52 protein-coding genes (2 of these 52 cut by a window edge) are annotated in these 57,251 nt (G+C 64.1%); 31 read left to right on the forward strand and 21 right to left on the reverse strand.

Going from position 1 to position 57,251, the window contains the following annotated elements:
* The 5 genes from hisC to A7A77_RS02475 form a co-directional block, all read left to right on the forward strand.
* Positions 1-829, forward strand: the 3' portion of a protein-coding gene (gene hisC / locus A7A77_RS02455; RefSeq protein ID WP_066552978.1) for a histidinol-phosphate transaminase. It extends 278 nt beyond the left edge of the window; the window shows 829 of its 1,107 coding nt (coding positions 279-1,107); its start codon lies beyond the left edge, outside the window; its stop codon occupies positions 827-829.
* Between the two features lie 39 nt (positions 830-868).
* A complete protein-coding gene (locus A7A77_RS02460; protein WP_066552984.1) occupies positions 869-2,536 on the forward strand; it encodes a thiamine pyrophosphate-binding protein in 1,668 nt (555 codons plus the stop codon).
* 45 nt (positions 2,537-2,581) lie between these two features.
* Entirely contained in the window at positions 2,582-3,940 is a 1,359-nt protein-coding gene (locus A7A77_RS02465; protein ID WP_245638364.1) for a spinster family MFS transporter, read from the forward strand.
* A gap of 153 nt (positions 3,941-4,093) precedes the next feature.
* A complete protein-coding gene (locus tag A7A77_RS02470) occupies positions 4,094-6,463 on the forward strand; it encodes a TonB-dependent receptor (protein ID WP_245638365.1) in 2,370 nt (789 codons plus the stop codon).
* A 70-nt stretch (positions 6,464-6,533) separates the two neighbouring features.
* Positions 6,534-7,883, forward strand: coding sequence for an amidohydrolase (locus tag A7A77_RS02475; protein ID WP_066552990.1), 1,350 nt, complete (start codon positions 6,534-6,536; stop codon positions 7,881-7,883).
* A gap of 48 nt (positions 7,884-7,931) precedes the next feature.
* On the opposite strand, the gene A7A77_RS02480 is transcribed toward A7A77_RS02475, so the two are convergent.
* From A7A77_RS02480 to A7A77_RS02515, 8 genes are all read right to left on the reverse strand, one after another.
* The gene (locus A7A77_RS02480) at positions 7,932-8,762 is read right to left on the reverse strand and encodes an SDR family NAD(P)-dependent oxidoreductase (protein WP_066552992.1); all 831 of its coding nucleotides are present in this window, start codon (positions 8,760-8,762) and stop codon (positions 7,932-7,934) included.
* 137 nt (positions 8,763-8,899) lie between these two features.
* Complete coding sequence (locus tag A7A77_RS17410) at positions 8,900-9,301, reverse strand: c-type cytochrome (RefSeq protein ID WP_082835851.1); 402 nt, start codon at positions 9,299-9,301, stop codon at positions 8,900-8,902.
* Positions 9,298-10,971, reverse strand: a complete 1,674-nt coding sequence (locus tag A7A77_RS02490) for an FAD-binding oxidoreductase (protein WP_066552994.1) — start codon at positions 10,969-10,971, stop codon at positions 9,298-9,300. The genes A7A77_RS17410 and A7A77_RS02490 overlap by 4 nt, the downstream gene beginning before the upstream one ends.
* Before the next feature lie 4 nt (positions 10,972-10,975).
* Positions 10,976-11,608, reverse strand: a complete 633-nt coding sequence (locus A7A77_RS02495) for a hypothetical protein (protein WP_066552997.1) — start codon at positions 11,606-11,608, stop codon at positions 10,976-10,978.
* A 511-nt stretch (positions 11,609-12,119) separates the two neighbouring features.
* Positions 12,120-12,674, reverse strand: a complete 555-nt coding sequence (locus A7A77_RS18240) for a hypothetical protein (RefSeq protein WP_216635532.1) — start codon at positions 12,672-12,674, stop codon at positions 12,120-12,122.
* Between the two features lie 277 nt (positions 12,675-12,951).
* Positions 12,952-13,641, reverse strand: coding sequence for an ABC transporter ATP-binding protein (locus tag A7A77_RS02505; RefSeq protein WP_066553013.1), 690 nt, complete (start codon positions 13,639-13,641; stop codon positions 12,952-12,954).
* The gene (locus A7A77_RS02510) at positions 13,638-14,885 is read right to left on the reverse strand and encodes an ABC transporter permease (RefSeq protein WP_066553021.1); all 1,248 of its coding nucleotides are present in this window, start codon (positions 14,883-14,885) and stop codon (positions 13,638-13,640) included. Before A7A77_RS02510 ends, A7A77_RS02505 begins: the two co-directional genes overlap by 4 nt.
* Positions 14,882-15,943 carry an efflux RND transporter periplasmic adaptor subunit gene (locus tag A7A77_RS02515; protein WP_245638366.1) on the reverse strand — a complete coding sequence of 354 codons (1,062 nt, stop codon included), beginning with the start codon at positions 15,941-15,943 and terminating at the stop codon, positions 14,882-14,884. Before A7A77_RS02515 ends, A7A77_RS02510 begins: the two co-directional genes overlap by 4 nt.
* A gap of 186 nt (positions 15,944-16,129) precedes the next feature.
* On the opposite strand from A7A77_RS02515, the gene A7A77_RS02520 reads away from it, so the two are divergent.
* The 5 genes from A7A77_RS02520 (at position 16,130) to A7A77_RS02540 (ending at position 21,172) form a co-directional block, all read left to right on the forward strand.
* Positions 16,130-16,786, forward strand: coding sequence for a hypothetical protein (locus tag A7A77_RS02520; protein ID WP_156500339.1), 657 nt, complete (start codon positions 16,130-16,132; stop codon positions 16,784-16,786).
* Between the two features lie 59 nt (positions 16,787-16,845).
* Positions 16,846-17,559 carry a response regulator gene (locus A7A77_RS02525; protein WP_066553034.1) on the forward strand — a complete coding sequence of 238 codons (714 nt, stop codon included), beginning with the start codon at positions 16,846-16,848 and terminating at the stop codon, positions 17,557-17,559.
* 14 nt (positions 17,560-17,573) lie between these two features.
* Positions 17,574-18,890, forward strand: a complete 1,317-nt coding sequence (locus A7A77_RS02530; RefSeq protein ID WP_066553037.1) for an ATP-binding protein — start codon at positions 17,574-17,576, stop codon at positions 18,888-18,890.
* Between the two features lie 90 nt (positions 18,891-18,980).
* Entirely contained in the window at positions 18,981-19,664 is a 684-nt protein-coding gene (locus A7A77_RS02535) for a carbonic anhydrase (RefSeq protein WP_066553038.1), read from the forward strand.
* Positions 19,661-21,172, forward strand: coding sequence for a SulP family inorganic anion transporter (locus A7A77_RS02540; RefSeq protein ID WP_066553039.1), 1,512 nt, complete (start codon positions 19,661-19,663; stop codon positions 21,170-21,172). Before A7A77_RS02535 ends, A7A77_RS02540 begins: the two co-directional genes overlap by 4 nt.
* Positions 21,173-21,247: 75 nt before the next feature.
* Here the strand turns inward: A7A77_RS02540 and astD are convergent, their stop codons facing one another.
* Positions 21,248-22,654 (reverse strand): succinylglutamate-semialdehyde dehydrogenase, encoded by a 1,407-nt coding sequence (astD, locus tag A7A77_RS02545; RefSeq protein WP_066553041.1) that lies wholly within the window; start codon positions 22,652-22,654, stop codon positions 21,248-21,250.
* A gap of 309 nt (positions 22,655-22,963) precedes the next feature.
* Between astD and A7A77_RS02550 the strand changes: the two genes are divergently transcribed.
* On the forward strand, positions 22,964-25,360 hold the full coding sequence (locus tag A7A77_RS02550) for a putative bifunctional diguanylate cyclase/phosphodiesterase (protein ID WP_066553044.1): 2,397 nt from the start codon (positions 22,964-22,966) through the stop codon (positions 25,358-25,360).
* 185 nt (positions 25,361-25,545) lie between these two features.
* Here A7A77_RS02550 and A7A77_RS02555 read toward each other — a convergent pair whose 3' ends face one another.
* The 6 genes from A7A77_RS02555 to purC form a co-directional block, all read right to left on the reverse strand.
* The gene (locus A7A77_RS02555; protein WP_066553517.1) at positions 25,546-26,619 is read right to left on the reverse strand and encodes a calcium:cation antiporter; all 1,074 of its coding nucleotides are present in this window, start codon (positions 26,617-26,619) and stop codon (positions 25,546-25,548) included.
* A 93-nt stretch (positions 26,620-26,712) separates the two neighbouring features.
* Complete coding sequence (purQ, locus tag A7A77_RS02560) at positions 26,713-27,390, reverse strand: phosphoribosylformylglycinamidine synthase subunit PurQ (RefSeq protein ID WP_066553046.1); 678 nt, start codon at positions 27,388-27,390, stop codon at positions 26,713-26,715.
* Between the two features lie 2 nt (positions 27,391-27,392).
* Positions 27,393-27,626, reverse strand: a complete 234-nt coding sequence (gene purS, locus A7A77_RS02565; RefSeq protein WP_066553048.1) for a phosphoribosylformylglycinamidine synthase subunit PurS — start codon at positions 27,624-27,626, stop codon at positions 27,393-27,395.
* 163 nt (positions 27,627-27,789) lie between these two features.
* On the reverse strand, positions 27,790-28,221 hold the full coding sequence (locus tag A7A77_RS02570) for a DUF4168 domain-containing protein (protein WP_066553050.1): 432 nt from the start codon (positions 28,219-28,221) through the stop codon (positions 27,790-27,792).
* Between the two features lie 280 nt (positions 28,222-28,501).
* Positions 28,502-31,423, reverse strand: coding sequence for a M16 family metallopeptidase (locus A7A77_RS02575; RefSeq protein WP_066553054.1), 2,922 nt, complete (start codon positions 31,421-31,423; stop codon positions 28,502-28,504).
* 64 nt (positions 31,424-31,487) lie between these two features.
* A complete protein-coding gene (gene purC / locus A7A77_RS02580; RefSeq protein ID WP_066553064.1) occupies positions 31,488-32,270 on the reverse strand; it encodes a phosphoribosylaminoimidazolesuccinocarboxamide synthase in 783 nt (260 codons plus the stop codon).
* Positions 32,271-32,461: 191 nt separating this feature from the next.
* Here purC and A7A77_RS02585 point away from each other — a divergent pair, with 191 nt between their 5' ends.
* From A7A77_RS02585 to A7A77_RS02595, 3 genes are all read left to right on the forward strand, one after another.
* Positions 32,462-32,896, forward strand: a complete 435-nt coding sequence (locus tag A7A77_RS02585) for a MaoC/PaaZ C-terminal domain-containing protein (protein WP_066553065.1) — start codon at positions 32,462-32,464, stop codon at positions 32,894-32,896.
* Between the two features lie 147 nt (positions 32,897-33,043).
* Positions 33,044-35,110 carry a TonB-dependent receptor gene (locus A7A77_RS02590; RefSeq protein WP_066553068.1) on the forward strand — a complete coding sequence of 689 codons (2,067 nt, stop codon included), beginning with the start codon at positions 33,044-33,046 and terminating at the stop codon, positions 35,108-35,110.
* A gap of 46 nt (positions 35,111-35,156) precedes the next feature.
* Positions 35,157-35,525, forward strand: a complete 369-nt coding sequence (locus A7A77_RS02595) for a winged helix-turn-helix domain-containing protein (protein ID WP_066553520.1) — start codon at positions 35,157-35,159, stop codon at positions 35,523-35,525.
* Here A7A77_RS02595 and A7A77_RS02600 read toward each other — a convergent pair.
* Genes A7A77_RS02600 through A7A77_RS02615 form a run of 4 tightly spaced genes read right to left on the reverse strand, consistent with a single transcriptional unit; the run spans position 35,522 to position 39,052 of the window.
* On the reverse strand, positions 35,522-36,145 hold the full coding sequence (locus A7A77_RS02600; RefSeq protein ID WP_066553074.1) for a molybdenum ABC transporter ATP-binding protein: 624 nt from the start codon (positions 36,143-36,145) through the stop codon (positions 35,522-35,524). The two genes, A7A77_RS02595 and A7A77_RS02600, sit on opposite strands and share 4 nt — an antisense overlap.
* Positions 36,135-36,818: a molybdate ABC transporter permease subunit gene (modB, locus tag A7A77_RS02605; RefSeq protein ID WP_066553077.1), complete on the reverse strand. Its 684-nt coding sequence runs from the start codon at positions 36,816-36,818 to the stop codon at positions 36,135-36,137. The genes A7A77_RS02600 and modB overlap by 11 nt, the downstream gene beginning before the upstream one ends.
* Positions 36,818-37,603, reverse strand: coding sequence for a molybdate ABC transporter substrate-binding protein (gene modA / locus A7A77_RS02610; protein WP_066553079.1), 786 nt, complete (start codon positions 37,601-37,603; stop codon positions 36,818-36,820). Before modA ends, modB begins: the two co-directional genes overlap by 1 nt.
* Before the next feature lie 45 nt (positions 37,604-37,648).
* Positions 37,649-39,052, reverse strand: coding sequence for a helix-turn-helix domain-containing protein (locus A7A77_RS02615; protein ID WP_066553083.1), 1,404 nt, complete (start codon positions 39,050-39,052; stop codon positions 37,649-37,651).
* A 156-nt stretch (positions 39,053-39,208) separates the two neighbouring features.
* Here A7A77_RS02615 and A7A77_RS02620 point away from each other — a divergent pair, with 156 nt between their 5' ends.
* The 12 genes from A7A77_RS02620 to A7A77_RS02675 all read left to right on the forward strand — a co-directional run bounded on the left by A7A77_RS02620 (position 39,209) and on the right by A7A77_RS02675 (position 50,208).
* Positions 39,209-40,741 (forward strand): acyl-CoA carboxylase subunit beta, encoded by a 1,533-nt coding sequence (locus A7A77_RS02620; RefSeq protein ID WP_066553085.1) that lies wholly within the window; start codon positions 39,209-39,211, stop codon positions 40,739-40,741.
* A 126-nt stretch (positions 40,742-40,867) separates the two neighbouring features.
* Positions 40,868-41,347, forward strand: coding sequence for an OsmC family protein (locus A7A77_RS02625; protein WP_066553087.1), 480 nt, complete (start codon positions 40,868-40,870; stop codon positions 41,345-41,347).
* A gap of 8 nt (positions 41,348-41,355) precedes the next feature.
* On the forward strand, positions 41,356-41,811 hold the full coding sequence (gene mce / locus A7A77_RS02630; RefSeq protein ID WP_066553523.1) for a methylmalonyl-CoA epimerase: 456 nt from the start codon (positions 41,356-41,358) through the stop codon (positions 41,809-41,811).
* The gene (locus tag A7A77_RS02635; protein WP_066553090.1) at positions 41,811-42,599 is read left to right on the forward strand and encodes an enoyl-CoA hydratase-related protein; all 789 of its coding nucleotides are present in this window, start codon (positions 41,811-41,813) and stop codon (positions 42,597-42,599) included. The genes mce and A7A77_RS02635 overlap by 1 nt, the downstream gene beginning before the upstream one ends.
* Before the next feature lie 19 nt (positions 42,600-42,618).
* A complete protein-coding gene (gene scpA / locus A7A77_RS02640; RefSeq protein WP_066553094.1) occupies positions 42,619-44,769 on the forward strand; it encodes a methylmalonyl-CoA mutase in 2,151 nt (716 codons plus the stop codon).
* Complete coding sequence (locus tag A7A77_RS02645; RefSeq protein WP_066553098.1) at positions 44,769-45,230, forward strand: DMT family transporter; 462 nt, start codon at positions 44,769-44,771, stop codon at positions 45,228-45,230. The genes scpA and A7A77_RS02645 overlap by 1 nt, the downstream gene beginning before the upstream one ends.
* Positions 45,227-46,033: a heme-dependent oxidative N-demethylase subunit alpha family protein gene (locus A7A77_RS02650; protein WP_066553101.1), complete on the forward strand. Its 807-nt coding sequence runs from the start codon at positions 45,227-45,229 to the stop codon at positions 46,031-46,033. The genes A7A77_RS02645 and A7A77_RS02650 overlap by 4 nt, the downstream gene beginning before the upstream one ends.
* Complete coding sequence (bioB, locus tag A7A77_RS02655; protein ID WP_066553105.1) at positions 46,030-47,025, forward strand: biotin synthase BioB; 996 nt, start codon at positions 46,030-46,032, stop codon at positions 47,023-47,025. Before A7A77_RS02650 ends, bioB begins: the two co-directional genes overlap by 4 nt.
* 24 nt (positions 47,026-47,049) lie before the next feature.
* On the forward strand, positions 47,050-49,089 hold the full coding sequence (locus A7A77_RS02660; RefSeq protein ID WP_066553108.1) for an acetyl-CoA carboxylase biotin carboxylase subunit: 2,040 nt from the start codon (positions 47,050-47,052) through the stop codon (positions 49,087-49,089).
* Positions 49,090-49,461: a tRNA-binding protein gene (locus A7A77_RS02665; protein ID WP_066553111.1), complete on the forward strand. Its 372-nt coding sequence runs from the start codon at positions 49,090-49,092 to the stop codon at positions 49,459-49,461.
* 16 nt (positions 49,462-49,477) lie between these two features.
* A complete protein-coding gene (locus A7A77_RS02670; RefSeq protein ID WP_066553117.1) occupies positions 49,478-49,930 on the forward strand; it encodes a DUF488 domain-containing protein in 453 nt (150 codons plus the stop codon).
* A 35-nt stretch (positions 49,931-49,965) separates the two neighbouring features.
* Positions 49,966-50,208, forward strand: a complete 243-nt coding sequence (locus A7A77_RS02675) for a hypothetical protein (RefSeq protein ID WP_066553119.1) — start codon at positions 49,966-49,968, stop codon at positions 50,206-50,208.
* A gap of 6 nt (positions 50,209-50,214) precedes the next feature.
* Here A7A77_RS02675 and aroB read toward each other — a convergent pair whose 3' ends face one another.
* The gene (gene aroB, locus A7A77_RS02680; protein WP_066553121.1) at positions 50,215-51,330 is read right to left on the reverse strand and encodes a 3-dehydroquinate synthase; all 1,116 of its coding nucleotides are present in this window, start codon (positions 51,328-51,330) and stop codon (positions 50,215-50,217) included.
* Entirely contained in the window at positions 51,327-51,965 is a 639-nt protein-coding gene (locus A7A77_RS02685) for a shikimate kinase (protein WP_082835853.1), read from the reverse strand. Before A7A77_RS02685 ends, aroB begins: the two co-directional genes overlap by 4 nt.
* A gap of 101 nt (positions 51,966-52,066) precedes the next feature.
* On the opposite strand from A7A77_RS02685, the gene A7A77_RS17725 reads away from it, so the two are divergent.
* The 5 genes from A7A77_RS17725 to A7A77_RS02705 all read left to right on the forward strand — a co-directional run.
* The gene (locus tag A7A77_RS17725) at positions 52,067-52,216 is read left to right on the forward strand and encodes a hypothetical protein (RefSeq protein WP_156500342.1); all 150 of its coding nucleotides are present in this window, start codon (positions 52,067-52,069) and stop codon (positions 52,214-52,216) included.
* Positions 52,213-54,078, forward strand: coding sequence for a hypothetical protein (locus A7A77_RS02690; protein WP_082835854.1), 1,866 nt, complete (start codon positions 52,213-52,215; stop codon positions 54,076-54,078). Before A7A77_RS17725 ends, A7A77_RS02690 begins: the two co-directional genes overlap by 4 nt.
* A 19-nt stretch (positions 54,079-54,097) precedes the next feature.
* Complete coding sequence (locus A7A77_RS02695) at positions 54,098-55,006, forward strand: tyrosine recombinase (RefSeq protein ID WP_066553123.1); 909 nt, start codon at positions 54,098-54,100, stop codon at positions 55,004-55,006.
* Positions 55,007-55,016: 10 nt separating this feature from the next.
* Complete coding sequence (locus A7A77_RS02700; RefSeq protein ID WP_066553127.1) at positions 55,017-55,985, forward strand: acetyl-CoA carboxylase carboxyltransferase subunit alpha; 969 nt, start codon at positions 55,017-55,019, stop codon at positions 55,983-55,985.
* Positions 55,986-56,136: 151 nt separating this feature from the next.
* Positions 56,137-57,251 carry the 5' portion of a M48 family metalloprotease gene (locus tag A7A77_RS02705; protein ID WP_066553130.1) on the forward strand. The gene runs 400 nt beyond the window's last position, so only the first 1,115 of its 1,515 coding nucleotides appear in the window; the start codon lies at positions 56,137-56,139; its stop codon lies off the right edge, out of view.

Raw genomic sequence — 57,251 nt, forward strand, 5'->3', positions numbered from 1 at the left:
CGCGGGGTCGAGCGAGATCATCCTGCTGGCGGCTCGCGCCTATCTGGATGCAACGCGCAAGGCGGTCATCCCGCAATACGGGTTCCAGTCGTACGAAGGCGCGGTGCGGTCCGTCGGCGCGACGCCGGTGTTCGTGCCGGTAAAGGACTGGGTGCCCGATATCGACGCGATGCTCGCCGCCGTCGACGAAGATGTCCACCTCGTCTATCTCGCGTCGCCTAACAATCCGACGGGCACGGTGCTGCCGCGTGCAGAGATCGAACGGTTCGCGCAGGCGCTGCCGCCGCATGTCGTGCTGGTGCTCGACGAGGCTTATCGCGAGTTCCTGGCGCCCGAGGATCGTCCCGACATCGCGCGCCTGTTCCAGATACGCCGCAATCTGATCGTGATGCGCACTTTCTCCAAGATTCACGGGCTGGCAGGCCTGCGTGTCGGCTATGGTCTGGGCGACAGTGCGCTGCTGCAAATCCTGCGCAGGCTGCAGCTACCCTTTTCGGTCAGCGCCCAGGCGCAGGCTGCGGCGATCGCATCGCTTGACGATCCTGCCTTCACCGAACGCAACCGGATCGAAAACCACAGCGAACGGGCGCGTGTTGCGGCCGCGCTCGAAACGGCGGGCATTCGGATACTGCCTTCGGGCGGCAACTTTCTCCTGCTGGATGTTGGCGACGGCGCGATGGTCAGCCGCGAGCTGATGCGGCGTGGCGTGATCATTCGTCCTGTCGGCAACTACGGTCTGCCGTCTTGGATCCGTACCACGATCGGCCTCCCGCGCGAGAACGATGTGTTCCTTGGCGCGCTGAACGAAGTTCTGCGCACGGCCAGCTGAGCCGCAGCCCCTTCCAGCTCCTGATATCGAAAGACCCGAATGACAAATTATCAAGCCGTTGAGCGAACCGGCGGGCAGGCCCTCGTCGCACAATTGATCGAAGAGGGCGTCGAAAACGTTTTCGGCATTCCCGGTGTCCAGCTCGATTGGGCGGTGGAAGCGCTGCGCGAGGCGCAGGATCGCATTCGTTTCGTCGTCCCGCGCCATGAACAGGCTGCGTCCTACATGGCCGATGGTTATGCGCGTTCGACCGGGCGCGAAGGCGTGTGCATGGTCGTGCCCGGACCGGGCGTGCTGAATGCTCTTTCGGGGATTTCCACGTCGTTGGCCTGTAATTCCCGTGTGCTCATGATCGCCGGCCAGATCACGTCCACGAAGATAGGCAAGGGTTTTGGTCTGTTGCATGAGCTGCCTGACCAATCGGGCGTGCTCAAGTCGTTGACCAAGTGGCATGGCATCGCGACGCGGCCCGAGGATATTCCGGGGCTGGTGCATGAAGCGTTCGTGCAGTTGCGTTCGGGGCGGCCCCGCCCCGTTGCGATCGAGTTGCCGCCCGACGTGCTGGAAGCGAAGGCCGAAATCGGTATCCTTCCCCGCGCGCCGGAAAACAGGACCATGCCCGATGCGGACCAGATCGCACAGGCGGCTGCCCTTCTGGCCGATGCGCGTCTCCCGGTAATCTATGCCGGTGGCGGTGTCATGGCTTCGGGCGCGGCGGAGGCCGTGCAGGCGCTTGCCGAGCGTCTTCAGGCGCCAGTGCTGATGACCGAGGGCGGGCGCGGTACGTTGGACGACAGGCACCCGCTGGCGTTGACCAGCCTTGGTGGCCGCGTGTTGCTGCCGCACACCGATGTCTTGCTGGTGGCGGGCAGCCGTTTCGTGGACGGGATCGCACGTCCCGCTTTCGCGAGTGAGGACTGCCGGATCGTCTACCTGAACATCGAAGCGCAGGACATGGCGGGGCCGAGGCAGGGGGGGCTGGCGATCGAGGCTGATGTTCGCGCGGGCATCGAAGCCCTGCTCGATGCGCTCCCCGCAGGGCTCGAAGCCCCGAGCCGGAGCGACACTGTCGCTGCGGTGCGGCAATGGTGCGAGACCCAAGTCGCCGCCATCGCTCCGCAGACGGACTACGTTGCAGCGCTGCGCAGCACGATGGACGACAAGGATATCCTGGTGAGCGAACTGACGCAGGTCGGTTACTACGCCAATATCGCGTATCCTGTTCATGCAGCACGCACGCTGATCACGCCGGGCTATCAGGGTACGCTTGGTTATGGTTTCAACACCGCGCTCGGCGTTGCGGTGGGCAATCCCGGACAGCGCGTCGTTTCGCTTAACGGCGATGGCGGCTTCGCGTGGGGGATGCAGGAACTGTCGACGCTGGCGCGCGACGAGCTTAATCTCTCGCTGATCGTGTTCGTGGACGGCCGCTATGGCAATGTCCACCGTATCCAGAAGCGTACGTTCGGACAAACCTTTGTAACCGAGCTACGCAATCCGGATTTTATGAAGCTGGCAGCAGCCTATGACATTCCGGCGGAAGCCGTCGATACTCCGGATGGGCTGGCGCATGCGCTCAGAACTGCCCGGGAGCGTGGCGGACCAGCGCTGATCGCGGTGCATGTGGAAGAGATGCCCAGCCCCTGGGCGCTGATCCATCCGTTCGTGCCGCCGCCAAGCCCTCCTCCGCCGAACCCGCTGGGTTGAGCCAAGGAAAAGTAGAGCAACATGAAGGGTCCGGGAACAAGCGGTATGAATGAACAAAAGGCAGACAGCGGTCGCGGTCAGACCACGTCCGGATACCGTTATGGTTGGTATACCACGGCAGTGCTGATGGTGGCATATACCTTCTCGTTCCTCGACCGCCAGATTCTCAATCTCATGGTGGGCCCGATCAAGGCGGATCTGGGCATAAGCGATTTGCAGTTTGCCATTCTGACGGGCGGCGCGTTCGGGATTTTCTACACGATCATGGGGTTGCCGATCGGCTGGTTGGCCGACCGCTATCCGCGCAAGTGGATCATCTCGGGCGGGATTGCCGCGTGGAGCCTGATGACCGTGCTATGCGGTCTCGCGCGGACATTTCCGCAGCTTGTGCTGGCACGCATCGGCGTCGGCGTGGGAGAGGCGACGTTGTCGCCTTCGGCGCATTCAATGCTGTCGGACCTGTTTGACAAGACGCGCCTGCCCAAGGCGATGAGCCTGTACACGATCGGCATCTATATCGGCGCGGGGATCGCGATGATCGTCGGTGGTACCGTGGTGGGAATGATCGACCGGACGCCGGACATCGTGTTGCCCGTGCTTGGCCACATGCGGTCATGGCATCTGGTATTCATTGCCGTTGGATTGCCGGGGCTGTTGGTTGCCTTGTGGGTGACTACCTTGCGCGAACCCGAGCGCGTGCTGAGACATGACGAAACCCCGGAATCCGCTACGCAAGGATTTTCTCTGCGACGCATTTGGGGTTTCCTGGCCGATCAGCCGCTAATGTCGGTTTCGCTGTTCCTTGGTGCCGCGACTTTTTCGGTTCTCAGCTATACCGACAACTGGTTTCCCGAACTTTTCATCCGCAGCTGGGGTTGGGGGGCGCAGCGCACCGGGCTGGTGATCGGGTCCGTGTCGCTTGTCGCGGGGCCGCTGGGCATGCTGGCCGCGGGCTGGTGGTCCAGCCGGATGATCGAACGGGGGCAAGTGGACGGGTGTCTGCGGCTTACGGCTTATGCAGCCGCGGCGATCGCTGTGCCGGCGGTTTTGATGCCGCTGATGCCCAACCCCGTGCTGATGGCCATTCTCGTTGTGCCGATCAAGTTTTTCGGTGGTTTCACGCCTGTTCTTATCCCTGCCGCAATCCAGATGATTGCGCCGGTCGATCTACGAGCCCAGCTTGGCGCCTTCTTTATGTTCACGGTCGGCATCGTCGGTGTTTCGTTCGGCCCGATCCTGCCGGCGGTGCTCACCGATTATGTGTTCAAAGACGAAATGGCACTCCATTTCTCGCTTGCGCTTACGTCGGCTGTCGTGGCGCCTCTGGCTTTCTTGCTGCTGTGGGTTGGCATGCGTCAATACCGGGCACGTCTTGAGGCACTTGAAGCGGGCACCGCAATCTAGGCTAGGCGCAGCGCGATTCGCTGAAGACACTTTATGCAGGCTGTTTTGACCACAGCTGGCATGAAATCACTAAAAACAACTAATATCAATGAGATAAATCTCATAACAACCTGATATTTATCACGTTAAACTATCTTGCAGTAAAAATATAACGTGTTAATCTATTTCAATCTGGTGACGGTTCAGCCACGGGAATGTCATCCGTGGGGCAGATCGCCAGATCCAGTTTCAACGATACCGCCAGCGCCACCGCGCGACGAAAAAAAGGGGGGTAAAATGAACTTGAGACAGTCACTTGGCGTTCTGATGACAGGTGCGGCATGCATCGCTGTTCCGGCCTATGCGCAGTCTGCACCGGAAGCTGCAGATTCCAACGAAATCGTGGTGACCGCGCTAAAGCGGGAAAACCAGAAGATCCAGGACGTGCCGTCGAGCATTGCCGTGCTGGGTCAAGAGCAGCTTGAAACGCGCGGCGTAGCGGAGTTTTCCGACTTTGCCCGCAGTGTGGCGGGCCTTAATTTCATCGACAGCGGTGCCGGCGACAAGCGTTATATCCTGCGAGGCATCAATGCCGCAGGTGAAGCGCAGACGGCGGTTTACTACGACAATATCCCGATGACCGGTATCGGCGGCGCGGCGACCGATTTTGGCGGCCGCCAGCCGGACCTCCAGCTCTACGACGTAAAGCAAATCGAAGTGCTGCGCGGTCCGCAGGGAACGCTCTACGGCTCGAACTCGCAGTCCGGCGTAATCCGTTTCGTGACCAACAAGGCGGATCCCGGCGAGTTGGCCGGTTCCGCCCAGGGTGAGCTTTCGACGACCAAGGATGGTGGCGAGAATCTGGCGATCCGCGCCATGGTCAACGTGCCCATCGTGAACGACGTTCTGGCGGTGCGTGTCGTAGGCTACACCGAGGACTACTCCGGGTTCGTGGACAACATCTACCGCGACGAGAAGGACTTCAACGATACCCGGCGCGAAGGTATCCGCGCCAGCGTTGCGCTGACGCCGGATGACCGGACGACCATCACTGGGCAGTACTTCTATCAGAATTTGAAGACCGGCGGTCGTGCTTACACGCGCCCCTATGACATCTGGATTCCGACCAGCGATACCGAAAACGGTAACTTCTTCCCGGCTGCCGGCGAACGCGCCGTTTCCCAGATTGGCCGCGAGGAGCGCCGCGACGAGGTGAATATCTACGCGCTGACCGCAGAGCGCGATATCGAATGGGCAACCGTGACGGCGTCCGGCTCGTATCTCGACCGCAGCGTGATCGACAACACCGACAATGGCCCGTCGTTCCGTTATTTCGAATATCTGCAGCGCATCGGCGAGTTCCCTGAGGTAGATATCCCGGCGGGTAGCATTTCTTACGCACCGCAGCAGTCGGAAATGTGGTCTGGCGAGCTGCGCCTGGCAACCAAGCTGCCGGGTTCGGTGAACGGCGTTATCGGCGTGTTCTATTCCGATCGCGACAACAGTTTCATGACCTCCACCACCGTTGTCGATCCGGTCACCGGTCGTTCGGACTTCACGCAAGATTTCATTTCCCAGCGCAAGTTCGACGACAAGACCAAGGATCTGGCAGTATTTGGCGAAGCGACCGTGGACATCACCGATCGTCTGTCGGTGACCGGTGGCGCCCGCTGGTTCCAGACCAAGCGTTCGCTTGTTTCGGAAACGATCGTGCCCTTTTTCGGACTGGGGGCGCCGGGAACGACGTCGGCCAAGGCCAAGAACACCGACGCCATCTTCAAGGGCGTTGTCTCTTACAAGGTCACCCCCGATGCGCTGGTCTATGCACAGTACGCCGAAGGCTACCGTTCGGGCGGCACCAACGCTTCATCGTACTCGGGCGTTCCGGCGCAATATGATCCGGACTCGACCGTCAACTACGAGATCGGTGCCAAGACGAGCTGGCTGAACCGCGCGCTCACGCTGAATGTCGCTGCCTATCTGATCGACCTCAACAACCTGCAGGTAGAGCAACGCTTCGGGCCGGGTGGCGCTTTCTCGGGCGTGGGCAATATCGAAGGCAGTGCGGCCCGTTCCAAGGGTGTCGAAGTCGATCTGACCGCACGGCCGTTCTACGGGACGACGCTGGTGTTCGCAGGCAATTACACCGACGCCAAGTTGACGCGGGATATCGGTGAGCTCGGCAATGACGCCCTGAAGGGTACGCGTCTAACACGCGTTCCCAAGGTGAACTTCAGCGTGTCCGCCGATCAGGAGTTTCCTGTTTCGGATACGGCGGATGGCTCGGTCGGATTCTCTGTCAGCCACACCGGCCGCATCGAAAACAGCTATTACGACAGCGATTTCAACCTGCCGACCAAGGCATACACTCTGGTGGATGTGCGCGGTCAGCTGCGCTTCGAACACTTCCGCCTCGACCTCTATGCCAACAACTTGTTTGACAAGGCGGCCCAACTGACGGTGTTCAACACCATCAACGATCCATACGTCGTTTTGGCCAACAGGCCGCGCACGATCGGCGCACGCTTCAGCTTCGACTTCTGAAGCATGCAATGGATTGGCCGGCTCGGAAGTCTCTTCCGGGCCGGTTCCGTTTCTACCCGGGAGTTTTACAATGCGCCGTCCTTTCTTCATGTTGCCCTGCCTGCTGTCGATTGCTGCGCCGGTGGCGGCTGAAGATATGACCGCTCAAGTGCGGTCACGCGCCGATCAGGTAGAGGCGAAGGTCATCGCGTGGCGCCGCGACATTCATGAACATCCCGAACTGGCGAACCGTGAGTTCCGGACGTCCTCGCTGGTCGCGCGGCATCTGCAGGCTCTGAAATTCGATGAAGTGCGTACGCAAGTGGCGCATACCGGCGTGATTGGCGTTCTGAAGGGCGGAAAGCCGGGGCCTGTGATCGCGCTGCGCGCAGACATGGATGCCTTGCCGGTTACCGAACGCACGGGACTGCCTTTCGCTTCCACGGTAAAGGCAATACGAGGAGACCGCGAGGTTGGCGTGATGCATGCCTGCGGCCACGACGCGCACACGGCGATTCTCATGGGGGCGGCCGAAGTCCTGGCGTCCATGCGTTCGGAAATTGCCGGTACGATCCTGTTCCTGTTCCAGCCTGCAGAGGAAGGCGCGCCGGACGGGGAAGAGGGCGGGGCCAGACTTGTGCTGAAAGAGGGTGCGCTTTCTGGCGCTTATCGGCCGGAGGCAATCTTCGGTCAGCATGTGTGGCCGGGTGAGGCCGGAACCGTTTCTTACCGGGCGCGGGGGCAGATGGCCGCGGCGGATAGATTGAGCATCACGGTGACAGGCGCGCAAAGCCATGGCTCGCAGCCATGGCACGGCGTCGATCCGGTCGTGACGTCTGCGCAGATCATGCTGGCGCTGCAGCTTATACCCAGCCGCCAGCTCGATGCCTCCAAGGCCCCGTCAGTGATTACTATCGGCCAGATCGAAGGTGGCACTGCCAGCAATATCATGCCCGAAAGCGTTGAGATGGTAGGAACAATCCGCACTTTCGATTCGGAAATGCGAGAGGACCTGATCGCGCGCGTGCGGCGTACGGCTGAAAGTATTGCTGCATCGGCCGGTGCGAAGGCCGAAGTCACGGTCGATCCCTATGCACCGGTCGTCTATAACGATCCGGACCTCGTCAAGCGGATGGAGCCGACGCTGCGCAAGGCATCAGGTGGTCACTTGCGCGAAATGGCGCTGGTGATGGGATCCGAGGACTTTTCCCACTATATGAAGGACATTCCCGGCTTGTTCGTTTTCCTGGGCGTGAACATGCCCGAAGCGGAGCGGAAGGGGACGGTGCCTGACGTCCATACGCCGACTTTCATGCTCAACGAAGCCGCTCTCAAACAAGGCGTGGTGACGATGAGCATGCTGGCGCTGGATTATCTGCAGACGGCTCAGCCGCTTCCTCCCGGCGGCGAGAGGTCGCAAGTTGAGACAAGTCAGCGCTAGATCGACCGCACCTTTCGTCTCCTTGCACGACCGCTTGGCGGCTTTTGGTCAGTTGGCGTTCGCGCGAGACAGGAACGTGCCGACTTTTTGCACCGCCCCGCCGTCGACCGGGATGTTGACGCCCGTAATGAACTGCGATTCGTCGGAGGCGAGATAGATACCGAGGTAGGCTACGTCGGGCGGGAAGCCGTGGCGTTCCAGCATTGGTGTGCTGTCGAACAACGCGCGAAAGTGCTCGCTGCCGTCATAGGCCTGCTGCAGCGTCGGTCCCATGATCGGGCCGGGCGAGATGCAGTTGACCCGAATCCAGTGCGGCGCCCCTTCCAGCGCGAGCTGCCGCGTCACCGCGATCACGCCGCCCTTGCCGGCGGAATGCGCGCTGCCACCAAGGCCTTCGGAAGCAAGGACTCCTTGGCACGAGGCGATGTTGATGATCGATCCGTTCTGCTGGCGGGTCATGATCGGCCAGACCGCCTTGGTGGGCATGAAAATGACGTCGAGTTCGAGCCGGATCGTTTCGTGCCACTGCTCTGCCGTCATCTCAGAAAATGGAGCCATGTGGACGTGGGCGCCGTTGTTGTAGAGTACGTCGATCCGGCCTTCGCGCGTCACGGCTTCGTCAGCCCAAGCCAGCGTCTGTTCTTGCGACGATGCATCGACGACGGTGGTGGTGATAGACAGGCCCATGTCGTCGGCCAGTTCTTGCGTGGCGGCCAGCGTCTTGGCGTTGACGTCGCTGGCATAGACCCGCGCCCCGGCCTGGGCGAACAGCAATGCGACGACCCGGCCTTGTCCGCCGCCCGCACCCGTGATCAGGCAGACCTTGTCCTTCAGCCGGTCCTGAACCGGGCCGTTGCTGATCCGCTTGGCATCAATCATCTCGATACATCCTCTGTCCTGTTGCCTGCACGCCATCCGTGTCCCTGGCGCCCGATGAAAGGCATCGTGCTGCGCTTCTCCGGGGCATTGACGTGCGGCGTCTTGTCATTGCGCCGCTCTTCGCTAGCCTTGCTGGGTCAGTTCCCGTCGGGCGACGAGGCTGGTTCGGGCTGGCGACTCAGGTAGGCGCCCAGCGCTGCCAGTTCGGCATCCGTAATCTCCGTCTTGCGGAACGGTGGCATGATCATCACCCCGTTCCTGACGAAATATTCGACGACTTCGGGTGTCAGGTCGTCGCGTTCTTCCAGCGCGGCGGGGATTTCGCCGTTGTATTTCACCTCCAGCGACGCCGTGCCGGGATAGCGTGGCCCAGGCGCGTGGCAGGGGGCGCACCATTTGTCGAAGACCTGCTTGCCCGGAGATGCCGGCGCCGCTGCCACTGTGCCGCCTTCGCCTGTGGTGGCATCGCTGGTTTCCCCTTGGGAGCAGGCGGCCAGGGTGAATGCAAGGGCAGCCAGCGGCGCGATGTTGCGGATCATGATTTCTTCCTGAGATGGCTTGGCCAGATGCCGTAGCGACCGGGCGACAGGATGCCTTTGGGGTCCACCGCGTCCTTCACACTTTCGTGAAAGCGTCGCAGAACATTGTCGTTGAACGAATAGGTTTCCATCACCTGATCCTGAAAGATCGTGGGCGTGCGATATTCGCCCCAGCCATGCTCCGCACCGACCCGGATCAGTTCGCGGAACGCGGCAATGACGGCCTTGTTGACGTCTGGGTCATCGACGATCGGAAAACCCAGAATGAACAGGAACGACCGTTCATAGAACGGGGAGGGCAAGGAGAACGGCCGCAGGTTGAAGATCGGCAGGTTTTTCAACACGGGGATCGTGCGCTGCGCTTCTTCGAACACGCGGTTCGCTTCGAGAATACCGTCGGCGCTTTGCGGAATGACGGGAGAGAACCACATGTGCCCGTTCGCGGTCTGCGGATTGCCGCCCGCGCGCGTGCCGAAGGCGAAGAACTCGAGGTTCGGGACGCCTACGTTCTGAGGGTAGATCAGCTGCTTGTCTGAGGCGTCTTTCGCGTCCGTCAGGATCTCGCCCGACCGGAACGTCGCGCCTTTGATACGGGCCGATGCGATGTCCTGCACCGCTTCCCACTGCGCTGCCACGACCTTTTTGGGGCCGTAGAACGTCAGCGTGACGGTCCAGTACGGGATCTTGTTCTCAAGCCCGAAATCCTCAAGCGCCTTGGAATAGCCGAGCCTGGCCCCGGCGATCAGGTCGCCATGGTGCTTGTCCAGCTTGGGCGGACCGTTGAAAAATACGTCGACAAGCGTTTTCGTGTCGCCGCCAGCGGCGAGCAGCGGGCTCGACATCTCTGGCGGTCCCGGCGCGATGCCAAGGTTCTCGACGTACTTGATGGTCTCGACCAGCCCGTGCAGGTCGTCGTAGCGCGGCGCTTCGACCACGCAAGTCATGAACGCCTCGGGCTCGGGCATCAGCCAGAAGCCCATCTTGGTCACTATCCCGAAGTTCGATTGCGAGAAGATGCCGTCGATGATCGGGCCGAAGCCGTTCTTGTATTGAGCCCAGGTCTTCGACCCCGGCATCGCGCCCATGCCGGTGCGCATGATCTCGCCGTTCGCCAACACCACTTCCATGCCGCAATGCGCGTCGAAATGGTTGCGAAAGCGCGATGCGGTATGGCCGACACCATGGTCCAGCGCATTGCCGACAAGGCTGCCCCAGCCCGGATCGGGCACGTCCAGCCAGACTTTCAGCCCCTTTTCCTGGATGTAGTTGTAGAGGTCGAAATAGCTGACGCCCGGCTCGACGATGGCGTGGTAGTTGCTGTCGCTAACCTCGATGATGCGGTTCATCCGCTTGAGGTCCACCACCACGCTTCCCGAATAGGCCGGGGCCGATCCGCCGTAGCCGAGGTTTCGGCCCGTCGAGATCGCATAGAGCGGGATGCTCCGCCGGTTGGCGATGCGCACTACTTCCTGCACTTCCTCCGCCGAGGAAGGCGCAACAGCGGCGGAGGCCATGCGGTCCTCGTCCGTCCCGCGCAGGGGCGAATAAGCGTCGCGATAAAGGTCCAGATCTTCCTCGCTGGAGAAGACCCAGTCCTTGCCGACCACGCCGGCAAATTCTGCAAGGGCGGCGGAGAAATCCGACGGCGAAATTCCGGGGGGCGTTCTCATAGCTTTAGACGATCATCCATGAAACGAGTTGGGTGCCCGCCTGTGCGGGGATGGTAGCATCGCCGAACCGGCAGGCCTGCATGTCGCGGCGATCCGCGCCGACGCATTGCGTGACGACTTGCGCAATCCGGTCGGGCCATGCCGCCGTGTCGAACCCGCCGCTTGCCAGCATGGCCCGCCGGCTGGCGGGGACTTCGACGGAATGCCTCGCGCGACCGTGCGACTGGTCGATATGATGGATGCCGATAAGTCGCGCCTTGCGGAACTGGCCCATCGCCTGCTGCGACAGCCCATCCCAGACTGAGCGGGTGGTTAGCCCGACGACCGCGCCCTGTGGATTGCGCCACAGCGGAACCAGCCGCTGCGACCAGAGAGCCGTAAGGCCATCGTTCACGTCGAGTGCCTCGGCCCCTTCGGCGGCCATGGCTGACGCGAATCGGCGGCTTTGCGCATGCTTGCGGTCAACAATAACGAAACGGACCGAACCGGTGCCTGTTGCTGCCCTGGCGGTCAGCAATGGAGCGAGGGCAGCGCCTGCCAATGCGGTAGCGCCGACTCCAAGCAGGGCCCTGCGGTTGATCGGCAGGACGCTTGCCGGAGAGCGATGGTCCAATTTGCCTGCAACTTCTACCATCATTTCCGCTCCATGCGCTTTCACCGATCTCATGCCGGTGCCGCGACCGTGTCGATGTATAGGCCATTCGCTGTAATTGCAATACGACAAGTATCGTTATTGCGTGGGTCTGCGGGGTGTGGCTAGGCACACGTTTTCAGGTTGAACGAAGGCGCGGTGCTCCAGACAGCAATTGCATTCGCCGTCTGGAGCAAATTGGACTCGCTTGCGTGGATCATAGCTTCTGTGGCGCGGTCAGATCGGCTTTGACTACATTGCTCAGCAACTCGCGCAACCACTGAGGGGGAGATCCCTCCTGCCCGCCCCCATCCGCGCTGAACGATGCCGGTGATCACGCCGCCATTCACAACCATTCCAATGGGGAGCGCTGCCTTGTCGATAAGGACATTCAAAGCTCGACGCTCGGCAGAGTGTCAGTATCTTGCAGCATAAGGGCGTGAGCGCCTGGGCCTGAAAGCGGAGAGCTTTTTGCGTCGGGTGTAAGCACCGCACAGCTGAAGCGCGCAGCTGCTCTTCAGGGCGTGATGCGACCGGCCACGACGCCGTGGCGTTTGAGGACATAGCAGATTACCACGAACCACGCCGCGACGCTTGCCGTGAATAGACAAATCGCCACCTCGGCCAGATCGCCGACGACAAAGATCGACGCCAGTTGAAACGGCACGGCGACGAACACCACGCAGTCGCGCAGTATGTTGTCAATGCCGTAGATTGCGCGCACTGCCCTTGCCGCTGCGGGAATGCCATCGCGGGCGGTGCGAGCGACAATCAGGCCGACGGTGCGGCTGTCTTCGTTTTCAGGTTTGAAAGCGACTCCGATGGGAATGAGGTGCCGACGGTCTTTCATTTCAACATGCTGCAGCCCGTATCCTACCTGCTCGCACAGAAATTTGCGCTGAGCGACGAGGACGTCCTCTATGTCGGAAGCGCCTCCGCCAACCAGCCGAGCAAGCTGCTGCAGCTCATTTCGCAGCTGTTCACACCAATCGTTTTTGCCCGACAGATTACAAATTGATGGGCAGGCTGTGCATGTTGGTTTTGTGACCCTTCCAAGGCATAGCCAGAGCATAGTCCTTCCGATTTAAACAGGCGTAGTGGGTGTCGCGCGAAATCCCGGCTTCATTGAGGATGTCTTCGGTGATGATGGGCAACACCTTGGCCTAGCCGCAACCCTGCATCTTCGCATCGGTCAGGCGCTCTTTCATCAGGCGGCTCTTTCGCGCAGCGGCGAACGTTGGCTTGTCCGATGCGTCGTCCGGCGCATTCACGGCAATCTGCTTTTGTTTTTTGGGAGTGGTGAGGGGCTGATGCTTAAGGCGGACCGTGCGACCGTCACAATTGCGCGCTTATCTTCGGTGAATGCGCTCTATCCGTCCGTCCAGCATTTCGACGCGAACATCGGATTGCTCCGCGATATCGAGATCGTGGGTCACGCAGGCGACGGCGCGGCCTTCGTCGTGGGCCAGTCGCTTCAGCCGCTCTACAACGGTTGCGCTGTTGCGGCTGTCGAGATTGCCGGTCGGCTCGTCGCCAAGGATCAGGATCGGGTCGTTGGCAAGCGCCCGCGCGATCGCGACCCGCTGGCGCTCGCCCCCCGATAACTTGTCGGGCGTTTTGGCCTCCTTGCCCTCCAGCCCCAGTTCGGCCAGCAGCATGTCCGCACGCACCGCGCAGGCTTCGTAGGACAGCTTTCGCAGCCGCTGCATCGGGATCATCACGTTTTCCCGCGCGCTGAATTCGGGCAGCAGGAAGTGGAACTGGAACACGAAGCCCAGCCGGCGCAGGCGCAGCGCTGCTCGTGCGTCGCCGGACAGTTTGCCTACTTCGCGTCCTTCGAACAGCAACTCCCCGCTCGTCGGCCGGTCGATCAGGCCGAGGAGGTAGAGCAGCGAGCTTTTGCCGCAGCCCGACGGGCCGACGATCGTGGTGAACTTGCCGGGCTCGATGGTCAGGCTGACATCGCGCACAAGCTCGATCGGCGGCGTGCCGGGCAGGGTCCGTCCAATGGAGCGCGTTTCGAGGATGGGGGCGCTCACGTCGCACCCCGCAGGATGTCGACCGGATCGACCCGTGCCGTCTTTCGCGCCGGCAGCCATGCGGCAACCGCGCCGGACAGGAACGAGGCGCCAGCCGCGATTGCGTATTGCAGGGGCGACCGGTCGATCGGGATCTGCGTGTCGCCCAGGAACGACAGGTTGACGTTGCCCACGATGGTGATCAGCCCATAGCCCAGCAGCCAGCCCATGAGCACACCCACCAGCGCGAGAAGCAGCCCCTCCAGCACGAAGACCAGTTTGAGGTCGGCTTCGGAAAAGCCGATCGAACGCATGATCGCTATGTCGCGCTGCTTGTCGCTGATGCTGGTCGACACTACGGTGTAGATGCCGAAGCTGGCCACCAGCAGGATCGCGGAAACCACCGTGTACATGATGATGTTGCGGGTGACGAGCAGCGAGAGGATGTCGGACGATCGTTCCTGCCAGCTTTGCGCCTTGTACCCGAAACGTGCCTCCAGATTGGCGGCAACCGCTTGCGCCGCATAGGGGTCTTCCAGTTTGATCCCGATGCGGTTGATGATGAACGGCCTGCCCAGCAGGGATTGCGCCTCGCGCAGGAGGACATAGCCGGAACCGGACGAAAGCAGAGTGTTGCCGCGCTTGAACAGGCCGACGATCTTCAGTGTGCGCGCTTGCACCGTGCCGGAACTGGCCGAAACGATGTCGCCGGGCCGCACGCCAAGCCTGTTCGCCAGCTCCTCGCCGATGATGACCCCGCCTTGTGTCGTTTCCAGATCGCGCAGGCGACCGACCTTCAGTTGTTCCTCGATCGTGCTGATCCGGCTTTCGATGTCGGGATCGATGCCGATGATCGCCAGCGCTTCCTGGCGGCCGCCGATCTGTATTGTTACACCGCCCGAAAGGCTAGGCGAGGCGATCGCGCCGGGGATGTTTTCTGCGGCGGCGAGGATTTCCTGCCAGTCCTTGATGCCGCGAACCTCCTGACGCAGCTTGTAGCCGCGCATGGCGATGGCGCCGCCGTGGAATTCCCTTTCGCCGGGCTGGGGCGGCGGGCTGCGCAATTCGTCGGACACGATGATGTGAGGCGCGATATCGATCATCTGGCGAATGAAGTCGTTCTGGCTTCCCACCATCATCGAGGACACCGCAAGGAAGAAGCCGACCCCGACCGCAACGCCGCTGACAGCCACGGCGGTCTGGCGTTTGCGACGCGCGATATGGCGCAGCGCGATCGACACCAGAAAGCCGAAGCGTCGGATCATTGCCTGACCCTGTCCCCGTCCTCCAGCGTTGCCGGCGGGCTGAGTGCCACTGTCTCCCCATCACGGATGCCGGACAGGATTTCCACCTTGTCCGGTCCGGCAATGCCGGCCTTGACCTTGCGTTCGTACGCGCGGCGATCCTCTATCACGAACAGGTGCTCGTCGACGATCGCGCTGGCCGGAACGAGCAACGCATTGTCATGCCTGCCGGTCACGATGTTGACTTCGAGCGTCAGGCCGAGCGGCAGCGTGACACTGTCGGTCAGACCGATCCTGACGCGAAAAGCCCGCTGGCCGGGATCGCCGGTGGGCGTGATTTCGGTGACGCGGCCATGAACCACTTTGTCGATTCCGTCGCTCGACATCACGACTTCCTGACCGGTCCGCACCCGGCTGATATCGCGTTCATCGACTGTGGCGGTGACGCGGGCAAGCGCCGGATCGCCCAGTTGCAGCAACTGCCTGCCCGGCACTGCCAGATCGCCGGGATAGACATCGCGTTTCAGCACCATGCCCGCAATGCCGGCGCGCACCACCGTCTGGTCCACCCGCGCCTTCAGCGCATCGACAGCGGCGCTGGCGGCACTGTCCGCCGCGACGGCCTGATCGTAAGCGGCCTTCGTCGCCCAGCCTTCCTGATATAGTTTGGAGATGCGCTGCCGTGCCAGCATCGCATTGCGCGCATCGGCCTGCGCCTGCGCCAGCAATCCGCGCTGTTCCGCATCGTCCAGCAAGATCAGGGGCTGACCGGCAGTCACCCTGTCGCCTTCCTCTACCAGCACGCGCCTTACCGGTGCCGTCAGCCGGGCTGAAACCGTTACGGGCTGCTGCGGCTCCACGAACCCTGTTGCATAGACAAGTTCGACGGCGGGGCCGCGTTCTGCCTTTGCCGTGGCGACCGCGATTGCCCGCCCTTGGGTGAATAGCCAGATGCCGATCGCGGCCAGCGCCATGGCGAGGATGATGAAAAGGGGGAGGGCGCGGCGCAAGGTCAGCTTTCCGCGTGCCAGATTTGGCCAGAACCAAGATCGCCCAATGTCGCGTTCCCCCTCTGCCATCACTCGCTGCGATTGCGCGCGCCGTCAAGGTTTCTACCACGCCATGCGCGCGCAATGCGAGAGCAACGAATGGCGCGCGCGAAGCGGTCGGTTGCGAACCGCGCGGAAACACTCTGTAACGATTGCGATAAGTTTCCGACAAGTCGCGTGGATAGATGCAAGGGCACTACTCATCAGGAGGTTTCCTTGCGCTTCATGTTGTCCGGATCGCGGCCTACGCTTGTTTCCCGTCCGTTGCTGGCCATCGGTCTGCTTGCTGGCACGATGCTGTCGGCACCCGCTTTGGCGATCGAGGAGCTGCCCAATTCGCTGGCCAGCCTCACTCCGGCCGAATTTGCCGGCTCTGCGCAAGTGATCGACGACCGCCTGGAACCGGAACTCGTGGTCAGCACGCAGGATGCCTATTCGCGCTCGCGTCCGCTGGACGGGGCGCGTGCCCGGGACGTGCACATGAAGGCGCGGATCGCGCGGGACGAGGGGAGCGTGACCTATCATGTCGTTCACGATCTTGCTTACTGGTCGCCCTATCGCCAGTTCACGCATGTCCAGTTCATGGACGGCGACACCCTGGTGATGCGACCGGTCATGATCGAGAAGACAGGGCGCGAATATTGCGATCAGGACACCGCGATCGGCGAATGCCGCGTGTTCCAGACACTGAGTTTCGAACTTTCGGCTGCTGAAATGGAGCGGTTGGCGCAAGGCTATAGCGCCGGTTCGCGTGAGCCGTGGCGGCTGCGTTTCAAGGACGAATTCGGAGAGGACGTGACCAGCGGCATCGCCCCTGCAGAGGCTGGCGGCTTGCTGCAGGCCGTGTCCGGACTGCGGAAAAAGGCGAGTTGAAGTAGCGGGACCTGTTTCCTAGCTTGTCGCCAACAGCAGCCGATTTTTCAGGAATTTCGATGACATCGCCGTCGATCCTCGTCGTAGAGGATGATCCGCCGCTCAGGACGCTGCTTGCCCGCAACCTGCGCCAGTTCGGCTATGCCGTGCGCACCGCCGTCAGCGGTGCGGAAATGTGGGTGGCCTTGAAAGCCGGGCCGGTCGACCTGATCGTGCTAGATATCATGCTGCCCGGCACGAACGGGATCGACCTGCTGCGCACGCTGCGCCAGCAGAGCGAGGTGCCGGTCATTTTTATCAGCGCCCGCGGCAGCGAGACGGACCGCATCATCGGGCTTGAGCTTGGTGCGGACGACTACCTCGTCAAACCGTTTTCCACGCGTGAACTCGTTGCGCGGATCGGTGCGGTGCTGCGCCGCCATGCCAAGGACGGCAGCAGCGGCGAACCGCGCAATGCAGGCGCCGTCACGTTCGACGGGTGGACCCTGTCCCAGCAATCGCGCGAACTGCGCTCGCCCGATGGCGCGCTGGTGGATCTGACGACGGCGGAATTCGACCTGCTCACGGTCTTCGTCCAGAACAGCAGGCGTGCCATCGGGCGCGAGCGCCTGATAGAGATGTCGCGCGACCGGATCGGCGATTCGTCCGATCGCAGCATCGACGTGATGGTCAGCCGCCTGCGCCGCAAACTCTCCCGCGAAGGGGCGGATGCCCCCATCGCGACGATACGCGGCGTCGGCTATATGCTTTCGTCAGAGGTTATGCCGGCTTGAGGCTGTTTTCCCGCATGGGATTGATGGGCCGTCTGCTGGCGATCGTGGCCATGGCCGTGGCGTTGGACATGGTGGCCAACGCCTTCCTGTTCGAGCGGGCCAACGAATTTTCCGTCCAGGGCGACGAGGCCGAGCGCATCGCCGAACATCTGGTCATCGCGCACCGCCTGCTGGACGAAGCGCCGGTGGATCGGCGCGAACATATCGCCGTGCGGCTGACGACGGGCGGCTTTGCCGTGGCCTGGGCGGCGGGCGATGTTCGCCCTGAACGCAACGTGCAGCTCGATGCCTTGGCCGCGCAAGTCATCGATAGCGAGCCGGAACTACGTAATGCGGCGCTTCGGTTCACTCTATCGGCTCTTGGTCAGCGCGGCGATATTCACGGGTCGATGGCCTTGTCCGACAGTTCGTCGGTGCATTTTTCCATCGAGATGCATACGGCCCGGACCCTGAACCTCGAGCGCATTGCCGTACTGGCCGTGCCCACGCTGTTGCTCATTATCCTTGCCTGTGTGCTGGTGCAGGCCGTGCTGGCCCCGCTGCGCCGGCTCGTCCATGCCAGTGCGCATGTCGGGTCAGGGCAGCCGCAACCGGTGGAGGAGGTTGGCCCGGCGGAAGTGCGGCAGCTGATCCATGCCTTCAACGCCATGCAGAAGCGCATTCACGAACTCGTGCGCAATCGTAACGTGACCGTGGCGGCACTTTGCCACGACTTGCGCACGCCCTTGCTGCGTTTGCGCTTGCGGGTAGACTCCCTTGCCCCCTCGGGTCGGGATAGCGAGGCGCTGTTCGCCGATATCGAGGAACTCGAAGCACTGGTCGGCTCCATGCAGGCCTATCTCGATGGAGCGGGTGAAAGCGGCCCGCGTGAGCGGGTGGATCTGGCCGTGATGGCGATGACTATCATCGAAAAGGAGCAAGACCTCGGCCGCAACGCGACATATTCCGGACCGGAGCACCTTGATATCATGGCCCGCTCTCTGCCGCTGCGCCGCGCGATCGGAAACCTTGTCCAGAACGCCTTGCACTATGGCGGCAACGTTGCCCTGTCGGTTTCGCGGAACGACAACGACTACGTGATTTCGGTCGAGGATGACGGCCCCGGCATTGGCGAGGAAATGCTGGAAGACGCGGTCCAGCCATTCGTCAGGCTGGATGATGCCCGGCGGCGCGATGCGCCCGGCATGGGGCTGGGACTGGCCATCGTCGATCGCATCGCGCGGACGGAGGGCGGGGAACTGGTCCTCCGCAATCGCGAGCAAGGCGGCCTGTCCGCGACCATCCGCCTGCCATTGGCTTTGCACGATCCGACCCTGATAAATCAGGCCTGAAACAATTTGAAACAGCTGTGCTGCGAGTGCGAAATGTAGCGTCGATAACCAGGAACCCGTCCCTCGAACCCGGACTGGAGTTTCCACCCCATGAACGAATTTATCGGTCGCGTCTTTTCCTTCGAGCGCTCCACTTATCCTGAGAGTAGCGCACTGTTCGGCAGACTGGCCAAGCAGGGCCAGAGCCCGACAGCGCTGATGATTTCCTGTGCCGATTCCCGCATCGTGCCCGAACAGATCATGCAGGCCGCGCCCGGCGACCTGTTCGTGTGCCGCAACGCTGGCAACATCGTGCCCCCGTTCGCAACGATGAACGGCGGCGTGTCTTCTACCGTCGAATATGCGGTCATGGCGCTCAAGGTTTCCGACATCATCGTGTGCGGCCATTCCGACTGCGGCGCGATGAAAGCGCTGAGCAAGCCCGAGACGCTGGAAGGTATGCCCAACGTCGCGGCATGGCTGCGCCACGGCAGCGCGGCAAGCCACATCGTCGACAGCTGCATGGGTCATCTGGATGATGGCGAGCGTGTTCGCGCGATCAGCCTCGAAAACGTGATCGCCCAGCTCAACAACCTGCGCACGCACCCGTCCGTTAGCGCGGCAATGGCGCGCGGCGAGCTGTCGCTGCATGGCTGGTTCGTCGACATTCACGAAGGCGTGATCCTCGGCCTCGACGGAGAGACCGACCAGTTCCGCCCGCTTCGTGAAGGCGAGGAACTGCCCGTCGCCCACCACGCCCAGAACCGCCACGCCTATGCAGAGGCCGCCGAATGAGCGACGCTGCCCAAGAGGGCGGTCGCTGGAAGGTCCTGATGACCGACTTTACCGCCTCCATCGTCGTCTTTCTCGTGGCGATGCCCTTGTGCATGGGCATCGCCATCGCGTCGGGCGTTCCACCTGAAAAGGGCCTGATAACGGGCATCATCGGCGGCATTGTCGTCGGCCTTTTCGCAGGCTCCCCCTTGCAGGTCAGCGGCCCGGCCGCCGGACTTGCCGTCATCGTGTTCGAATTCGTTACCGAATACGGCCTGTCCGCACTCGGCCCCGTGCTGGTGCTGGCCGGTCTGCTGCAGCTCGTTGCCGGTTGGGCGAAGCTGGGCGGACTGTTCCGCTCCATCTCTCCTGCCGTGGTTCACGGGATGCTGGCCGGCATCGGTGCGTTGATCGTGATCGGCCAGTTCCACATCCTGTTCGACGAGCAGCCGATGTCGAGCGGCGTAGCGAATCTTGCCGCCATGCCGATGCGTATCCTTGGCCTGACTCCGTTCGACTTGCGCGCGACGGAACTCGCGCTTGGCCTCGGCCTGCTTACGATCGGCATCATGCTGGGGTGGGAAAAGGTAAAGCCGAAGTCCGTAGGCCTTGTTCCCGGCGCTTTGCTGGGTGTCATGGCCGCCACGATCGTTGCCTGGACAATGGGCCTGGATGTAGCGCGGATCGCGGTGCCCGATTCCATTGTCGGTTCCATCATCCCGCCCGATGGCAACTTCTTCAGTCCGCTCGCCAATCCGGCGCTGATCATGACGGCGGTCGCTCTGGCCTTCATTGCCAGCGCGGAAACGCTGCTTTCGGCAGCGGCGGTTGACCGGATGCACGACGGTGTCCGCACTGACTACAACAAGGAATTGCGGGCGCAGGGCATTGGCAACCTGCTGTGCGGCGCGGCCGGGGCATTGCCCATGACCGGTGTTATCGTGCGTAGTTCGGCCAACGTTCAGGCGGGGGCCAAGACCCGGCTTTCCACCATTATCCACGGCTTCTGGATCCTCGGCTTCGTCGCGCTTCTGCCGTGGTTGCTGGCCGAAATTCCGATGGCTGCGCTGGGCGGCGTTCTGGTGGTGACGGGCTTGAAACTGGTTAGCCTCAAGCACGTGCGCCATCTCTACACGTCATACGGTCTGTTCCCCGCGGCGATCTGGGCGGCAACGTTCATCCTTGTCGTTACGGTGGACCTGCTGACCGGCGTGATCGTGGGACTGGTGCTGACGCTGTTCGAACTGATCCCGCATATCCGCAACTTGAAGCTTAACGTGGAAGAGGATCACCAGGCGGAGGAGAGCGAAGTCCGCCTTTCCGGCACGGCGACGTTCCTCAGCCTCACGCGCCTCAACCACATCCTTGAATCCTGCCCCAACTGCCGGGTGAAGCTGGATCTGGGTGAAGTGAAGGCGATGGACCACACGACCATCGAAACCGTGCGCGAATGGCTGACCCGCCGTCGCGGACGCGGGCTGGAAGTTCAGGTGGCCGGGCCCTCGCACATCACCGGCCAGTTCGCCTGAACAACCACCCACTTACATGCCGTGCGACGACTCCCCCTTCCCATCCCGCCAGTCGCACGGCATGTACTTTTTCGCTTAATCGCGCAGACCTGTTGCGATCTCGCCGCCAGGCGTGTCCTGTTCAAGGCTGGCGACCGGCCACGCGCAATAGTCGGCAGCATAGTAAGCGCTGGGCCGGTGATTGCCGCTGAGCCCTATTCCGCCGAACGGGGCATTGGACGCGGCACCGGTCGTCGGACGGTTCCAGTTGACGACACCGGCGCGGCTGCCCGCCCAGAACGCATCATATAGCGCCAGCGTGCCGCCCACGAGTCCAGCCGAAAGACCGAAGCGCGTATTATTGGCGACCTCCATCGCGGTGTCGAAATCGGGCACTCTTTCGATCTTCAGCAGCGGGCCGAACAGTTCCTCGTCCGGCAAGGACAGGCCGGTCACGTCGATCAGCGCCGGCGTCAGGAACGGTCTCTCCCGATCCGGTCGCGTCATCGGGCGCAATGCCCGGCCACCTGCGGCAACGATTGCCGCCGCTCCTGCTTCAAGGCGGTCTGCCGCGCGATTGTCGATCACCGGTCCCATGAACGGTTGCGGCTCGTCGAACGGAGCACCGACGATGATGCGGTCGATCAACGCCGCGATCCGCTCGATCAGGGCATCGGCTTGCCCCTCATCAACAATCAGCCGTCGCGCGCAGGTGCAGCGCTGGCCGGATGAGAGGTAGGCGGACTGCACTACGATGCTTGCCGCCGCGTCCAGGTCTTCCACGTCCCACACGATCAGCGGATTGTTCCCGCCTGCCTCCAGCGCAAGGATCTTGTGCGGGGTATCCGCGTACTGGCGGGCGAGGGCCGAGGCCGTGTTCGCCGAACCGGTGAAGAGCAGCCCGTCCAGCGCCGGATGACCGGCCAGTGCCTTGCCGACAGCGCCGTCGCCCTGCACGACAGTCAACACCCCATCGGGCAAACCTGCATCGCGCCAGCATCCGGCCATGAATTCGGCGACGGCGGGAGTCAGCTCCGATGGTTTGAACACCACCGTGTTGCCGGCCAGCAGCGCCGGGACGATGTGACCGTTGGGCAGGTGGGCCGGAAAGTTATAGGGGCCGAGTACGCCCAGAACGCCGTGCGGTTTGTGCCGCAGAACCTGGCGGATGTCCTGCACCGATCCTTCGCGCGTTCCGGCCCGTTCGGCCTGCGCGGCGATGGAGATGTCGACCTTTCCCGCAACGCTCGCCACTTCGGTCTTCGTCTCCCAGTGGGGCTTGCCGGTTTCTTTCGCGATCAGGACGGCGAAATCGTCCGCCCTTTGCCTCACCGTGTCGCGGAAGGTCTGGGCGATGGCGATCCGGTCGCCCAACGGACGGCGGGCCCAGTCGGTCTTCGCGGCAGTTGCCGCGCGGACGGCGGCATCGACATCGCCGTGCGGGCCGTGCCAGATCACTTCGGCGGTGCACGGGTCGCTTGAAATCAGCTCGGGTTGCGGCATGGTTTCCAATTTCTCCCGGTATCATGACACGCGCCGGTTTCGGTTGAGCGCGCAATATTCTTTCACACTAGCGATGAGCGTTGCGGAATGCACTATGGGCTTGCCGCACCATCCCCGCCATCTGCCGCACGCCGAACTTGTTGTGCTGGCCCGTGCGGTCAAGGCACACGCTGCGGACAGGGTATTCCCGAACGGGGACAGGGCCGTGGTGTTGGATGCCTGACGGTGTTTGCGGATCAGACAGGGTTTGCGGAATCTCTCCGCTCTGTCTTTACCGATAATAAACCTTGATCGGCTTAGCCTGATGCCATGTTGGGCTCACTTCTTTCGCGCAAGAGCGCCGTGCCGGCACCGCAAGCCGATCTTGAGGATGCCTTCGCCGTGGAGGCGCGGCAGGGCATGGCCGCCCGTGTCATGGGCAAGCTGCGCCGCGGGGATGAACGCCCGGGCAGGCTGGTAGGGCTGCAATACGGTGCATTGGCGCGCGGGGCCTGGCTGCGATTCGCGGTCCTGCTCGGCGCCGCGCTTCCCGCCATTTCCATCTGGCAGAGCGCTGCGGGCGCCATGGTTGCGGGCGGCTGGTTCGTCCTCGTCCTGATGATGGCCGCGGCCCTGATGCGGCTGGAACGCACGTTCAGCGATGCCGAACGCCGCCAGCTCGCCGCCGATGAACTGCGCACGCACCTTGCCACGGTCGGTCTTGCCGGCGCGCTTTGGGCCGCGCCGATGATCCTTTTCCCCGAGGCGCTCAGCACGGGGGCGGCACCGCAGTACGCGGTTACCGTCATGCTGCTGGGCGTCTTCGTGCTTTCGCTGTCGGTCGTGCCGACGGCCGCGCTCGTCTTTATCGGCATTTTCGGTGTCGGTGGCGCGATCGGCCCTGCGATCAACGGCGACTTCATGGCCGCTGCCGCGCAGCTGGCCTTCAGCGCTGTGATCGCGGGCGGGGCGCTGGCTCTCTCCCGCCTCTACTTGCGCCTGCGCCTGACAGAGGCGAGCCTTGCCGAGAAGGCGGAAACGGTTTCTCTCCTGCTTCACGAGTTCGAGGAAAACAGCGCGGACTGGCTGTGGAGCGTGGACAGCTCCCGCCGGGTGCGCGGTGTTTCTCCCCGTTTCGCCCACGCCTTGCAGATGCACCCGCACGAAGCTGACGGCCAACCCCTTCTGCGCCTGATCGCGGGCGAGGGGTGGGAAACCGGCGCGCTGCCTTCGTCCCTTCGCGACCTTGCCGAACGCCTGAAGCGGCGCGAGAGCTTCTCCAACCTGATGGTCCGCGTGAACGTCGGCGGGCGCAACCGCTGGTGGGAGCTTTCGGGCACTCCCAAGCATGACGAACACGGCCAGTTCTCCGGCTTTCGCGGGGTTGGTTCCGACGTCACGGAACAGCGCGAATCCGCCGAAAAGATCGCCCAGCTTGCGCGCTACGACCAGCTGACCGGCCTGCCGAACCGCATGATGCTGACAGAGGCGCTGGGCACGGCGCTCCAGCGCGCGGAACAGTGGCGCACCCGCTGCGCCTTCCTGATGATCGACCTCGACCGGTTCAAGGCCGTGAACGATACGCTTGGCCACCAGATCGGTGACGAACTGCTGGCGCAGGTTTCGCGCCGCCTGCGTGTCCTGATGGGTCAGCACGACACGTGCGGCCGCCTGGGCGGTGACGAGTTTGCCGTCGTCATGGCCGACGTCAACGATCGCAATGCGGTTGACCGGATGGCCCATGCCATCATCGACGTATTGAGCAAGCCTTACGACGTCGACCACCACACCCTTTACGTCGGCGCATCGGTCGGCTCCGCAGTCGGCCCGCGTGACGCGCGCACGGTGGAAACGCTGATGCGCAATGCCGACCTTGCGCTCTATCGTTCGAAAGACGAGGGCGGCGGCAGCCACTTCGCCTACGAACCGCAGATGCACGCCCATGCGGAAGAACGCCGCAAGCTGGAATTCGCGCTGCGCCATGCGCTTGAACGCGACGAGCTGACGCTGGCTTTCCAGCCGGTCGTCGATGCGATGAGCGAGCAGGTGATGAGCTTCGAGGCGCTGATTCGCTGGAACTCGGCCGAGTTCGGATCGGTCAGCCCCGCCAAGTTCATCCCCATCGCGGAAGACACCCGCCTGATCGTGCCGATCGGCGAATGGGTGCTGCGCCGCGCTTGCGAGGAAGCAGCGCGCTGGCCGAGCAACATTCGCATCGCGGTGAACGTTTCGGCAGAGCAGATGCTGGACGCCAGCTTTGCCAGCACTGTCGTTTCGGCACTGGCCAGCAGCGGCCTTGCCGCCGAACGGCTGGAACTGGAAGTCACCGAATCGATCTTCCTGCGCGATGGCGGCGCGGCGCAGAACACGCTGCAGCAGATCCAGTCGCTGGGCTGCGGCATCGCGCTGGACGATTTCGGCACCGGCTATTCGTCGCTGGGATACCTTCGCAACAATCGCTTCACCACGATCAAGATCGACCGCAGCTTCGTGCAGGGCGCGGCGAAGGACAGCCCGGAATCGCTGGCCATCATCCGCGCCGTCGTCGCCATGGCCGACGCGCTGGACATGACGACCACGGCGGAAGGCGTCGAAAGCGAACGCGAGCTGGACCGCATCCGCCAGCTTGGTTGCACCAAGATCCAGGGCTTCCTGTTCGGCAGGCCGATGGGCGCGATGGAGGCAGCGGCTTTGCTGGCGCGGGACGCGGACCGCAAGATTGCGTGATACGCGCGAAAGGGTGACAAAGGTTACACCCTGTCACCCGGCCTTTAACACGGAAAACCGCTCATTCGTGCGGGCTTGCGCGGTGCCGTGACGGGTGACACCTTGCCTTGGGGATCCGGACGATCTGAAAGAGCGGCAGCGACACTGACAGGCTGTCACTCTGTAGGACAGCGCCAATTCGGCGCTTACGGCACCACGGTCGTAAACAGGTAGACGCCGAATATCACCAGATGCACTGCGCCCTGCAGCACCGTGGTGCGCCCCGTTGCCAGCGATTGCGTCGTCACCAGCAGGGTCAGCAGCAGCAGAACAGTGCCCTTGCCGGTCAGGCCCAATGCGATGGGCAGGTCTATCATGATCGATACGATGGCGACCGCCGGAATGGTCAGCCCGATCGTCGCCAATGCCGAGCCGAGCGCGAGGTTCAGGCTGGTCTGCAACCGGTTGGCAAGCGCGGCGCGGGTGGCCGCGATCCCTTCGGGGGCGAGCACCAGTGCCGCGATCACGACGCCGACCAGCGCCTTGGGAAGACCGGCGGCGGCAACCGCGTCGTCCAGCGGTTTCGACAGCCCCTTGGCCAGCAGCACGACAGAGGCGAGGCTGACCACCAGCAGCGCCAGCGAGATCAGCGCATTGCGGCGCGTTACGTGACCGCCGCCTTCTTCCGTGTCGCCTTCCACCGAGCCTTCGGGCCGGAGGAAATAGTCGCGGTGGCGCACCGTCTGCACCATGACGAAAGTGCCGTAGAGGAACAGCGAGACGATCGCCACGAAGATCAGCTGCGGCGCGGCATAGACCGGCCCCGGCTCGCTGACGGTGTAGTTGGGCAGGACGAGGCTGAGCACCGTCAGCGCCGACAACACGGCCAGTGCGGCGCTGACGCCGGTTTGCTGGAACGACTGTTCGTGGTGTCTGATGCCGCCGATCAGCAGGCAGACGCCGACCAGCAGGTTGAGGATGATCATCACCGCCGCGATCACCGTGTCGCGCGCCAGCGTTGCCGCCCCTTCCGCCGCGCCAAGCATCAGCGTGACGATCAGGCCCACTTCCAGTACGGTGACGGCAAGGGCCAGGATCAGCGTGCCGAACGGCTCGCCCAGCCGGTGGGCGATGACTTCGGCATGGTGGACCGCGGCCATGACCGTTCCGGCCAGCGCCACGCCGGTAAGGACGACAGGTGACTGCCCGCCAAGGGACAGGGCGACCACCGCGATGGAAAGCAGCGGCCATGCCGTGGGCAGGTATGAAAGAAGGCGCATCACCCGTGCCATAGCCGGTTGCGAAGCCCTGTCAAAACGTGCGTCGACCAATGCGGCACTGGCACCGGTAATCCGCCCGTCGCGATGCTCCGCTCAGGCTACCGAAAGCCCTTCGAACACGCTTTCGAACATGGCGAGACCGTCGGTGCCGCCTTGTGCCGCCTCTATCATGCGTTCGGGGTGCGGCATCATGCCCAGCACGTTGCCGGCATGGTTCAGCACGCCCGCGATGTCGCGCGCGGAACCGTTGGGATTGTCGGCATAGCGGAAGGCGACGTGGCCTTCACCCTCGATCCGGTCCAGCGTCGCCTCATCGGCGTAGTAGTTGCCGTCGTGATGGGCGACGGGGATCAGGATTTCCTGTCCCGCCGAATACTTTGCGGTGAACAGAGAGGTATCGTTGCCGACGATCAACGGCACTTCGCGGCAGACGAAGTGGATGCCGGCATTGCGCATCAGCGCGCCGGGCAGCAGGCCGGTTTCGGTCAGCACCTGAAAGCCGTTGCATACGCCCAGCACCGGCACGCCGCGCGCGGCGGCATCCGCCACGGCGCGCATGATCGGGCTTTTCGCGGCCATCGCGCCCGAACGCAGGTAATCGCCATAGGAGAACCCGCCCGGCACCGCGATGAAATCGATGCGATCGGGCAGGGCGGCATCGCCGTGCCAGATGCGCGTGGCGGGCTTGCCCGAAACCGCTTCGATCGCGACCGCCATGTCGCGGTCGCAGTTGGAGCCGGGAAAGGTGATGACGCCGGCGGTGAAGGCCATGGTCAGCCCACCTTCTCGATACGGTAGTTTTCGATCACCATGTTGGCGAGAAGCTTGCGGCACATGTCGTCCAGCGCCTCGTCACTCGTGTCGTCGGCGACGTCCAGCGCGATCAGGCGGCCGGCGCGCACGTCGTTGACACCGGAAAAGCCCAGCCCCTCCAGCGCGTGGTGGATGGCGCGGCCTTGCGGATCGAGCACACCGGGCTTGAGGCTGACGTGGACGTTGACCTTCATCGAAGGGCCTTTCGAAATTGTCTGGCGGGGACTCGTGCGCGCCTATGCCCGTAACGCGCGCCGGGCACAAGCGAGGCGGGCGCCTTGCCGTGGAATAGGCCAAAAAAAGGAGGCTCCGGCCATCGGACCGGAGCCTCCCGCATGGGTGTATCGGTGTGCCCGATCAGCCGCCGGCCTGTTCGTCCGTGGCGGTTTCGCCTTCTGCTGCGGCAGTGGCGGTTGCTTCGGGCGCGGGGCGGCGTGCGAACGCTTCGGCCAGGCGACCCTTCAGCGTTTCGTCGCTCTGCGACTTGCTGGCGATTTCGTTGAAGCGCACGGCGTCAAGACCGCTGGCCTGAACGGCGGTGACCATTGCGGCCTGCTTGCCTTCGGCGTCGAGAGTCGCGTCCTGGGCGATCTCGTTCACCTTGATGGCGGCGCCGGCGAACTGGTCCAGTTCGGCATCGGTGATCGGTGCGGCTGCTTCGGGTGCGGCTTCGGCTGCCGGTGCGGCTGCGGGGGCTTCCGCTGCCGGTGCGGCGGCTTCTGCCTGCGCGAAAGCCGGCGTCGCGGCGAGGGTGCCGGCCAGCGTCGCGGCGGTCAGAAACTTCTTCATGGTAACAAAACTCCCGTCTGAAAATCCGGTTGCTTTGTTACGGGGCAGAGACAGTGCCGCAACGGAAGGGTGGACGAACCGTGCATGAATGGCGATGAACCGTTTTGCCATCATGAACCGCCACTGAATAAAACCTAATATAAAGTTAGTCGTGATTGTCTATTTGACCTATATTGATAAATATAACTCTATTATAAGTAGTATATAAATATGCACCGATCTGTTTTGTAGAAATATATCCTGACAATAAACCGAGCCAACTTCAGCGTTTTGTCTTCTGTTACTTCACGTCCGGCTCTGTCGCGCCTTGCGGAATCGCGATGATCTCCACCGCGCCGCCATCCGGCAGCCAGCGCCGCGCCACCGATTGCAGGTCGGCAGGCGTGATCGACGCGATCCGGTTCCGGTATTCGGCAAAGCGCGCCAGACGGTCCGCACGGCTTTGCGCGCGATCGACGAGCGAGAGCCAGCCCGCGTTGTTCTTCAGCGCATTGTCGTACTGATCCAGCAGCGGCTGGCGTGCCCGCAGCAACAGGTCGTCCGAAACGGGCGCATCGCGCAACTGGCGCATCGAATTGTGGATCGCGGCAAGCGATGCCGGAACCGCGGCGGTGTCCACGCCCACGGTGATCACGAAAAACCCGAAATCGGGGTAGGTCCGGCTCATGCTGCTCGTCACACCGGGGGAGTAGGCCTGGCCGAGCCTTTCGCGCAGTTCGTCGTTCAGCACGACTTGCCCGACCTTTTCCAGCAGCTCCAGCCGCGCCGTCAGCAGCGGATCGGAATCGTCCGTCGTGGGGTAGAACGCGCGGATCATCGCCTGGTCCGCCTCTCCGCCATGGCGCACGAACACCGGTCCGCGCCGCGCAGTGAAGCTGCGCTTGCGGGCTTCGGGCCTGCCGCGGAAATCCGGCTCCCGCACCGGCAGCGCGCCCAGCGTGCGGGCGACCAGCGCGATCGCCGCGTCCTCTTCGATGTCGCCCACAATGCCGATCTCTATCGCGCCGTTTTCGAACCGGTCCTCGACGATCCGGTCGTAGGTCGCGAAATCGAGCGACTGATACGCGGCGATCGGCTGGATCGTGTAGCGCGGATCGCCGTCGGAGATGATTTCGAACTGGTGCGTGCCGACGCTGGCGCCCGGTGTCGCTTCCTGCCGCGCGAAACGGTCTGGCAAAGACCGGCGATAGGCCGCGATCGCTTCGGGCCGGAGGCCCGGATCGGTCAGGAACGCGCTGAACAGTTCAAGCTGCAGGCCAAGATCGCGCGGCGTTGTCGTGCGCGTGCTGACCACGGCATCGCCATAGGCCGAGAGGCCGACGCCGACATTGCGTCCGGCAAGGATAGTGTCGAGATCGTCGGCACTGTGCTTGCCAAGGCCGCCTGCGGGTATCTGCCCGATCAGTTCGGTGACCAGCGGGTCCTGTTTCGTGTCGAGCAGTTGCCCGCCGTCGACATGGATGCGCACGCGCACGCGGTCCGCCTCTAGATCCGTGCGCTTGATGTTGAGCCGGACGTTGTTGGCGAAAGTGACTTCGCGAATGCCGAATACGGGATCGCGGCTATCCGCCACGACGGTGCCGGGGGTGCCGAAATCGGTATAGCCGAATTCCTCCACAGCAGGCGGGGTGACATCGCCAAGCGGGGCCTGCATCGCCGCGTTCCATGCACTGCGCAGTGCAGTAGCGCCGCCTTCCGGTTCGCTGCGGCCCGAATAGCGCAGCATCGCATTGTCGAGCGGAACCGCTTCGTCTTGCAGCGCCGCCAGCACGGCATCGGGCGTGAACGTATCCTTCAGCGCCAGCAGCTGGGCGAGCGAATCGCTGGCCAGTGTCGGGATGTCCCCGTCCTCGAACAGGTCCAGCACGTCGCTGGTGATCGCCCGGTTCGTGCGGGTCGCTTCGCCCGCGGCGGCATCCTCGTAAGCCGCGATCAACCGGCCGAGCTGTTCGTCCACTTCGGCCTGGCTGAACCCGCCGGCAAGCGCGCGGCGATATTCGGCGACGGCCGCGTCCATCCCGCGCTTCCACGTGCCCTCGCTCGTATCGACGACAAGGCGCGTCACGCGGCCCACGCGGAAGATGTCTGCCGTGCCGAAGCCCGCGGACTTGAACGGCGGGTCCTCCAGCCGTGCCAGCCGCTTCATCCGGCGGTTGACGATGGCATAGCCCAGCCAGCGCAGCGCTTCGGTCTGGCGCGTTTCCAGCGTGTCGGGCGCAAGCTGCGCCTCGCCCTGCCGCGTTGCGCTGACGCGCTCGGAAAGCGCGGGGTTCAGGAAGATGTCGACCGCCGGTTTGCGTGCGTTGTCGATCCGGCCATAGTTGCGATCGGGCACGGTGGGCGTGTGCGCCTGCCAGCTGGCGAAATGCTTGCGGATCGCGGCTTCCACCTCGTCCGCCGGATAGTCGCCGACGACGGTCAGCACCGCGCGTTCGGGGCGGTAATTGCGGGCCCAGAAAGCGCGCAACCCTTCCGAAGTTGCCCCTTCGATCGTTTCCAGCGTGCCGATCGGCATCCGGTCGGCATAGGGCACGTCCGGCGATTCGAAAGCCAGCCGGTCTACCACGTCGGCAAAGGTATAGGTGTTGCGATCGCGCCGTTCGGACAGGATGATGCCCTTTTCCCGCTCCACCGCCTCTGGCGTGAAGAGCAGTTCGCTTGCCGTTTCGCGCATCAGCATCAGCGCGGTATCGAGGAGGGGGGCATCGTTGGTCGGAAGGCTCAGCTGATAAAGCGTGCCGTCGAACCCGGTGGAGGCATTGGTGTCGGCGCCGAATTCCAACCCCTTACGCTCCAGCAGGGCGACCATCTCGCCCTCCGGCACGTTGGTCGATCCGTTGAAGGCCATGTGCTCGACAAAATGCGCAAAGCCTTGTTCCGGCCCCGCCTCGTCAAACGAACCGGCATCGTAATGCAGGCGCACTTCGGCGGTGCCCTGGGGTGTTTCGTTATGCCGGATGGCGTAGGACAGACCGTTCGCCAGCCTGCCGAAGCGGACTTCGGGATCGGGTTTCAGATCACTGGCGGCGAGCAACTGCTCGAATGGCGGCAGGCCCGATTGCGCATCGACCGCGATGGCGGGGGCAGGGGCGTCTGCAGGGGGTGTCGTGGCGACGCCGGCGCACGAAGCGGCCAGCGCGGCGGCGAAGGGAATGGCGAAAAGGCGAGCTAACCGGCTGCGGCGGTTTGTTTTGTCAGGCACCGTCCGGTTATATGCCGTTGCGCGGGTCGATCAACCCGCGCGACGGCAGGGCGGGGGACGAAACCTACTTCTTGCCCCGCAGCTTGCGATGGTGCGCGATGTCGGCAACCTCGCTCGGCCCGTCTTCCTGCAGCACGCCAAGGCGGCGGGCCACTTCCTGATAGGCGTCTTCTTCCCCGCCGAGATCGCGGCGGAAACGGTCCTTGTCCAGCTTCTCGTTCGTGGCCATGTCCCACAGGCGGCAGCCGTCGGGGCTGATTTCGTCGGCAAGGATCACGCGGGAATAGTCGCCGTCCCAGATGCGGCCGAATTCCAGCTTGAAATCGACCAGCCGGATGCCGACAGCGGCGAACATGCCGCAGAGGAAGTCGTTGATGCGGATCGCCATCGACGACATGTCCTGCATTTCCTCGTTCGAGGCCCAGCCGAAGCACGCGATGTGTTCTTCCGCGATCAGCGGATCGCCCAGCGCGTCGTCCTTGTAATAGTATTCGAGCAGGGTGTGGGGCAGCGGCTCCCCTTCCTCAAGGCCGAGGCGCTTGGAAATGGAGCCGGCGGCGACGTTGCGCACCACGACTTCCAGCGGAATGATCTCGACCTGGCGGACCAGCTGTTCGCGCATGTTCAGGCGGCGGATGAAGTGCGTCGGGATGCCGATGTGCGACAGGCGCGTGAACACGAACTCGCTGATGCGGTTGTTGATCACGCCCTTGCCGTTGATCGTGCCCTTTTTCTGGGCGTTGAACGCGGTGGCATCGTCCTTGAAGTACTGGATGATGGTGCCCGGTTCGGGGCCTTCGTACAGGATCTTGGCCTTGCCTTCGTAGATCTGGCGGCGACGCGACATGGGCGTATCTTTCTGCTTCAAATACCAAGCCCCGACCTTGCCGGCTGCCCCGACGGGGTCTGCCTGACGATGCCGGGGCGTCCTTGCCTCGGCCTATAGGCGAAGCGCGTGCAAAAGCAAAGCGGCTCGCTTGCACCTGTGCCGCGACGGGGCTTAGCCTTTCTTGACGAGTGCGAGAGGGAGGCGGGCCGATGGCCAAACCGGACGGGCAAACGGGTGGTGATGCGGCATATGTCTCCGACTGGATCGAGGTGCCGCAGGACTTGATCGACCAGTTCGCCGACCTGACCGAGGACTGGAACGCCATCCATGTCGACGAAGCTGCGGCGCGGGCCGCGGGGCTGCCCGGCACCATCGCGCACGGCTTTCTGGTGCTGTCCCTGCTGGCCCCGCTGGCCAGCGACAGCGGGCTGCCGGTCGCCGACGGCAACCTCAATTACGGATTCGATTCGGTGCGCTTTATCTCGCCGGTGCCTGCGGGCAGCAGGATTAGGGCCACGTTCCGGCCTGTCGGGGAAGAAGTGACGGCAAGCGGAACGCGCCGCACCTTCGACGTACTGGTGGAGTGCGAGGGCGCGGCGCGGCCCGCGATTGCCGCGCGCTGGATCCTGTTCCACCCCGGCTAGGCCCTGAATCGGGTAGCTATTGATAATCGCTCTCAAATTTACTGTTGAAATTGCAAATCGGTCGCATTAGTGGCTCGGCGTATCAGGGACATCGGCGCCGCCGCAAAGGGACGTGCATCAGGCGCCTGCAAACACGAGGGGAACCCGATGCAGAACCACGCCAGCCTTCGCGGCTGTGTCATCGCCGCTGCCGCCATCGCGCTGCTGCCTGCCACCGCCCATGCCAACACTTCTGCCGTTGCCGCCGATGCTGGCGAAATCGTCGTGACCGGTGAATCGCTGGGCTACCTCGCCATCGATTCGGTGACCGCGACCAAGATCGACACTCCGCTGCTGGAAACGCCGCAGACGGTGAACGTCGTTACTGCAGAACAGATCGCTGACCAGGCGATGCGTTCGATGGAAGACGTGCTGCGCTACGTGCCCGGCGTCACCATCGGGCAGGGCGAGGGCAACCGCGACCAGATCACCCTGCGCGGCCAGAACACGACTGCGGACTTCTTCCTCGACGGTGTGCGCGACGACGTTCAGTACTACCGCAACCTCTACAACATCGAGCGGGTGGAGGTGCTGAAGGGCCCCTATGCCCTGATTTTCGGTCGCGGCGGCGGCGGCGGCATCGTCAACCGCGTGCAGAAAGCGCCGGGCGCGGACAAGGCGTTTGGTTCGGTGCAGGGCGGCGTGAACACGTTCGGCGCATGGGAAACCAGCGTCGATGCGAACCTGCCGATGGGAGAAACCGCCGCATTCCGCCTGAACGGTTTCTACGAGGAACTGGCCAGCCACCGCGATTTCTATGACGGCCGCCGCTTCGCGGTGAACCCGCATGTCGCGGCAGAGCTTGGCGACTGGCGCGCATCGCTGTCCTATGAATATGTCGACGATGACCGCACGACCGATCGCGGCATCCCCAGCCTGGACGGGGCGCCCGCACCGGGCCTGCGCGACTTCTTCTTCGGCACCGACGGCGTGAACCGCACCGAACTGGAAGCGCACATCGTGAAGGCGCGCCTTGACGGGCAGCTCGCCCCCGGCCTGCGCTCGACGACGACGGTACTCTATGGCGATTATGACAAGTACTACCAGAACGTCTATGCGAACGGCGCGCCGAACCCCGACACTAACGAGGTGGCGCTGGCCGGTTATCGCGACCCGACGCAGCGCGAGAACTTCATTGCGCAGACCAACCTGATCGCGGACTTCGCCACCGGCGGCATCGGCCACAAGGTTCTGCTCGGCCTTGAATACGGCGACCAGCAGACGGCGAACCAGCGCTACGTTTCTTCCGCTTCGCTCGGCACGCTGGATATTGACGATCCGGTTCGCCCGAATGCGGTGTTCGATACGCTGTCGCGCAACCGCACCAGCGACGTCACGTTCTTCAGCGCCTATGCGCAGGACGAGATCGCGCTGGGGGCGATGTTCGACCTCATCCTCGGCGTGCGGTTCGACCGCTTCGAGATCGAGGGCGAGGACATCGCGGGCGACTTCCCGTTCGAGCGGACGGACGAGAAGTGGAGCCCGCGCGCAGGCATCGTCTTCAAGCCGCAGGACGGGCTGTCGGTCTATGCCAGCTTCTCGCGCAGCTTCCTGCCGCGCGCTGGCGACCAGTTCACGAACCTGACCCCGTCGACCGCCAACCTCGCACCCGAAAGGTTCGAGAACATCGAGGCCGGTGTGAAGTGGGAAGTGCAGCCCGGCCTTGCCGTGACCGGCGCGATCTTCCGGCTGGACCGTACGAACACCACCACGCCGGATCCGGCCGATCCGGCCAATTCGATCAACGTGGGCGAAACCCGCACCAAGGGCATCGAACTGGGCATCGTCGGCGAAGTCATGCCCGGCTGGCAGGTCAGCGGCGGCTATGCCTATCAGGATGGCTACATCCGCGGCCTGTCCGATGTGAAGCTGGCTCAGCTGCCGCATCACCAGGCATCGCTGTGGAACCGCTACGACTTCAACCCGTCGGTCGGGATCGGCCTTGGCGCGGTCCACCAGTCGAGCCAGTACGCATCGATTTCCAACAGCGTGCGGCTGCCCTCGTTTACCCGTGTCGATGCGGCGCTGTTCTATTCGATGGACGATCGCGTCGAATTCCAGGTGAACCTCGAAAACCTGCTCGACGAGACGTATTATTCGAGCGCGCACAACAACAACAACATCATGCCGGGTGCGCCGCTCAACGTGCGTTTCACCGCCCGCGTGAAGTTCTGATCCACCCCGATTGCCAGCCGGGCCATCGCGCCGCATGATTGCGGGCATGGCCCGGCTGAAAACAAATCTGAAGATCAAGGTGCAGCTCTACTGCGGCGATGAAATCGCCATGGGGCCGGGCAAGGCCGACCTGCTTGTCGCCATCGCGCGGGAAGGGTCGATCTCTGCCGCCGCACGCACGATGGGCATGAGCTATCGCCGTGCGTGGCTGTTGGTCGATGCGATGAACCGCTGCTGGTCAGAACCGCTGGTTGCGGCAAAAGCGGGCGGCGGGGCGCAAGTTACCGATTTCGGCAGTGATGTGCTCGATTTCTACCGCGCGGTGCAGGCACAGGCCGAAGGTGCGGGCGAGGGGCCGGAAATAGCGCGGCTGGAACGGCTGATCCGCGCCGAACCACTGCCGGCGAAGGCCTAGGCCAATTCCACGACTTGCGCGGCCAGCCGGTCCACTTCGGCGCGGTCGTGGCTTACGTAGAGGATCGGCAGGGCAAGATCGTCGCGGATGCGTTCGATCACTTGCAGGATGCCGTCGCGCCGGTTCTCGTCGAGCGAGGATAGCGGCTCGTCCATCAGCAATGCGCGCGGGCCGGACAGCAGCGCCCGCCCGATGGCCACGCGCTGCGCCTCTCCGCCGGACAGCGTGCGCGGTGTGCGATCCAGCAGGGCGGTGATGCCCAGGAAGTCCGCCGCTTCGGCCAGCGTCATGAAGCGTTGTGCGGGCGGCGCCAGCTTCCAGCCATAGGTAAGGTTGCCCTGCACCGACATGTGCGGGAACAGGCGACCGTCCTGAAAGACATAGCCGCAACCGCGCCGTTCCGGCGGCAGGGCAATACCGGCAGCGGCATCGAACAGCGTCTCGCCAGCAACGCGGACATGGCCCGACGATGGCCGGACAAGCCCGGCAACGACGTCGAGCACGGTGGTCTTGCCCACGCCGGAGGGGCCGAACAGGGCGGTAATGCCCGATGCGGGGGCGATGGTGACGCTGACCGTGCGGTCCCCGCGCGGCACCTCTATCGCAAGGTCAAAGGACATGACGCCCGCCCTTGCGAACCAGCCATTCGGAAACCAGCAGCGCCGCCAGCGACAGTACGACGGAGGCGATGGCAAGGCGCGTGACGCTGTCCTCCGCCCCCGGCACCTGCAGCGCGGTATAGATCGCCAGCGGCAGCGTGCGCGTTTCCCCCGGTACGTTGGAAACGAACGTGATCGTCGCGCCGAATTCGCCCAGGCTGCGCGCAAAGCCCAGCACCATCGCCGCGCCAATGCCGGGCAGGGCCAGCGGCAGGGTGATCGTGGCGAAGGCACGCCATGCGGTTGCGCCCAGCGTGCGGGCCGCGCTTTCCAGCCTGCGGTCGATCGCTTCCAGCGACAGCCGGATCGCGCGCACCATCAGCGGCAGTGCCATGATCCCCGCCGCCAGCGCCGCGCCAGTCCAGCGGAACATCAGGGTCGTGCCGAACAGAGCTTGCAACGCGCGCCCGCCCGCACCGGACTGGCCGAAAAACAGCAGCAGCAGCCAGCCCGTCACAACCGGCGGCAGCACCAGCGGCAAGTGGACCACGGTGTCCAGCAGCATCCGGCCCGCAAACCGCTTGCGCGCCAGCAACCACGCCAGCGCGAAAGCCAGTGGCAGGGTCAGCAGGATCGCCGCCGCCGCCACTTTCAGGGACAGGGCGATGATCGCCCATTCGGCGCCAGTGGGCATCAGGGCTCTATCGCCGCCGTTGCCGGGCCGAAGCCGTGGCGGGCGAAGATCTCCTGCCCCTCTTCGGACAAGAGGAAGGCGCGAAACGGCTCTGCATCGGGGTTGCGCGAACGGGCAAGAATGGCCAGCGGATAGCGGATCGGCACGTGGCTTTCGTCAGGGAAAGTGCCGACCACGCGGACATTTTCATCGGCCTGCGCATCGCTGCCATAGACGATGCCCAACGGTGCATCGCCGCGCCCCACCAGCGCCAGCGCGGCGCGCACGTCTGCGGTTTCGGCCACGCGGTCCTTTATTTCTTCCCATACGCCAAGGGTGATCAGCGAGCCCTTGGCATAGCGACCGGCGGGAACGGCGACCGGATCGGCCAGTGCCAGCCGACCCTCCCCGATAGCCTTGCGCCAGCCGCCCTTCGCGGGAAAAAAAGCGACCTCGCTGGCCAAGGGAGCGATCAGCACCAGCGAGTTGGTGGCAAGGTTCGCGCGCGATCCTTCGCGCAGGGATACTTCCTGATCCAGCCAGTCCATCCACTTCTCGTCAGCGGAAAGGAACACGTCCGCAGGCGCGCCGACCGCGACCTGCCGGGCCAGCGCGCCCGATCCGGCGAAGGACAGGACCGGTGCGGGATGCCCCTTCGCGGTCCATGCCGCGGCCGCGTCGGTCATCGCTTCCTGCGTGCTGGCGGCGGCAAGGACGAAGGGGCCGGTCGGCTCAGGATCCGACCCGCAGGCCGACAGGGCGAGAGCGAGGACGGGGGCGAGGAGACAGGCAAGCAGCGATCGCATGCCTGCCTGATAGCTATATACGGCGGGATATAAAAGAGGTGCAGGCTAGGCGATGTCGTATGGCACTGTCCCGCGCCGGTCGCGGTTGACGACAATGGCGCGGTCGCCGGGCGGAAAGGCGCGCTGGTCACAGTTCTCGCGCGGGCAGATGCGGCAACTGGTGCCGATGGGCGTGGCGGCGGCGCGGGCCGCGATGTCGAGGCCGTCGGCATAGATGAAGCTGGCGGCATGTTCCGCCTCGCACCCCAGCGCCACGGCAAAGCGGCGCGGCGGGCGGGCGAAGCTGCCCGATGGTTTCACCAGCCCCTTCGCCATCGACACATACCGCACCCCGTCCGGCATTTCGGCCAGCTGGGTCAGGATGCGGTCGGGAATGGCCACTGCCTCGTGCACGATCCACAGCGGGCAGGCCCCGCCAAAGCGGGCGAACTGCAATGGCGTTGCCGAGTGTCGCTTGGTGATGTTGCCCGCCATGTCGACGCGGCAGAAGAAGAACGGCACCCCGCGCGCATCGGGCCGTTGCAGGGTGGAAAGCCGGTGGCAGGCCTGCTCGAAACTGACGGAGAAGCGCCGCGTCAGCCGGTCGATATCGTGGCGTTCGGCAAGGGCGGCGGTGCGGAACGATTCGTATGGCATCAGCAGCGCGCCGGCGGCATAATTGGCAAGGCCCACGGCCAGCAGGGCGGCGCTCGCCTCGCTTGCCAGTTCGGACATCGCGATCACCAGCGCGATTTCGTCCGCCAGGGCGACTTGCGCCAGTTGATGGGCAAGCTGGAACCGGCGCGTGGCGGCGGGCTGGGCAGCATCGAGCAGCAGGCGATAGCCGTCGAAAGAACGCAGCCGGTCGCCCTCTGCCATTGCCACGTCGAAGCCGTATTCGCGTTTGGCCAGCGCGGCCATCGCCTCGAACGACGGTGATGCGCCATCGCGGGCCAGCCGCTGCGCCAGCGCTTCGGCGGCGCGGTCGACCACGTCGATATAGTTGCCCGCATCGTGGAACCAGTCGCGCACTTCCTCCCACGGCAGGCGGCCCGCATCGTGCGAACCCGCGCCCAGCGCCTCGTCCAGCATCTGCAGCCGCTCGCCTGCGTCGCGATAGGCGCGGTGTAGCGCGACGAAGCGTTCGGCAAGGTGGGGCATCTGGCGAACGGCGCGGCTGGCCAGCCCTTCGTCCAGCGGCTGTGCGAAGATCGGATCGGAAGCCGCCTGCATCAGCGCCTCTGCCCGCGCGTCGCTGCTTTCGCCGGCGATATCCTCCCGCTCCATGCCGAAGCGGCGGGTCAGGGTGGCAAGGATCGGTGCGGTCAGCGGGCGCTCGTCATTCTCGATCTGCGAAAGGTAGGAGACGGAGATCGACAGCGCCTTGGCCAGATCGGCCTGCTTCATGCCGTGCCGGTCGCGCAGGGTGCGCACGGACTTGCCCGCGAAGATGCGTTGCGCCTTGCTCATGGCGAGTGGTTTAGCGCTTCGCGAAAGTTTTGCAAAACCTTTAGAAAACATTTTGCAAATTCACATTGGACACTGCGCGAACGGAGGCACATACGCTCGGTTCAACCGGCCCGCGCGTGCAGCGGGCACCCGGATACGGGGTAGAGGGAGCCGAGAATGTCCGCCAATATCGCCGAAGTCGAACGTCGCCGCGCCGCTGCCAAACTGGGTGGCGGGCAGAAGCGGATCGACGCGCAGCACGCCAAGGGGCGCCTGACCGCGCGCGAACGGCTGGAAGTCCTGCTGGACGAGGACAGCTTCGAAGAAATCGACATGTACGTGGAACACAACTGCGTCGATTTCGGCATGGACGAAACGCATATTCCCGGTGACGGCGTCGTCACCGGCAGCGGCACGATCAACGGTCGCCTCGTCTATGTCTTCTCTCAGGATTTCACCGTTTTCGGCGGCTCGCTTTCCGAACGCCATGCGCAGAAGATCTGCAAGGTGATGGACGCCGCAATGAAAGTCGGCGCGCCGGTCATCGGCCTCAACGACAGCGGCGGCGCGCGCATTCAGGAAGGTGTCGCATCGCTGGGCGGCTATGCCGAGGTGTTCCAGCGCAACGTGCTGGCATCGGGCGTGGTGCCGCAGCTTTCGCTCATCATGGGGCCTTGCGCGGGCGGCGCGGTCTATTCCCCGTCGATGACCGACTTCATCTTCATGGTGGAGGACAGCAGCTACATGTTCGTCACCGGCCCCGACGTGGTGAAGACGGTGACCAACGAGGTCGTGACGCAGGAAGAACTGGGCGGCGCATCGACGCACACCGTGAAGTCCGGCGTTGCCGATCTTGCGTGCGAAAACGACATCGTCGCCCTGCTGCGCGCGCGCGACTTCATGGACTTCCTGCCATCCTCCAACCGCGAGGACGTGCCCGAACGCCCGTCGAGCGATCCGTGGGACCGCATGGAGGACAGTCTCGACACGATCATTCCGGCCAACGCCAACCAGCCCTATGACATGCACGAAGTCATCCGGAAGACGGTGGACGAGGGCGATTTCTTTGAAATCCAGCCCAAGCACGCGGCGAACATCATCTGCGGTTTCGGGCGAGTAGAGGGGCGCACTGTCGGTATCGTCGCGAACCAGCCGCTGGTGCTGGCAGGCGTGCTCGACATCAATTCGTCGAAGAAGGCGGCGCGGTTCGTGCGTTTCTGCGATGCGTTCAACATTCCGATCCTGACCTTCGTCGATGTTCCGGGCTTCCTTCCCGGCACCGCGCAGGAGCATAACGGCATCATCAAGCACGGCGCGAAACTGCTGTTCGCATATGCCGAGGCGACCGTGCCCAAGATCACCGTCATCACCCGCAAGGCATATGGCGGGGCATACGACGTCATGGCGTCGAAGCATCTTCGCGGCGATCTCAACTATGCATGGCCGACCGCCGAAATCGCGGTGATGGGCGCAAAGGGCGCGGTGGAGATCATCTTCCGGCAGGACCGCGACGATCCGGACAAGATCGCGCAGAAGACGAAGGAATACGAAGACCGCTTCGCCAACCCCTTCGTCGCAGCAAGCAAGGGCTTTATCGACGAGGTGATCATGCCGCATTCGACAAGGCGGCGCATCGCGCTGGGCCTGCGCAAGTTGCGCAACAAGGCCTTGGAAAACCCCTGGAAGAAGCACGACAACATTCCGCTTTGACCCGGCGCAATGCGCCATCGCCCGAGTTGGGAGCAGGAACGCCCCACTGGCGAACTCCGCCGGCGCGTCGCTTCAATGCCATGAGGGCAGGATGGCGCTGGAATCAGGTTTCGAAAGGTGATTGCAATGGGTGACTACAAGGCAACCGTGCGCTGGCAGATCCGCGACGGCGAGGTTTTCACGACCAACCGCTACAGCCGCGCGCACCACTGGCATTTCGATGGCGGCGCGGTCGTGCCCGGATCGGCGGCTCCCGGCTACCTTCCGGCGGCGCTGATCGACGAGAGCGCCGTCGATCCCGAAGAGGCGTTGCTGGCTGCGGCGGCGAGCTGCCACATGCTCTACTTCCTGGCCTATGCCGCCAAGGACGGGTTCTCGATAGAGAGCTACACGGACGAGACTGTCGGCCATGTCGAAAAGAACGAGGCTGGCGATCCGTGGGTTGCCACCGTGGTGCTGCGCCCCGACGCGCGTTTCGTGGGCGAAAAGCTGCCCACCCGCGCAGAGATCGACGAACTGCACTACCGTTCGCACAAGTCCTGCATCATCGCGAACTCGCTGAAGAGCGCGATGACCATCGAACCCGTTTATGGAGGCGCCGCATGACACTGGCCATGAAGCTGGGACGCATGAACCACCTCGGCTATGCCGTGCCCGACATGGATGTCGCCATCGCGCATTACCGCGACGTGATGGGTGCCGAAGTTATCACCGAACCCTTCGACCTGCCCGAACAGGGCGTGAAGGTCTGTTTCGTGAACACGCCCGGATTTGGGCAGGGCCATGACGGTACCCACGGCACGCAAGTCGAACTGCTTAGCCCACTGGACGAAAACTCACCGGTCGCGGGCTTCATTGCCAAGAACCCGCTGGGCGGGCAGCATCACGTCTGTTTCGAAGTGCCCGACATCGCCGCCGCGCGCGAATATTTCGAAGGGATCGGCAAGCGCATCCTGGGCCCCACGCGTATCGGCGCGCACGGCACGCCGATTTTCTTCGTCCACCCGAAGGACATGATGGGCATGCTGACCGAGATCATGGAAACCCCGAAGGACGGGGCCGCGCACTGATGTCCTACGACTTCATCACGTCCACCACCGAAGGCGCGGTCACGACGCTGGCTCTGGCGCGGCCGGACAAGCTCAATGCGATCACGCCCAACGTCTTTGCCGAACTGACCGCCGCGATCGAAGCGGGGCTGGCGGCCGGCACGCGCGCATTCGTGCTGACGGGCGAAGGGCGTGCATTCTGTTCGGGTGCGGACCTGATGCCCGACGGTGCGGGTTACGATGGCCTGCCCGAAGACCTCGGTCGGATCATCGATGAACACTACAACCCCTTCACGAAGCTGCTGATGGACCTGCCGGTGCCGCTTGTCACCGCGATCAACGGACCGGCTGTGGGCGCGGGGCTCAGCCTTGCGCTGGCGGGCGACATCGCGGTGATGGCAAAGGGTGCGTACCTGCTGCTGGCCTTCGTCAACATCGGCCTTGTGCCCGATGCGGGCGCGACATGGCTGGTTGCATCCAGCGTCGGGCGGCAGCGGGCGATGAAGATGGCGCTGCTGGGCGAAAAGATATCGGCGGACGATGCACTGGCCATCGGCCTTGTCGCCGAAGTGGCCGACGACGATGCGGCGCTTGCCCGCGCGCAGGAAATTGCGGCGCGGCTGGCGGCTGGCCCTTCGAAGGCCATCGGCATGATCCGCCGGCAGGTGAACGCCGCGGTCGAACAGTCGCTGGCAGACAGCCTCGACACCGAACGGGACAACCAGCGCGCGGCTGGCTTTACCAAGGACTTCAAGGAAGCGATCGCCGCATTCGGCGAGAAGCGCAAACCCCAATTCAAGGGCCGCTGAGGCTGCTGAAGGACCGGACATGACCTACAAGACGCTGAACGACTGGCAGGCCCTTGCCGACAAGGAAGTCAAGGGCAAGGACCTTACCTGGCACACGCCGGAAGGGATCGACGTCAAGCCTCTCTATACAGAAGCCGATCTCGAAGGCTGGGATCCGGGGCTTCCCGGTTTCGCCCCGTTCACGCGCGGCGTGAAGGCATCGATGTATGCGGGCCGTCCGTGGACCATCCGCCAGTACGCGGGCTTCTCCACTGCCGAAGAGTCCAACGCATTCTATCGCCGCAACCTTGCCGCGGGGCAGAAGGGGCTTTCGGTCGCGTTCGACCTTGCGACGCACCGCGGCTACGATTCAGACCATCCGCGCGTCGTGGGCGACGTCGGCAAGGCGGGCGTTGCGATCGACAGCGTCGAGGACATGAAGATCCTGTTCGACCAGATCCCGCTGGGCGAAATGAGCGTGTCGATGACGATGAACGGCGCGGTGATCCCGTGCCTTGCCTTCTACATCATCGCGGCAGAGGAACAGGGCGTGTCGCCCGACCAGCTGACCGGGACCATCCAGAACGACATCCTGAAGGAGTTCATGGTCCGCAACACGTATATCTATCCGCCCGAACCCAGCATGCGGATCATTTCGGACATCTTCGCCTACACGGCGGACCACATGCCGAAGTTCAACTCCATCTCGATCTCCGGCTACCACATGCAGGAAGCCGGTGCGACGCAGGTGCAGGAGCTGGCGTTCACCATCGCCGACGGCATGGAATACGTGAAGTACGGCGTGGCCAGCGGTCTCGACATCGACAAGTTTGCGGGGCGCCTGTCGTTCTTCTTCGCCATCGGCATGAACTTCTTCATGGAAATCGCCAAGCTGCGTGCGGCCCGTACGCTGTGGCACCGCGCGATGACCGAACTTGGCGCGAAGTCCGAACGGTCGAAGATGCTGCGCACCCACTGCCAGACGAGCGGTGTCAGCCTGACGGAACAGGACCCGTACAACAACGTCATGCGCACCACGATCGAGGCGATGGCCGCGATGCTGGGCGGCACGCAGTCGCTTCACACCAACGCGCTGGACGAAGCCATCGCGCTGCCCACCGACTTTTCCGCCCGCATCGCGCGCAACACGCAGATCGTGATCCAGGAAGAAACGGGCATGACCAACGTGGTCGATCCGCTTGGCGGTTCCTACTACGTCGAGGCGCTGACCAAGGCGCTGGTCGATGACGCGTGGTCGATTATCGAGCGTGTGCAGTCCGAAGGCGGCATGGCCAAGGCGGTGGACGCCGGCTGGCCCAAGGCGATGATCGAGGAAGCCGCCGCCGCCCGCCAGGCCCGCGTCGACAAGGGCGATGACGTCATCGTCGGCGTCAACAAGTTCCGCCTGAAGGACGAGGACCAGATCGAGACGCTGGACATCGACAACACCGCCGTCCGGCAGGCCCAGATCGCGCGGCTGGAAAAGATGCGCGCCACCCGTGACGAGGCGAAGTGTCAGGCGGCACTGAAGGCCCTGCGCGAAGGTGCGGCGGGGACGGGCAACCTGCTCGCGCTCGCTGTCGATGCCGCGCGCGAACGCGCGAGCCTTGGCGAGATTTCGGACGCGATGGAATCAGCCTTCGGTCGCTACGACACGATGCCGCGTCCGGTGAAGGGCATTTATGGCGCGGCCTATGCCGGGGACAGCCGCTATCAGGCGGTTTGCGACGGTGTCGATGCCGTGGCGCGCCGCCTTGGCCGCAAGCCGAAGGTGATGATCGCCAAGATGGGGCAGGACGGGCACGATCGCGGTGCGAACGTGATTGCCAGCGCCTTTGCCGACATGGGTTTTGATGTCGTTTCCGGCCCGCTGTTCCAGACCCCGTCCGAAACGCGCGACATGGCGCTGGAAAACGGCGTGGACCTGATCGGCGCGTCTTCACTGGCGGCGGGTCACAAGACGCTGATCCCCGAACTGATCAACCTGCTGAAGCAGGCAGGCCGCGCGGATATCAAGGTAACCGCTGGCGGCGTGATCCCGCCCAGCGATTACCAGTACCTGCGCGATGCGGGGGTTCAGGGCATCTACGGTCCCGGCTCCAACGTGGTGGAATGCGCCGCCGACTTGTTGCGCCTGCTGGGGCACAACATGCCGCCTGCCGGTGAGGAACTCAACGAGGCGGCAGAGTAATGAGCGGCCAGTCGCACATGGGATTTTTCTGGATCGCGGCGATGATGTTCGTCGCGGGGCTGGGGATTCCCGTGTTCGCGGCGCTCAATTCGTCGCTGGGCCAGCAACTGGGCGGGCCGATCGCGGCAACCGCTGCGGCTTTCGCGGTGGGTTTTGCCGTGGCGCTGATCCTCTTGGCGATAAACGGCTTGCCCGCGCGCGAAACGCTGCAATTCGACCGGCCATGGATCTGGATGGGCGCGGTTTTCATCCTGTTCTACGCCGCCAGCGTGTCGTTTGCCGCCCCGCGCATCGGAGTGGGCAATGCGATCTTCTTCGTGTTGCTGGGGCAACTGGTCGCGGCGGCGGCGATCGACCATTTCGGCTGGCTGGGCGCCATGCCCTCTGCCCTGACCGCGCGCCGCCTGCTGGGCATCGCGGTCATGGTGCTGGGCGTATATTTGGCGAGGAAGCCGCTGTGACGCTGGGCTTCTCGGTAGAGACGCTGCTTCCCGACGCGCGGGTTTCCGGCCCGCTGCGCATGGGGCTGGTGCGTCTGGCCGAGAGTGAGTGGCTGCAGCGCGATCCCGATCTTGCCACGCGGGCGGCGGCGTTCGATGCGCATCCCGAAGCGGTGCAGGTCCTGCCCGAAGCGCGCGCGGCAGAGGCGGAACTGGCCGCGATGCTGGGCGTGGACGGCGGGTTGGAACAGGTCGCCCGCGCGCATTGGGAGGATTTTTGCATCCTGACGCAGGATGCGCCCGGCAAGCGTTTTCGCCTGACCGGCGCGGCGGTGGCTTTCCCGACCGACTGGCACCTGTCTGCCAAAATGGGCCGCCCGATGATGGAAGTGCATGAACCCATCGATGGCTATGCCGAACAGCTGGCTGCGGGCGTTGACCGTTTCCTCGAAGGATTGCGCGCACCCCACGTCTTCGGGCGCACCAATGCCTTCGTGCTGGCCAGCGATGCCTTGCGCTACATGCCCGTGGACGCGCCCGAAACGCGTTTTGCCCATGTCACGGCGGAGAATGCGGGCGAAACGCTGTTCGTCCGGTGCGAGCGTGAAACCTTGCGCCGCCTGCCGAAATCGCAGGCCATCGTTTTTACCATCGGGATTCAGCGTGCTGCGCTGGGTGGCTTGTCCGATGCCGCTGTCGCTCGTATCGCGCAGTCCATCGACGGGTTCGGCGAAGGCGAGGGCAATCGCCGCGCCGCGCCGCATTATGCCCACTCGCTGGCCGAATATGCCCGCCAGCGCGCCAACGGAAAGCAAGCCGCATGAAGACTGCACCCCGATCCGACTGGACCCGCGAGGAAATCGCCGCGCTTTACGACCTGCCGTTCACCGAACTGGTGTTCCGCGCCGCGGAGGTACACCGCGCCAATCACCAGCCCAACGCGGTCCAGCGCTCCACCCTGCTGTCGATCAAGACTGGCGGTTGCCCCGAAGACTGCGGCTATTGCTCGCAAAGCGCGCATAACGAGACCGAGGTCAAGGCGACCAAGCTGATGGAAGTGCAGCAGGTCCTGCAATCCGCAGCGCAGGCCCGCGACATGGGATCGACCCGTTTTTGCATGGGCGCGGCATTCCGCAATCCCAAGGAACGCGACATGCCCGCGCTGACCGACATGGTGCGGCAGGTAAAGGCGATGGGCATGGAAACCTGCATGACCGCGGGGATGCTGTCCGAAAGCCAGGCGCACCAGCTGGCCGAAGCGGGGCTCGACTACTACAACCACAACGTCGACACCGGACCGGAATATTACGAGCGTGTCGCCACCACCCGCAGCCTTGCCGACCGCCTGCTGACGCTGGACTACGTGCGGGAGGCGGGGATCAACGTGTGTTGCGGCGGCATCGTCGGCATGGGCGAAACGCGCGAGGATCGCGTGGGCTTCGTCCACCTGCTCGCCACGATGGAGCAGCATCCCGAGAGCGTGCCCGTCAATGCGCTGGTGCCCGTTAAAGGCACGCCGCTGGGCGACATGCTGGCCGATACGCCCCTGGCCCAGATCGACGAGATCGAGTTCGTGCGCACCGTCGCCGTTGCCCGCATCACGATGCCCGCCAGCATGGTGCGCCTGTCGGCTGGGCGCGAGAGCATGAGCGCCAGCACGCAGGCCCTGTGCTTCCTGGCAGGCGCCAATTCCATCTTTTCGGGCGACAAGCTGCTGACCGCACCCAACGCGGGCGACAGCAGCGACGATGCCCTTTTCCAACGCCTTGGCCTCCAGTCGCTGGAGCCGGAGCCACAAGCAGTCGCGGCGGAATAGCCGCGACAGGAGAGAGACCGACCGATGTTCAAGAAGATCCTGATTGCCAACCGTGGTGAAATCGCCTGCCGCGTCATCAAGACCGCGCGCCGCATGGGCATTCAGACGGTGGCCGTCTATTCGGACGCCGACGCCCGCGCACCTTTCGTGCAAATGGCGGACGAGGCGGTGCACATCGGTCCGGCTCCGGCCAGCGAATCCTACCTGATCGCCGACAAGATCATCGCCGCGTGCAAGCAGACCGGCGCCGAGGCGGTGCACCCCGGCTACGGCTTCCTGTCGGAGCGTACTTCGTTCGCAGAGGCGCTGGCGGCAGAGAACGTCGAGTTCATCGGCCCGCCGGTGAATGCAATCGCGGCAATGGGCGACAAGATCGAATCGAAGAAGCTGGCGAGGGAAGCGGGCGTGAACGTCGTGCCCGGCTACGTCGGCGAGATCGACGATACCGAACACGCGGTCCGCATTTCGAACGACATCGGCTATCCGGTGATGATGAAGGCGAGCGCGGGCGGCGGCGGCAAGGGCATGCGCCTTGCCTATAGCGAAAAGGACGTGCGCGAAGGGTTCGAGGCGACCAAGCGCGAAGGCCTCAATTCCTTCGGCGACGACCGCGTCTTCATCGAGAAGTTCATCGAGAACCCGCGCCACATCGAGATCCAGATCCTTGGCGACAAGCACGGCAACGTCATTTACCTGAACGAGCGCGAATGCTCGATCCAGCGTCGCCACCAGAAGGTGGTGGAAGAAGCCCCGTCGCCCTTCGTCACCCCCGAAATGCGCAAGGCGATGGGCGAGCAGTGCGTCGCTCTGGCCAAGGCGGTCGGTTACTACAGCGCGGGTACGGTCGAACTGATCGTCAGCGGTGCGGACAAGACGGGGCAGTCGTTCTACTTCCTTGAAATGAACACCCGCCTGCAGGTGGAGCATCCCGTTACCGAGTGCATCACCGGCGTCGATCTGGTCGAACAGATGATCAAGGTGGCCGCCGGCGGCAAGCTGGCGATGACGCAGGACGACGTGAAGATCGACGGCTGGGCCATCGAAAACCGCGTCTATGCCGAAGACCCCTATCGCGGGTTCCTCCCCTCTACAGGCCGGCTCGTGCGCTATGACCCGCCGGTCACCGGCTGGAAGGGCGGCATTCGCGGTGTGGACAGCGGAAACGGCGGCATCCGCGTCGACGATGGCGTGATGGAAGGCGGCGAAGTCTCCATGTTCTACGACCCGATGATCGCCAAGCTGATCACCTGGGCACCCACCCGCGACGAGGCGGCGGACCTGCAGATCAAGGCGCTGGACGCTTTCGAGATCGAGGGGCTGGGCCACAACATCGATTTCGTCTCTGCCATCATGCAGCATCCCCGCTTCCGTTCGGGGGACCTCACCACCGGCTTCATCGCGGAGGAATATCCCGAAGGGTTCGAGGGCGCACCCGCCGGTCGCAAGCTGCGCACGCGGCTGGCCGCGATGGGTGCCTTCGTCGCTGCCGCCTATGCCGATCGTGCGCGCCGCACCGACGGTCAGCTGGGCGACCGGCTGCGCCCCCCCGCCAAGTGGAGCGTGAAGATCGACGGGGAGTTCCACAACGCCGAACTGTCGGGTGACGAGATCACGGTGGACGGCGACATCGTCGATCTGGCCATGGAATATACGCCGGGCCAGCGCACCGTTGCCGCGCTGTTCGACACCGACGAAAACGGCGAGGGTGGCGAGGAGCTGATCGTGCAGATCAAGCCCGTTCCCGCCGGTTTCGAATTCACGACGCGCGGCGCAAAACACAAGCTGCGCGTCCTGCCCACGCGCGTCGCCAAGTTCGACAAGCACATGATCGAAAAGATCCCGCCGGACATGAGCAAGTTCCTCGTCTGTCCGATGCCGGGCCTGCTCGTTTCGCTGAACGTGGGAGAGGGCGACGAAGTGCAGCCGGGCCAGCCGCTTGCCGTTGTGGAGGCGATGAAGATGGAAAACATCCTGCGCGCCGAAAAGGCGGGCAAGGTGGCCAAAGTGAATGCCAAGGCCGGCGAAAGTCTTGCGGTTGACGCAATTATCCTCGAACTGGAGTAAATGCATCTACTCCACGATCCCGAAGCCCCCGCTGCCGAACTTATCGATTTCGACACTTTCCTGAAGGTCGACATCCGCATCGGCACGGTGGTTTCGGCAGAGCCTTTCGCCAAGGCGCGCAAGCCTTCGCATATCCTGATGATCGATTTCGGCCCTGCGATCGGTACGAAGAAGTCGAGCGCGCAGATCGCGGTGAACTATGCGCCCGATGATCTGGTCGGGCGACAAGTGGCGGCGGTGGTGAATTTTCCGCCGCGCCAGATCGGGCCGGTCATGTCCGAAGTGCTGACGCTGGGTTTTGCCGACGATGCGGGCGAAGTGACGCTGTTCGCGCCGGACAAGGCCGTGCCCAATGGGTCGAGACTGTTTTGAATCGGCGATTGTTCCGATGAAGCGCGTCTGGACCATCGGCTACGAACAGGCGACGGTTCCGGCGGTTATCGGCGTGCTGACGGCGGCGGGCATCGAGGTGCTGGCCGACGTGCGCGCCCTGCCGCTTTCGCGCCGCCCCGGCTTTTCCAAGACTGCCCTTGCAGGGGCCGTGCAGGAGGCGGGGATCGCGTACCGCCATTTCAAGGCGCTGGGCACGCCGAAGGAAGGCCGCGAGGCCGCGCGCAAGGGCGACCGTGCGGGGCTGGAAAGCGTCTATGCAGGCCAGCTTGAACTGCCCGAAGCGCTGGCCGCAGCGGCGCAGTTGCGCGATCTTGCCAGCGAACATCGGGTCGCGCTACTGTGCTTTTGCGGGGATGCGGCAAAGTGCCATCGCTCCCTGCTTCACGCCGCGATGCTGGCGGATTTCGAGGCGGTGCATCTGCAGCCTGAAATTTCGCAAACTCGTTAGGCTGTATTTTACTTTCTGCGGTGCAAAGGTCAGCCGTGGCCAAGCACAAGAAACCCATCCCGCACTATCATCAGGGCGATCTGGCTCAGCGTCCGACGTCGGCCGCCACATATGTCATCGGCGCGCTGGCGATCGGTCTCGTCGCCGGGGTTGGCTCGATCATGCTGGGCGACGATCCCGATCAGGCGATGGACAAGCTGTCGGCGATAGCCGCGACCGTCGGCGAAAAGGTGCAGGGCGGGTCGGCGCCTGCCGAAACAACCGGCGACGCCGACTGATCGCGATTAGCGCCCCAGTTCTTCGTCCATGAATGCCGCGATGTCGGCGATGTCGACATCCTTGGCCAGAAACGTCTGCCCGATGCCGCGCATCAGCAGGAAGGGCAGGGTGCCCGCGTCCATCTTCTTGTCGTGCAGCATGTGATCGGCCAGTCGCCGCCCGTCGCATTCCAGCGCCAGTTCGGTTACTTCCGCCTTCATGTCGCAGGCCTTGAAATGGGCCGCGATGCGCTGCGCGTCCTGCCCGTGCATCAGCCCGCGCCGCACCGAATAGCGGGCGGCCAGCACCATGCCGATGGCCACCGCTTCACCGTGCAGCAACGCGCTGGAATAGCCGGTTTCCGCCTCCAGCGCGTGGCCGAAAGTATGGCCAAGGTTGAGCAAGGCGCGCGTGCCGGTCGTCTCGCGCTCGTCCGCTGCCACCACGCGGGCCTTGGCCGCGACGGATCGGCTTACCGCCTCGATCCGCGCTGCATCGTCACCCGCCAGCAGCGCGGGGCCGTTCACCTCGCACCATTCGAAGAAGGCGGGATCGTCGATCAGGCCATATTTCACCACTTCGGCATATCCGGCCCGCAATTCGCGCGGGGGGAGCGTGCCCAGCACATCGGTATCGGCAAGCACGAGGGCGGGCTGGTGAAACGCGCCGACGAGGTTCTTGCCCATCGGGACATTGATCGCGGTTTTTCCGCCGACGCTGGAATCGACTTGCGCCAGCAGCGTCGTCGGCACCTGCACGAAGCCGCAGCCGCGCTTCAGGATCGCGGCGGCAAAGCCGGTAAGATCGCCGATCACGCCGCCGCCCAGCGCCACGATCCGGTCGTTCCGGTCCACGCCCTCTGCCAGCAGGAAATCGATCACTTGCGCCAGATGCGCCCAGTCCTTCGTTTTCTCCCCCGCAGGAAGCACCAGCCAGCTTGCCGTCTTGCCGACCGCCGCCAGAGCCGCATCGACAGTTTCGCGATAGAGCGCGGCGACGTTGGCGTCGGTCACCACCGGCACGCTGTCCTTGCGCAGCATCGTGCCGCATTCCTCGCCCAGCCGTGCCAGCAGTCCGGGGCCGACGCGCACGTCATAGGGGCGTCCGGCCAGCGAGACGGGAATCGTGTTGGCGACGCTCATGCGACATGTCCTTCAAGAGCGGTGAGAATGCGGGCAACGACGGCCATCTGCGGCCCGGTGTCGCTGATCGCGCGGATCTGCGCCTGCGCATAGGCCGGATTGCGCACGGCCATCAATTCGCCCAGCACGGTGCGGGGGTCCTTGTCGATCAGCAGCGGGCGGGTGTTCTTGCGGCTGACGCGTTCGACCAGCGTGTCGAGATCGCTGTCCAGCCACACGGCGATGGCGCGATCGAGGATCAGCTTTCGCGTTTCGGGATCGACGAAGGCACCGCCGCCGGTGGCGATAACCGCGGCGCGGCCCTCGTTTTCTTCTATCAGGCGGGCGATCACGCGCCGTTCCCCGTCACGGAAATAGGGTTCGCCGAACTTCTCGAAAATTTCCGGAATCGACATCTGTGCCGCTGCGATCACGGCTTCGTCGGCATCGACGAACGGCGTGCCGAGGCAGTGGGCAAGCCGCTTGCCGATGGTGGATTTACCCACGCCCATCAGCCCGACCAGAACGACCGGCCGGTCCAGCCGCTGCGACAGGTCGGCCAGTGTCGCCGCATCGGGCAACAGATGGCGCGCCGGATCACCCGCTGGATCAGCCGGGCCGTCCGATTTGCCGGTCGAAGGGTCGCTCTCGTGCATTGCAGCCCCGCCTATAGTTGCGCTAGGCCCGCGCGCAAGCGTGGCGCTGCCGAACCGGTGGACGCGCGATTTACGGCAGATGGCGGGTACAAGGGAAATTCATGCGAGGATCGAAGCGGCTGTGGGCCATTCTCGCTCTCGCCATCGTGGTGCTGCTGGTCTACGCCTACATCGATGGCGGGCTTGTCGAGCCGCGCTGGATCGAGGAGGAGTTGCCGGTGCAGGCCCCTGAAGGCACGGTTGGCGGATGAAATTCGGAATGGTTCGGTCGCGCAAGTTCCTGATCGCCGCACTGCTGGCCAGTGCCCCTGCCGTCGCGCTCTATGCGCAGGACGGGCCGGAATCGCTTCTGCCGCCGGGTTTCGACGATCCCGCGCCGGCACCCGCGCCCGCCCCGTCCGCTCGCCCCGCGCCGTCTGCTCCGTCCGGCGGGCAACCGTCTGTGTCGCAACCGGTGGTGCAGGATGTTCCGGCCACGACGACCGCCGGATCGACCTCCCGCGCCGAAGCGGCCCGTCGCTTACTGGACCGTCTGCCCAGCCTTGACGAGCTGGAGAAGATGGACACGGACGAGATCGACGAACTGCTCGGTCTGAAGCCCACTTTCGACATTCCCGCGCAGGCGCGCCGTTCCACCGACATCGTCGGCATCCTTGCCACTTACGAAGGCGGGATGCGCGCCGATTCGCTGATCAATTACGACGCTATGTTCGTGCGCCGTGTGCTGGAAGGCACGAAAGGCCCGCTCGTATCGCGCTGGGGCCATATCCTGTTGCGCCGCGCGCTGGCCAGTCGGCTTGCCGCGCCCAACGGGATGGACGGCGTGGAATTTGCCGCCCTGCGCACCGGCCTGCTCAACCGCATTGGCGAGGTAACCGCCGCACGCGCCGTAGCGCAGGAAGTCGACACTGCCGATTATTCCCCCGCGCTGATCAACAGCGCCTACGACTCCTATGTCGCGTTGGGCGATTTTACCGGTGCCTGCCCGATGGTGCGCCTGCACGCCCGCGCGCGGGAGGATCGAGACTGGGAACTGCTGCGCGGCATTTGCGGCAGCTTTTCCGGCGAAAACAGCGGGATGGACCGGATCGAGCGTCAGCGCCGCCGCAGCGAGGGGACGCAGATCGATTCGCTGCTGGCCCAGAAATATGCAGGCTCCGTAGGTAGCGTGCGCCGCGCGGTTACGCTGGAATGGGACGATGTCGACGAACTGACCCCGTGGCGTTACGGCCTTGCTACGGCGACCGGCGCGGAAGTGCCCGCAGGCCTGTTCGATGCGGGCGGCGCGCCGTACATGCGGCTGGCCGCCGTGTCCCCGTCGGTGCCGCTTTTGCTGCGGGCGGGCGGATCGGAAGTTGCCGGATCGGAAGGTATCCTTTCCAGCACCGCGATGGTCGACCTCTATTCGCAGATCTACGCCGACCCCGAGATCGAGGGCGAGGCAGCGACGCGGGCCGCGCGGCTGCGCGAAGCCTATGTCGGCGATCCCGAAGCACGTCTGGGCGCAATGCGCGATATCTGGGGCGAGAGCGACCTTTCGAAGCGGTTCTACGCGCGGCTGGTGCTGACCGCCTATGCCGCCGCGCGCCTGAACCCCGATCCCGCGTTCGAGGCGGATGCCGGAAACCTGATCGGGGCAATGCTGGCAGCCGGGCTTGACGCCAATGCCGTGCGCTGGGGATCGACGGTGCAGGTCGGCAGTCAGGGCTGGGGCCTGCTGATGGTCGGCAGCCCTGCGCTTAGCGAGAATGTCAGCGAAGCTGCGGCACGTTCATTCATGGATGCGGACGAAAGCACGGGGCAGCGCCGTTCGCGCTTCTTCATCGCGGGGCTGGCAGGCCTTGGCCGCATCGATCCTGCCAAGGCGGGCGAGCTTTCGGGCGACCTCGGCTTCGACATCGGGCGCGAAACGCGCTGGACGCAGGCGATCGATCAGGCGGGCCAGCGCCGTAACAAGGTCCTGGTGTCCTATCTCGCCGCGCTCGGCATGCAGGGTTCCAGCTGGTCGCAGATGACGCCGGTGCACCTGTACCACATCGTCGGCGCGCTGAACGCCGCGGGCCTGAATGCAGAGGCGCGTATGATCGCCGCAGAGGCGATTGCACGCGGCTGAGGGCGGGGCGGGGGCAGCCATGGCTACACCCAAAGGCGCTCCGGATATTGAAGACTTCCTGCAGATGCTCTCGGCAGAGCGGGGGGCGGCGCGCAATACCCTGCTTGCCTATCGCCGCGATCTGGAATCGGCGGAAGAGGAAGTGCCATTGCTTGCCGATGCGGGCGCGGACGATCTGGCCGGATTGGGCAAGGCATGGCGCGATCTTGCCCCGTCCACACTGGCCCGACGCTGTTCGGCCCTGCGCCAGTTCTACGGCTTCCTGATCGACGAGGGCTATCGCGAGGATGATCCGTCTGGTGCATTGCCGCGCCCGAAGATCCGCCGCCCTTTGCCGCGCCTACTCAGCCGCGAGCAGGTGGAAACGATGCTGGTGCAGGCCGAGGAAGAGGCCGCTGGCGACAATCCGCTGGCGGTGCGGATGCTGGCGCTGCTGGAAATGCTCTACGGTTCGGGCTTGCGCGCGACGGAACTGGTTTCGCTGACGCTGGACACCGTGCCGCGCGATGCGCCACTGCTGCACATTACCGGCAAGGGCGGGCAGCAGCGCATGGTGCCTGTCAGTACGCGGGCGCGGCAGGCCCTGTCGCGCTGGCTGGAACTGCGGCCGAAGGGCAGCCGTTACGTCTTCCCTTCGCGCAAGGCGCATATCACTCGCATCCGCCTGTTCCAGATGCTGCGGGAACTGGCAGGGCGCGCGGGGCTGCCCCCATCGTCGGTCAGCCCGCACGTCCTGCGCCATGCCTTTGCCACGCATCTGCTGGAAGGCGGGGCGGACTTGCGCGTGTTGCAGACGCTGCTGGGCCATGCCGACATCGCGACGACGCAGATCTACACCCATGTCGATTCGGCGCGGCTGGTCGAGCTTGTGAACGCGCGCCATCCGCTGGGTGCGGGGGGACTTGCAGCGCGGCGCAAGGCAGACTAGCGCAATCGCGATGACCAGTTATCTCGAATTCGAAAAGCCGCTTGCAGAGCTGGAACGGCGCATCGGCGAACTGCGCGCAGCCGCAGACCAGGAAGAAGTCGAACTCGACATCGATGCCGAAGTCGCGCGGCTTGAGAAGAAGGCGCAGGGGCAGCTGGCGACGATCTACAAGTCGCTGACCCCGTGGCAGAAAACGCAAGTCGCGCGCCACCCTTCGCGCCCGCACTTCGGCGATTACGTGGCGCACGCCTTTACCGATTTCATGCCGCTTGGCGGTGACCGCGCATTCGGCGACGATCAGGCGATTCTCGGCGGTTTCGCCACGCTCGACACGCCCGATGGCGGCGTGAAGGTCATGCTGATCGGGCATGAAAAGGGCAACGACACCCAGTCGCGGCTGAAGCACAACTTCGGCATGGGCAAGCCGGAGGGCTATCGCAAGGCGATCCGCCTGATGGAAATGGCCGGCCGTTTCGGGCTGCCGGTGGTCACGCTGGTCGATACTTCGGGTGCGTTTCCGGGCGTGGAGGCGGAAGAACGCGGACAGGCCGAGGCAATCGCCCGCGCGACGGAGGCTTGCCTCAACCTGCCGGTCCCGATGGTCGCGGCCATCGTGGGTGAGGGCGGATCGGGCGGCGCGGTGGCGCTGGCCAGTGCCGAACGCGTGCTGATGATGGAACACGCGGTCTATTCGGTGATCTCGCCCGAAGGGTGCGCATCGATCCTGTGGCGTTCGCCCGACAAGGCGCCCGATGCCGCCGAAGCGATGAAAGTCACGGCGCAGGACCTGAAGCAGCTGGGCGTGGTCGACAAGGTGGTGGACGAGCCGCTTGGCGGCGCGCACCGCGATCCCGTTGCCGCGTCCAAAGCGCTGGGCAAGGCGATCGCGGGCGAACTGTCCGCACTGTCGGGCAAGAGCGCAAAGGCGCTGCGCGACGCGCGTGCGAAACGCTTCATGGCGATCGGCTCGCTGGCCTGAGCGCAAGCGGCTCGGGAACAAAGCACCGCCAACTCCGGTTTTTATCCCCGAGTAGGGGATGCGCGTGGTCCGTCGCAGGGGCTTCCGGCTCCCCGAACCTGTATTTTGCGCCCGTGCATGGCACGGGTGTCGCCCGAACGAGGAGCCACCGATGCCGAGCCTTACCGACCGCAGTTCCGATTCCCGCCGCGCAGGATATCGCCGTTTCGCCGCACTAGCCTCGGTTGCAGGCGCGGCGCTCGCTCTTGCCGGTTGCGCCGCGACGTCGACCGCACCGGTGACGCCCGGACAGGCGCAGGCAATGACCGCAGAGGAACGCAAGCTGGGCGCAGAAGCGCATCCCCAGCTGCTGGCCGAATTCGGCGGTGCCTACACCGGCACGCAGGCGACTTATGTCGAACAGGTCGGCAAGAACATCGCAGTCCAGTCGGGCCTTGGCGATGCGCGCAGCGCCTTTACCGTGACGCTGCTGAACTCGCCCGTGAACAACGCCTTCGCGATCCCCGGCGGCTATATCTACACGACGCGCGAGCTGGTCGCGCTGATGGATAACGAGGCGGAACTGGCCGGCGTGCTGGGCCATGAAGTCGGCCACGTCGCAGCCCGCCATGCGCAGCAGCGCCAGTCGGCGGCGCAGCAGAACTCGATCCTTGGTGCGGTCGGTGCGATTCTGTCGGGTGTGCTGTTCGGCAATAGCCAGATCGGCCAGCTGGGCCAGCAGATCGCGATGCAGGGTTCGCAGCTCCTTACGCTGAAATATTCGCGTAGCCAGGAAACGCAGGCTGACGATCTGGGCATCGCGTACCTGTCGAATGCCGGATACGATCCGCGCGCGATGGCGACAGTGCTGCAGAGCCTTGCCCAACAGAACGCGCTCGATGCCCAGATGATGGGATCGTCGAATCAGGTGCCCGAATGGGCATCGACGCACCCGGACCCTGCCGGTCGCTATTCGCGCGCGCTCAGCGTTGCAGAGGGCAAACCGGGCAACGTGACCAACAAGGACACGTTCCTGACCAAGATCGACGGCATGATGTACGGCGACGATCCGAAGCAGGGCGTTGTCGAGGGCGATACCTTCACGCACCCGGTGCTGCGATTCGAGTTCAAGGCACCGAGCGGTTTCTTCATGATCAACGGCACCAGCGCGGTGTCGATCAGTGGCCAGTCGGGCAAGGGGCAGCTGACCGGGGCGGCCTACAACGGTGACATGCGCGCCTACATCCAGAATGCTTTCAACGGGCTGACGGGCGGGCAGCAGCAGAT

This window comes from Croceicoccus bisphenolivorans, assembly GCF_001634625.1.
GTDB classification, from domain to species: domain Bacteria; phylum Pseudomonadota; class Alphaproteobacteria; order Sphingomonadales; family Sphingomonadaceae; genus Croceicoccus; species Croceicoccus bisphenolivorans.

What these genes read in the sequence shown, in the direction of transcription:
- A7A77_RS02460 (WP_066552984.1), top strand. Translation starts at nt 869, where the DNA reads ATGACAAATTATCAAGCCGTTGAGCGAACCGGCGGGCAGGCCCTCGTC.
- A7A77_RS02465 (WP_245638364.1), top strand. Translation starts at nt 2,582, where the DNA reads ATGAATGAACAAAAGGCAGACAGCGGTCGCGGTCAGACCACGTCCGGA.
- A7A77_RS02475 (WP_066552990.1), top strand. Translation starts at nt 6,534, where the DNA reads ATGCGCCGTCCTTTCTTCATGTTGCCCTGCCTGCTGTCGATTGCTGCG.
- A7A77_RS02480 (WP_066552992.1), bottom strand. Translation starts at nt 8,762, where the DNA reads ATGATTGATGCCAAGCGGATCAGCAACGGCCCGGTTCAGGACCGGCTG.
- A7A77_RS17410 (WP_082835851.1), bottom strand. Translation starts at nt 9,301, where the DNA reads ATGATCCGCAACATCGCGCCGCTGGCTGCCCTTGCATTCACCCTGGCC.
- A7A77_RS02490 (WP_066552994.1), bottom strand. Translation starts at nt 10,971, where the DNA reads ATGAGAACGCCCCCCGGAATTTCGCCGTCGGATTTCTCCGCCGCCCTT.
- A7A77_RS02495 (WP_066552997.1), bottom strand. Translation starts at nt 11,608, where the DNA reads ATGATGGTAGAAGTTGCAGGCAAATTGGACCATCGCTCTCCGGCAAGC.
- A7A77_RS18240 (WP_216635532.1), bottom strand. Translation starts at nt 12,674, where the DNA reads ATGCTCTGGCTATGCCTTGGAAGGGTCACAAAACCAACATGCACAGCC.
- A7A77_RS02510 (WP_066553021.1), bottom strand. Translation starts at nt 14,885, where the DNA reads ATGATCCGACGCTTCGGCTTTCTGGTGTCGATCGCGCTGCGCCATATC.
- A7A77_RS02515 (WP_245638366.1), bottom strand. Translation starts at nt 15,943, where the DNA reads ATGGCAGAGGGGGAACGCGACATTGGGCGATCTTGGTTCTGGCCAAAT.
- A7A77_RS02525 (WP_066553034.1), top strand. Translation starts at nt 16,846, where the DNA reads ATGACATCGCCGTCGATCCTCGTCGTAGAGGATGATCCGCCGCTCAGG.
- A7A77_RS02530 (WP_066553037.1), top strand. Translation starts at nt 17,574, where the DNA reads ATGGGATTGATGGGCCGTCTGCTGGCGATCGTGGCCATGGCCGTGGCG.
- A7A77_RS02535 (WP_066553038.1), top strand. Translation starts at nt 18,981, where the DNA reads ATGAACGAATTTATCGGTCGCGTCTTTTCCTTCGAGCGCTCCACTTAT.
- A7A77_RS02540 (WP_066553039.1), top strand. Translation starts at nt 19,661, where the DNA reads ATGAGCGACGCTGCCCAAGAGGGCGGTCGCTGGAAGGTCCTGATGACC.
- astD (WP_066553041.1), bottom strand. Translation starts at nt 22,654, where the DNA reads ATGCCGCAACCCGAGCTGATTTCAAGCGACCCGTGCACCGCCGAAGTG.
- A7A77_RS02550 (WP_066553044.1), top strand. Translation starts at nt 22,964, where the DNA reads ATGTTGGGCTCACTTCTTTCGCGCAAGAGCGCCGTGCCGGCACCGCAA.
- A7A77_RS02555 (WP_066553517.1), bottom strand. Translation starts at nt 26,619, where the DNA reads ATGCGCCTTCTTTCATACCTGCCCACGGCATGGCCGCTGCTTTCCATC.
- purQ (WP_066553046.1), bottom strand. Translation starts at nt 27,390, where the DNA reads ATGGCCTTCACCGCCGGCGTCATCACCTTTCCCGGCTCCAACTGCGAC.
- purS (WP_066553048.1), bottom strand. Translation starts at nt 27,626, where the DNA reads ATGAAGGTCAACGTCCACGTCAGCCTCAAGCCCGGTGTGCTCGATCCG.
- A7A77_RS02570 (WP_066553050.1), bottom strand. Translation starts at nt 28,221, where the DNA reads ATGAAGAAGTTTCTGACCGCCGCGACGCTGGCCGGCACCCTCGCCGCG.
- purC (WP_066553064.1), bottom strand. Translation starts at nt 32,270, where the DNA reads ATGTCGCGTCGCCGCCAGATCTACGAAGGCAAGGCCAAGATCCTGTAC.
- A7A77_RS02585 (WP_066553065.1), top strand. Translation starts at nt 32,462, where the DNA reads ATGGCCAAACCGGACGGGCAAACGGGTGGTGATGCGGCATATGTCTCC.
- A7A77_RS02590 (WP_066553068.1), top strand. Translation starts at nt 33,044, where the DNA reads ATGCAGAACCACGCCAGCCTTCGCGGCTGTGTCATCGCCGCTGCCGCC.
- A7A77_RS02595 (WP_066553520.1), top strand. Translation starts at nt 35,157, where the DNA reads ATGGCCCGGCTGAAAACAAATCTGAAGATCAAGGTGCAGCTCTACTGC.
- A7A77_RS02600 (WP_066553074.1), bottom strand. Translation starts at nt 36,145, where the DNA reads ATGTCCTTTGACCTTGCGATAGAGGTGCCGCGCGGGGACCGCACGGTC.
- modB (WP_066553077.1), bottom strand. Translation starts at nt 36,818, where the DNA reads ATGCCCACTGGCGCCGAATGGGCGATCATCGCCCTGTCCCTGAAAGTG.
- modA (WP_066553079.1), bottom strand. Translation starts at nt 37,603, where the DNA reads ATGCGATCGCTGCTTGCCTGTCTCCTCGCCCCCGTCCTCGCTCTCGCC.
- A7A77_RS02615 (WP_066553083.1), bottom strand. Translation starts at nt 39,052, where the DNA reads ATGAGCAAGGCGCAACGCATCTTCGCGGGCAAGTCCGTGCGCACCCTG.
- A7A77_RS02620 (WP_066553085.1), top strand. Translation starts at nt 39,209, where the DNA reads ATGTCCGCCAATATCGCCGAAGTCGAACGTCGCCGCGCCGCTGCCAAA.
- A7A77_RS02625 (WP_066553087.1), top strand. Translation starts at nt 40,868, where the DNA reads ATGGGTGACTACAAGGCAACCGTGCGCTGGCAGATCCGCGACGGCGAG.
- mce (WP_066553523.1), top strand. Translation starts at nt 41,356, where the DNA reads ATGAAGCTGGGACGCATGAACCACCTCGGCTATGCCGTGCCCGACATG.
- A7A77_RS02635 (WP_066553090.1), top strand. Translation starts at nt 41,811, where the DNA reads ATGTCCTACGACTTCATCACGTCCACCACCGAAGGCGCGGTCACGACG.
- scpA (WP_066553094.1), top strand. Translation starts at nt 42,619, where the DNA reads ATGACCTACAAGACGCTGAACGACTGGCAGGCCCTTGCCGACAAGGAA.
- A7A77_RS02645 (WP_066553098.1), top strand. Translation starts at nt 44,769, where the DNA reads ATGAGCGGCCAGTCGCACATGGGATTTTTCTGGATCGCGGCGATGATG.
- bioB (WP_066553105.1), top strand. Translation starts at nt 46,030, where the DNA reads ATGAAGACTGCACCCCGATCCGACTGGACCCGCGAGGAAATCGCCGCG.
- A7A77_RS02660 (WP_066553108.1), top strand. Translation starts at nt 47,050, where the DNA reads ATGTTCAAGAAGATCCTGATTGCCAACCGTGGTGAAATCGCCTGCCGC.
- A7A77_RS02665 (WP_066553111.1), top strand. Translation starts at nt 49,090, where the DNA reads ATGCATCTACTCCACGATCCCGAAGCCCCCGCTGCCGAACTTATCGAT.
- A7A77_RS02670 (WP_066553117.1), top strand. Translation starts at nt 49,478, where the DNA reads ATGAAGCGCGTCTGGACCATCGGCTACGAACAGGCGACGGTTCCGGCG.
- aroB (WP_066553121.1), bottom strand. Translation starts at nt 51,330, where the DNA reads ATGAGCGTCGCCAACACGATTCCCGTCTCGCTGGCCGGACGCCCCTAT.
- A7A77_RS02685 (WP_082835853.1), bottom strand. Translation starts at nt 51,965, where the DNA reads ATGCACGAGAGCGACCCTTCGACCGGCAAATCGGACGGCCCGGCTGAT.
- A7A77_RS17725 (WP_156500342.1), top strand. Translation starts at nt 52,067, where the DNA reads ATGCGAGGATCGAAGCGGCTGTGGGCCATTCTCGCTCTCGCCATCGTG.
- A7A77_RS02690 (WP_082835854.1), top strand. Translation starts at nt 52,213, where the DNA reads ATGAAATTCGGAATGGTTCGGTCGCGCAAGTTCCTGATCGCCGCACTG.
- A7A77_RS02695 (WP_066553123.1), top strand. Translation starts at nt 54,098, where the DNA reads ATGGCTACACCCAAAGGCGCTCCGGATATTGAAGACTTCCTGCAGATG.
- A7A77_RS02700 (WP_066553127.1), top strand. Translation starts at nt 55,017, where the DNA reads ATGACCAGTTATCTCGAATTCGAAAAGCCGCTTGCAGAGCTGGAACGG.